General features: G+C 70.5%; 56 protein-coding genes (2 of these 56 cut by a window edge). 13 read left to right on the plus strand and 43 right to left on the minus strand.

The annotated features are described in order from the left end of the window. The 4 genes in view from HQM25_RS09820 to HQM25_RS09835 are tightly spaced (each overlapping or abutting the next) and all read right to left on the minus strand, a layout consistent with a single transcriptional unit that may run on beyond the window. Positions 1-65: the 5' end (the start) of a DUF6716 putative glycosyltransferase gene (locus HQM25_RS09820; protein WP_172990067.1), read on the minus strand. Its footprint begins 1,267 nt before the window's first position; the window shows 65 of its 1,332 coding nt (coding positions 1-65); it begins with the start codon at positions 63-65; its stop codon lies off the left edge, out of view. Then, positions 62-934, minus strand: coding sequence for an N-acetylneuraminate synthase family protein (locus HQM25_RS09825; RefSeq protein ID WP_172990068.1), 873 nt, complete (start codon positions 932-934; stop codon positions 62-64). Before HQM25_RS09825 ends, HQM25_RS09820 begins: the two co-directional genes overlap by 4 nt. Continuing rightward, positions 931-2,136, minus strand: coding sequence for an acylneuraminate cytidylyltransferase (locus HQM25_RS09830; RefSeq protein WP_172990069.1), 1,206 nt, complete (start codon positions 2,134-2,136; stop codon positions 931-933). The genes HQM25_RS09825 and HQM25_RS09830 overlap by 4 nt, the downstream gene beginning before the upstream one ends. Then, a complete protein-coding gene (locus HQM25_RS09835) occupies positions 2,133-3,089 on the minus strand; it encodes a hypothetical protein (RefSeq protein WP_172990070.1) in 957 nt (318 codons plus the stop codon). Before HQM25_RS09835 ends, HQM25_RS09830 begins: the two co-directional genes overlap by 4 nt. Positions 3,090-3,262: 173 nt before the next feature. Between HQM25_RS09835 and HQM25_RS09840 the strand changes: the two genes are divergently transcribed. Continuing rightward, complete coding sequence (locus tag HQM25_RS09840; protein WP_172990071.1) at positions 3,263-4,192, plus strand: 5'-3' exonuclease; 930 nt, start codon at positions 3,263-3,265, stop codon at positions 4,190-4,192. 72 nt (positions 4,193-4,264) lie between these two features. After that, positions 4,265-5,443, plus strand: a complete 1,179-nt coding sequence (locus tag HQM25_RS09845) for a sensor histidine kinase (protein WP_172990072.1) — start codon at positions 4,265-4,267, stop codon at positions 5,441-5,443. 13 nt (positions 5,444-5,456) lie between these two features. On the opposite strand, the gene HQM25_RS09850 is transcribed toward HQM25_RS09845, so the two are convergent. The 4 genes from HQM25_RS09850 to trpD form a co-directional block, all read right to left on the minus strand. Then, entirely contained in the window at positions 5,457-6,755 is a 1,299-nt protein-coding gene (locus tag HQM25_RS09850; RefSeq protein ID WP_172990073.1) for an MFS transporter, read from the minus strand. 55 nt (positions 6,756-6,810) lie between these two features. Beyond that, a complete protein-coding gene (locus HQM25_RS09855) occupies positions 6,811-7,806 on the minus strand; it encodes a PHP domain-containing protein (protein WP_172990074.1) in 996 nt (331 codons plus the stop codon). Between the two features lie 43 nt (positions 7,807-7,849). Then, positions 7,850-8,362, minus strand: a complete 513-nt coding sequence (locus HQM25_RS09860; protein ID WP_172990075.1) for an aromatic ring-opening dioxygenase LigA — start codon at positions 8,360-8,362, stop codon at positions 7,850-7,852. 101 nt (positions 8,363-8,463) lie between these two features. Beyond that, positions 8,464-9,522 (minus strand): anthranilate phosphoribosyltransferase, encoded by a 1,059-nt coding sequence (trpD, locus tag HQM25_RS09865; RefSeq protein WP_172990076.1) that lies wholly within the window; start codon positions 9,520-9,522, stop codon positions 8,464-8,466. A 146-nt stretch (positions 9,523-9,668) separates the two neighbouring features. Between trpD and ctaE the strand changes: the two genes are divergently transcribed. The 5 genes from ctaE to HQM25_RS09890 all read left to right on the plus strand — a co-directional run bounded on the left by ctaE (position 9,669) and on the right by HQM25_RS09890 (position 14,590). Next, entirely contained in the window at positions 9,669-10,310 is a 642-nt protein-coding gene (gene ctaE, locus HQM25_RS09870; RefSeq protein WP_172990077.1) for an aa3-type cytochrome oxidase subunit III, read from the plus strand. Positions 10,311-10,330: 20 nt separating this feature from the next. Next, positions 10,331-11,134 carry a cytochrome bc1 complex diheme cytochrome c subunit gene (qcrC, locus tag HQM25_RS09875; RefSeq protein ID WP_172990078.1) on the plus strand — a complete coding sequence of 268 codons (804 nt, stop codon included), beginning with the start codon at positions 10,331-10,333 and terminating at the stop codon, positions 11,132-11,134. A 37-nt stretch (positions 11,135-11,171) separates the two neighbouring features. After that, positions 11,172-12,251 (plus strand): cytochrome bc1 complex Rieske iron-sulfur subunit, encoded by a 1,080-nt coding sequence (qcrA, locus tag HQM25_RS09880; protein ID WP_172990079.1) that lies wholly within the window; start codon positions 11,172-11,174, stop codon positions 12,249-12,251. After that, complete coding sequence (gene qcrB / locus HQM25_RS09885) at positions 12,248-14,092, plus strand: cytochrome bc1 complex cytochrome b subunit (protein WP_172990080.1); 1,845 nt, start codon at positions 12,248-12,250, stop codon at positions 14,090-14,092. The genes qcrA and qcrB overlap by 4 nt, the downstream gene beginning before the upstream one ends. Positions 14,093-14,167: 75 nt before the next feature. Next, the gene (locus HQM25_RS09890; protein ID WP_172990081.1) at positions 14,168-14,590 is read left to right on the plus strand and encodes a rhodanese-like domain-containing protein; all 423 of its coding nucleotides are present in this window, start codon (positions 14,168-14,170) and stop codon (positions 14,588-14,590) included. A 22-nt stretch (positions 14,591-14,612) separates the two neighbouring features. Here the strand turns inward: HQM25_RS09890 and HQM25_RS09895 are convergent, their stop codons facing one another. From HQM25_RS09895 to HQM25_RS09920, 6 genes are all read right to left on the minus strand, one after another. Further along, complete coding sequence (locus HQM25_RS09895) at positions 14,613-15,440, minus strand: PP2C family protein-serine/threonine phosphatase (protein WP_172990082.1); 828 nt, start codon at positions 15,438-15,440, stop codon at positions 14,613-14,615. 34 nt (positions 15,441-15,474) lie between these two features. Further along, positions 15,475-15,945, minus strand: a complete 471-nt coding sequence (locus tag HQM25_RS09900; protein ID WP_172990083.1) for a cytochrome c oxidase subunit 4 — start codon at positions 15,943-15,945, stop codon at positions 15,475-15,477. Further along, the gene (gene ctaD / locus HQM25_RS09905) at positions 15,946-17,709 is read right to left on the minus strand and encodes an aa3-type cytochrome oxidase subunit I (protein WP_172990084.1); all 1,764 of its coding nucleotides are present in this window, start codon (positions 17,707-17,709) and stop codon (positions 15,946-15,948) included. A 2-nt stretch (positions 17,710-17,711) separates the two neighbouring features. After that, entirely contained in the window at positions 17,712-18,596 is an 885-nt protein-coding gene (gene ctaC, locus HQM25_RS09910; RefSeq protein WP_172990085.1) for an aa3-type cytochrome oxidase subunit II, read from the minus strand. 163 nt (positions 18,597-18,759) lie between these two features. Further along, positions 18,760-19,125 carry an iron-sulfur cluster insertion protein ErpA gene (gene erpA / locus HQM25_RS09915; protein WP_172990086.1) on the minus strand — a complete coding sequence of 122 codons (366 nt, stop codon included), beginning with the start codon at positions 19,123-19,125 and terminating at the stop codon, positions 18,760-18,762. A gap of 78 nt (positions 19,126-19,203) precedes the next feature. Next, on the minus strand, positions 19,204-20,607 hold the full coding sequence (locus HQM25_RS09920) for a dipeptidase (RefSeq protein WP_172990087.1): 1,404 nt from the start codon (positions 20,605-20,607) through the stop codon (positions 19,204-19,206). Positions 20,608-20,653: 46 nt separating this feature from the next. On the opposite strand from HQM25_RS09920, the gene HQM25_RS09925 reads away from it, so the two are divergent. Beyond that, positions 20,654-21,232, plus strand: a complete 579-nt coding sequence (locus HQM25_RS09925) for a DUF3043 domain-containing protein (RefSeq protein WP_172990088.1) — start codon at positions 20,654-20,656, stop codon at positions 21,230-21,232. Between the two features lie 71 nt (positions 21,233-21,303). Here HQM25_RS09925 and HQM25_RS09930 read toward each other — a convergent pair whose 3' ends face one another. The 6 genes from HQM25_RS09930 to HQM25_RS09955 all read right to left on the minus strand — a co-directional run bounded on the left by HQM25_RS09930 (position 21,304) and on the right by HQM25_RS09955 (position 29,564). Next, the gene (locus HQM25_RS09930; protein ID WP_172990089.1) at positions 21,304-22,329 is read right to left on the minus strand and encodes a quinone-dependent dihydroorotate dehydrogenase; all 1,026 of its coding nucleotides are present in this window, start codon (positions 22,327-22,329) and stop codon (positions 21,304-21,306) included. A gap of 10 nt (positions 22,330-22,339) precedes the next feature. Next, positions 22,340-22,822: a transcriptional regulator NrdR gene (gene nrdR / locus HQM25_RS09935; protein WP_172990090.1), complete on the minus strand. Its 483-nt coding sequence runs from the start codon at positions 22,820-22,822 to the stop codon at positions 22,340-22,342. A gap of 12 nt (positions 22,823-22,834) precedes the next feature. Then, positions 22,835-24,136, minus strand: a complete 1,302-nt coding sequence (hisD, locus tag HQM25_RS09940) for a histidinol dehydrogenase (protein ID WP_172990091.1) — start codon at positions 24,134-24,136, stop codon at positions 22,835-22,837. Positions 24,137-24,166: 30 nt separating this feature from the next. Beyond that, on the minus strand, positions 24,167-25,381 hold the full coding sequence (locus tag HQM25_RS09945) for a hypothetical protein (protein WP_172990092.1): 1,215 nt from the start codon (positions 25,379-25,381) through the stop codon (positions 24,167-24,169). Between the two features lie 83 nt (positions 25,382-25,464). Beyond that, complete coding sequence (gene dnaE / locus HQM25_RS09950) at positions 25,465-28,935, minus strand: DNA polymerase III subunit alpha (RefSeq protein WP_254359663.1); 3,471 nt, start codon at positions 28,933-28,935, stop codon at positions 25,465-25,467. A 176-nt stretch (positions 28,936-29,111) separates the two neighbouring features. Further along, the gene (locus HQM25_RS09955; protein WP_172990094.1) at positions 29,112-29,564 is read right to left on the minus strand and encodes a hypothetical protein; all 453 of its coding nucleotides are present in this window, start codon (positions 29,562-29,564) and stop codon (positions 29,112-29,114) included. A gap of 49 nt (positions 29,565-29,613) precedes the next feature. Between HQM25_RS09955 and HQM25_RS09960 the strand changes: the two genes are divergently transcribed. Next, positions 29,614-30,087 (plus strand): NUDIX hydrolase, encoded by a 474-nt coding sequence (locus HQM25_RS09960; RefSeq protein ID WP_172990095.1) that lies wholly within the window; start codon positions 29,614-29,616, stop codon positions 30,085-30,087. A 127-nt stretch (positions 30,088-30,214) separates the two neighbouring features. On the opposite strand, the gene HQM25_RS09965 is transcribed toward HQM25_RS09960, so the two are convergent. The 19 genes from HQM25_RS09965 to HQM25_RS10055 form a co-directional block, all read right to left on the minus strand. After that, positions 30,215-31,132 carry an RluA family pseudouridine synthase gene (locus HQM25_RS09965; protein ID WP_172990096.1) on the minus strand — a complete coding sequence of 306 codons (918 nt, stop codon included), beginning with the start codon at positions 31,130-31,132 and terminating at the stop codon, positions 30,215-30,217. 9 nt (positions 31,133-31,141) lie between these two features. Beyond that, positions 31,142-31,729 carry a signal peptidase II gene (gene lspA, locus HQM25_RS09970; protein WP_172990097.1) on the minus strand — a complete coding sequence of 196 codons (588 nt, stop codon included), beginning with the start codon at positions 31,727-31,729 and terminating at the stop codon, positions 31,142-31,144. A gap of 8 nt (positions 31,730-31,737) precedes the next feature. After that, positions 31,738-32,469 carry a DivIVA domain-containing protein gene (locus HQM25_RS09975; RefSeq protein WP_172990098.1) on the minus strand — a complete coding sequence of 244 codons (732 nt, stop codon included), beginning with the start codon at positions 32,467-32,469 and terminating at the stop codon, positions 31,738-31,740. A 1-nt stretch (position 32,470) separates the two neighbouring features. Next, the gene (locus HQM25_RS09980; RefSeq protein ID WP_172990099.1) at positions 32,471-32,770 is read right to left on the minus strand and encodes a YggT family protein; all 300 of its coding nucleotides are present in this window, start codon (positions 32,768-32,770) and stop codon (positions 32,471-32,473) included. 3 nt (positions 32,771-32,773) lie between these two features. After that, positions 32,774-33,241 carry a cell division protein SepF gene (locus tag HQM25_RS09985; RefSeq protein ID WP_172991604.1) on the minus strand — a complete coding sequence of 156 codons (468 nt, stop codon included), beginning with the start codon at positions 33,239-33,241 and terminating at the stop codon, positions 32,774-32,776. A gap of 32 nt (positions 33,242-33,273) precedes the next feature. Next, positions 33,274-33,963: a YggS family pyridoxal phosphate-dependent enzyme gene (locus HQM25_RS09990; protein ID WP_172990100.1), complete on the minus strand. Its 690-nt coding sequence runs from the start codon at positions 33,961-33,963 to the stop codon at positions 33,274-33,276. A gap of 19 nt (positions 33,964-33,982) precedes the next feature. Beyond that, complete coding sequence (gene ftsZ / locus HQM25_RS09995) at positions 33,983-35,143, minus strand: cell division protein FtsZ (RefSeq protein WP_172990101.1); 1,161 nt, start codon at positions 35,141-35,143, stop codon at positions 33,983-33,985. A 170-nt stretch (positions 35,144-35,313) separates the two neighbouring features. Continuing rightward, positions 35,314-36,300, minus strand: a complete 987-nt coding sequence (locus tag HQM25_RS10000) for an FtsQ-type POTRA domain-containing protein (RefSeq protein WP_254359254.1) — start codon at positions 36,298-36,300, stop codon at positions 35,314-35,316. Then, positions 36,297-37,721 (minus strand): UDP-N-acetylmuramate--L-alanine ligase, encoded by a 1,425-nt coding sequence (gene murC, locus HQM25_RS10005; protein WP_172990102.1) that lies wholly within the window; start codon positions 37,719-37,721, stop codon positions 36,297-36,299. The genes HQM25_RS10000 and murC overlap by 4 nt, the downstream gene beginning before the upstream one ends. A gap of 67 nt (positions 37,722-37,788) precedes the next feature. Beyond that, on the minus strand, positions 37,789-38,874 hold the full coding sequence (locus HQM25_RS10010) for a UDP-N-acetylglucosamine--N-acetylmuramyl-(pentapeptide) pyrophosphoryl-undecaprenol N-acetylglucosamine transferase (protein ID WP_172990103.1): 1,086 nt from the start codon (positions 38,872-38,874) through the stop codon (positions 37,789-37,791). Positions 38,875-38,883: 9 nt separating this feature from the next. Further along, positions 38,884-40,227: a putative lipid II flippase FtsW gene (gene ftsW / locus HQM25_RS10015; protein WP_438803596.1), complete on the minus strand. Its 1,344-nt coding sequence runs from the start codon at positions 40,225-40,227 to the stop codon at positions 38,884-38,886. Beyond that, positions 40,178-41,734, minus strand: coding sequence for a UDP-N-acetylmuramoyl-L-alanine--D-glutamate ligase (gene murD / locus HQM25_RS10020; RefSeq protein ID WP_172990104.1), 1,557 nt, complete (start codon positions 41,732-41,734; stop codon positions 40,178-40,180). Before murD ends, ftsW begins: the two co-directional genes overlap by 50 nt. Continuing rightward, positions 41,731-42,843: a phospho-N-acetylmuramoyl-pentapeptide-transferase gene (gene mraY, locus HQM25_RS10025; protein WP_172990105.1), complete on the minus strand. Its 1,113-nt coding sequence runs from the start codon at positions 42,841-42,843 to the stop codon at positions 41,731-41,733. The genes murD and mraY overlap by 4 nt, the downstream gene beginning before the upstream one ends. Next, positions 42,840-44,252, minus strand: coding sequence for a UDP-N-acetylmuramoyl-tripeptide--D-alanyl-D-alanine ligase (locus HQM25_RS10030; RefSeq protein WP_172990106.1), 1,413 nt, complete (start codon positions 44,250-44,252; stop codon positions 42,840-42,842). Before HQM25_RS10030 ends, mraY begins: the two co-directional genes overlap by 4 nt. A gap of 25 nt (positions 44,253-44,277) precedes the next feature. Beyond that, entirely contained in the window at positions 44,278-46,086 is a 1,809-nt protein-coding gene (locus HQM25_RS10035; protein WP_172990107.1) for a peptidoglycan D,D-transpeptidase FtsI family protein, read from the minus strand. 4 nt (positions 46,087-46,090) lie between these two features. Further along, positions 46,091-46,675 (minus strand): hypothetical protein, encoded by a 585-nt coding sequence (locus tag HQM25_RS10040; protein ID WP_172990108.1) that lies wholly within the window; start codon positions 46,673-46,675, stop codon positions 46,091-46,093. Next, the gene (gene rsmH, locus HQM25_RS10045) at positions 46,672-47,625 is read right to left on the minus strand and encodes a 16S rRNA (cytosine(1402)-N(4))-methyltransferase RsmH (protein ID WP_172990109.1); all 954 of its coding nucleotides are present in this window, start codon (positions 47,623-47,625) and stop codon (positions 46,672-46,674) included. The genes HQM25_RS10040 and rsmH overlap by 4 nt, the downstream gene beginning before the upstream one ends. 121 nt (positions 47,626-47,746) lie before the next feature. Further along, positions 47,747-48,178, minus strand: a complete 432-nt coding sequence (gene mraZ, locus HQM25_RS10050; protein WP_172991607.1) for a division/cell wall cluster transcriptional repressor MraZ — start codon at positions 48,176-48,178, stop codon at positions 47,747-47,749. Between the two features lie 207 nt (positions 48,179-48,385). Beyond that, positions 48,386-48,760, minus strand: coding sequence for a DUF3040 domain-containing protein (locus HQM25_RS10055; RefSeq protein WP_172990110.1), 375 nt, complete (start codon positions 48,758-48,760; stop codon positions 48,386-48,388). A gap of 65 nt (positions 48,761-48,825) precedes the next feature. On the opposite strand from HQM25_RS10055, the gene HQM25_RS10060 reads away from it, so the two are divergent. Further along, complete coding sequence (locus HQM25_RS10060) at positions 48,826-49,920, plus strand: polyprenyl synthetase family protein (protein WP_172990111.1); 1,095 nt, start codon at positions 48,826-48,828, stop codon at positions 49,918-49,920. A 42-nt stretch (positions 49,921-49,962) separates the two neighbouring features. Here HQM25_RS10060 and HQM25_RS10065 read toward each other — a convergent pair whose 3' ends face one another. Continuing rightward, positions 49,963-50,313, minus strand: coding sequence for an Rv2175c family DNA-binding protein (locus HQM25_RS10065; RefSeq protein WP_254359256.1), 351 nt, complete (start codon positions 50,311-50,313; stop codon positions 49,963-49,965). Positions 50,314-50,507: 194 nt separating this feature from the next. Here HQM25_RS10065 and HQM25_RS10070 point away from each other — a divergent pair, with 194 nt between their 5' ends. Both HQM25_RS10070 and pknB read left to right on the plus strand, forming a co-directional pair. Then, positions 50,508-51,707, plus strand: coding sequence for a LysM peptidoglycan-binding domain-containing protein (locus tag HQM25_RS10070; protein WP_172991609.1), 1,200 nt, complete (start codon positions 50,508-50,510; stop codon positions 51,705-51,707). 90 nt (positions 51,708-51,797) lie between these two features. Then, on the plus strand, positions 51,798-53,738 hold the full coding sequence (gene pknB, locus HQM25_RS10075) for a Stk1 family PASTA domain-containing Ser/Thr kinase (protein WP_172990112.1): 1,941 nt from the start codon (positions 51,798-51,800) through the stop codon (positions 53,736-53,738). Between the two features lie 10 nt (positions 53,739-53,748). On the opposite strand, the gene HQM25_RS10080 is transcribed toward pknB, so the two are convergent. The 3 genes from HQM25_RS10080 to HQM25_RS10090 form a co-directional block, all read right to left on the minus strand. Beyond that, positions 53,749-55,092, minus strand: coding sequence for a class II 3-deoxy-7-phosphoheptulonate synthase (locus tag HQM25_RS10080; protein ID WP_172990113.1), 1,344 nt, complete (start codon positions 55,090-55,092; stop codon positions 53,749-53,751). A gap of 70 nt (positions 55,093-55,162) precedes the next feature. Beyond that, positions 55,163-55,849 (minus strand): lysophospholipid acyltransferase family protein, encoded by a 687-nt coding sequence (locus HQM25_RS10085; RefSeq protein ID WP_172990114.1) that lies wholly within the window; start codon positions 55,847-55,849, stop codon positions 55,163-55,165. Positions 55,850-55,865: 16 nt separating this feature from the next. Further along, positions 55,866-56,801, minus strand: coding sequence for an ROK family glucokinase (locus HQM25_RS10090; RefSeq protein ID WP_172990115.1), 936 nt, complete (start codon positions 56,799-56,801; stop codon positions 55,866-55,868). Positions 56,802-56,953: 152 nt separating this feature from the next. Here HQM25_RS10090 and HQM25_RS10095 point away from each other — a divergent pair, with 152 nt between their 5' ends. Next, positions 56,954-57,073 carry the 5' end (the start) of an AMP-dependent synthetase/ligase gene (locus tag HQM25_RS10095; protein WP_172990116.1) on the plus strand. 1,707 nt of this gene lie beyond the right edge of the window, so 120 of the gene's 1,827 nt are visible here — the first part of the coding sequence; it begins with the start codon at positions 56,954-56,956; the stop codon falls past the right edge of the window.

Here is a 57,073-nt window from a genome sequence, read left to right on the forward strand (position 1 = left end):
TGGGCCGCCCACTTGACGTAGGAGTCCGTGTCGGCGAGGCCGACGATGCGCAGGGGGCCCGTCACGCCGGTACGCGCCGCAGCTTCGCCATCGGGGCGAGCTCCCCCGGGTACACGCGCTTCACGCCGTCGCCGAGGGCCGACTCGATCACGCGGATGTCGCGCACGAGGTGCTGGAGCCCTGTCGGCTCGAGCGAGGCGGCGTGGTCCGAACCCCACATCGTGCGATCCAGGGTGATGTGCCGCTCGACGGCGACCGCCCCGAGCGCCACCGCGGCCAGCGAGATCTGCAGCCCCCGCTCGTGGCCCGAGTAGCCCACGGCCACGCCCGGGTAGCGGTCGCGCAGCACCGGGATCATGCGGAGGTTCGCCTCCTCGGGCTCCATCGGATAGGTCGAGGTCGCGTGCATGAGCAGCAGGTGCTCGGTGCCGAGCACCTCGATGGCGGCGTCGATCTCCTCGATCGTCGACATCCCCGTCGAGAGGATGACGGTCTTCCCGGTGTCGCGCAGCGCCCTGAGCAGCTCGTGGTCGGTGAGGCTGGCCGATGCGACCTTGTGCGCCACGGCGCCGAGTTCCTCGAGGAACTGCACGGAGGGCACGTCCCAGGGCGACGCGAACCATTCGAGGCCGCGGAGCATCGCGTAATCGGAGATCTCGATGTACTCGTCGCGTCCGAACTCCACGCGCTGCCGGTACTCGAAGTAGGTCATCGTGCCCCAGGGCGTCTCCCGCGGCACGTCGCGCATGTGCGGCGGCGTGGCGATCTCGGGCGTGCGCTTCTGGAACTTCACGGCGTCGGCTCCGGCATCGGCGGCGACGTCGATCAGCCGCTTGGCGATGTCGACGTCGCCGTTGTGGTTGAGCCCGATCTCCGCGATCACATACGCGGGACGGCCGCCGCCGACCACCCGTGCGCCGATCCTGACGGTCATTTCTTCTCCTCGAGTCCTGCGGGTTCGAATGACGAGGCCGCGGCGCGCGCCCGCAGCACGCGCTCGGCCAGCTCCCGCACGGCGCCGTGCCCGCCGGCGTGGTCGAGCACGACACGGGCCGCGCCGAGCACCTGCGGGTGCGACCCCGGCACGGCGACCGGCCAGCCCACGGCCTCCAGACAGGCGAGGTCGTTGACGTCGTTGCCGAGGTACGCGACGCGACGGAGGGGGATGCCGCGCTCGGCCGCCCACACCCGCAGCGCCTCGACCTTGTCCGAGGCGCCCGGCAGGCCCTGCCGCGCCTCGACGCCGAGCTTTCGCGCACGGGCGGCGACCACGGGGTTGGTCTCGGTCGAGAGGATCATCACCGGGATCCCGGCCTCCACCAGGCGCGCGACGCCCCACCCGTCGGCACGGCTGACGACCACCGACTCGGTGCCGTCCTGGGAGATGTGCGCGGTGTCGTCGGTGTGCACGCCGTCGAAATCGGTGACGACCGCGTCGGCATCCACTTCGGCGGGCACATCGATGAGCGGCGCGATGGCGCGCGCGAGCTCCAGCTCGGCGGCGGTGTCGATCTCGATGGCCGTGCGCTCGGGCACCTCGACGATGCCGATGCTCCCGAAGAAGCGGTGGCTCGCCGCGCGGAACCCGGCCGCGCGCATCACGTAGAACGCGCCGGTCTCCAGGTAATGCGGCTCCCGGTCCTGGCGTCGCGAGCGGTGGCCGGCGTCGTGCCCGACGGCCTCGGCCGCATCGCCGACGGCGCGCGCCCACAGGAATCCGTAGGTGGGCACGGCCGAGAAGACGCTGTCGCGTCGCCGCGATCGCACGAGGCGGATCGCCTCGTCGAGCGCCGTGCTCGCGATGAACGGCGAGGTGGCCTGCAGGAAGGCGACGACGCCGACATCGATCCCCCGCGCCTCCAACTGCTGCAGCGCGTGCAGCACGGCGCTCTCCGACGACGCGGTGTCGCCGGAGATGACCTCCGGCCGTCGCACGACCTCCGCGCCCCACTCGGCGGCGACCGCGGCGATGTCATCGTCGTCGGTGGAGACGACCACCCGATCGACCCACTGCGCGCGATCGGCGGCGGCCACCGCACGGGCGATGAGCGGGATCCCGCCGACGCGCCGGAGGTTCTTCCGGGGCACGCCCTTGGACCCGCCGCGTGCAGGGATGATCGCGACGACCTCGCTCATGCGGTCACCGTCCCCTCGCTCCGGCCGCGCGACCGCTCGTGCGCGATCGCGACCGGAGCGTCGCCGGGCTCCGTGCGGATGACCGATCCGGTGCCGGCGAGCACGAGGCACAGGGTCGTGAACGTGCTCGAGGGCTGGGTGAACAGCTCCAGCTCCCGCTGCGCCCCCGCCAGCACGAGCTCGACCGGGAGCCCGGCATCCACCAGGTCGACGCCCTCGATCGCGGCGACGGCGCGCACGTGCTCGCGCGCTTCGCGCCGGTGGGGCAGGTAGGCGACCGGACCGCCGGCGACGATGCGCCGCACCCACGCGAGATAGTCGGTCATCGGCATCCGCCCGTCGGTCGGGCGGGCCGATCCGAGCACCACGCGCGAACCGGGCACGGCCGGCGCCGGGCCGTGGGCGGATCGACGGGTCCATTCGAAGCGATGCCCGCCGATCCGGTACCCCCGGTCGCGCATGGCCTCGACCCGGTCGTCGCCGAGCGGGAACACCGTGAAGACGTCGGCGCGCCCGGCGCGGGCACGGCGCGCGATCCGGTCCAGCGCGAAGGGCGCCACGAGCCCGGTCGCGCGGCCTTCGCGCACACCGGGCCGCGCATACGCACGACGGCCGAGCAGCGTGTCGGCGAAGGCGATCGTGTTCGCGCCGTCGTCGAGGAACGTGATGCGGCGGGGCCGCAGGACCGCGGCCGCGAGGCGGAACTGCCCCGAGAAGCCGTCGCCGACCAGCCAGTGGTCGTGCTGGGAGAGCAGGCGCCAGGGAATGCCGAGGTAGGGCTCGCAGACGCCGAACCGTGCGCCGCGGGCGATCAGCTCGTCGGCGGTCGCACCCATCTGTGGGGTGAGGCGCCCGGCGATCGGCACCGAGCGCGCATGGGCCGCCGCCCACTCGGCCGCACCGATCAGCTGCAGCGGTGATTCCACCCACGCCAGGGGCGCCTCGCGGTCCATGCGGTCTCCGTATCGTCGTACGCCGCTCGCCGCACCCCGGGGGTGCGGTGCGCAGCCGTCGTCCCACGGTCGCCGCCGCCGGTGAACGCGGCGGGAATCTCCGGGGATACGGCAGACGACGCGCAGGTGAACGGTCGGGGCGCGCCGGAGCGGGGCGTGCCAGGATGAACCGCGTGACCGATCGCCTCATGCTCCTCGACTCCGCGTCGCTGTACTTCCGCGCGTTCTACGGCGTGCCCGACACGGTGCGCGCCCCCGACGGCACGCCGGTCAACGCGGTCCGCGGGTTCCTCGACATCATCACCAAGCTCGTCACGACGTACGAGCCGACGGGTCTGATCGCGTGCTGGGACGACGACTGGCGCCCGCAGTGGCGGGTCGATCTGATCCCCTCGTACAAGGCGCACCGCGTGGTCGAGGTGGTCAGCGGCGCGCCCGACGTGGAAGAGGTGCCCGACCCGCTCGAGGTGCAGGTCCCGGTGATCCGGGAGGTGCTGGGCGCCCTCGGCATCCCGATCGTGGGGGTCGCCGCGCACGAGGCCGACGACGTCATCGGCACCCTCGCGACCCGCGCCACCGGGCCGGTCGACATCGTCACCGGCGATCGCGACCTGTTCCAGCTGGTGGATGACGCCAGCGACGTGCGGGTCGTCTACACCGCCCGCGGCATGAGCAACCTCGAGGTGCTCACCGACGCCTCCGTCGTCGCCAAGTACGGCGTGCTGCCCTCCCAGTACGCCGACTTCGCCACGCTGCGCGGCGATGCCTCCGACGGCCTTCCGGGCGTCGCCGGCGTCGGCGAGAAGACCGCGGCGGCGCTGCTGAAGGCCCACGGCGACCTCGCCGGCATCATCGCGGCCGCCGAAGCCGGCGAGGGCATGAGCGCCGGGGTGCGCGCGAAGGTGCTCGCCGCCCTGCCCTATCTGGCCGTCGCACCGACGGTCGTCGGCGTGGTGCGCGATCTCGACCTCGACCCGCAGGCCGTGGATGCCGCCCTCCGGCCGCTCGGAGCGGAGGCGCTCGACGCGGCCGACTCGCTCGCCGAGCGCTGGGCGCTGGGCGCGGCGATGTCGCGGATCACCGCGGCCATCGGCGCGGCCTGACCGGTGGGATGCCGCTCACCGCGGCATCCCGGTCAGACGACTCCCAGCCACCCCGGGCGTACGATTCTGTGCATGCCGGGCACCGTGTGGGACGAGTCCGGGCAGCGCCACCTCCCGCCGCCCGCCATCACTCTGGCGGTCCTCGCCGCGATCGCCCTGCTGGTGCAGGTCCCCGCCGCACTGCCGGCGCTGTGGAGCCCGGCGGTGGGCACGTTCGAGGCTGTTGTCGGCGTCGCGCTGGCCACCGCATCCGCCCTCTGCCTCCTCGCCCTGCACCGCGCGCCCGGTCCGGCGGTGGCGGCCGTCGCCGCGCTGACGACGCTCGACCTGTTCGTGCCCCCGGTGGGCGGCCCGCCGTTCGTGGCCGTCGCGTTCGCCGTCGTGGTGGCCATCGTGCTCGGTGCGCGCACCTGGGCGCTGGCCTCGGTCGGCGCCGGGTGGCTGGCCGTCATGCTGCTGGGGAGCCTGCTCGGAATGCCCTGGCACCCCGTGCGGGTGGGCCTGGCGACCCTCGGCGTCGCGGTGAGCTTCGTCATCGGCGAAGCGCTGCGCGCACGCATGGAGCGCGCGGCGGTCGCACGCCGTCAGGTAGCCGAGCGACGGCGTGCCGCCGAGCAGGAGGAGCGCACCCGCATCGCCGGCGAACTCCACGATGTGCTCGCCCGCACGCTCACGCGCATCTCGGTGGAATCGGGCATCGGCCTGCACCTGGCCGAGCGCGACCCGGTACGCGCCCGCCAGGCGCTCACCCACATCCGCTCGCTGAGCGCCACCGGTCTCGACGAGGTGCGCGGTGTGCTGTCGTTCCTGCGCGGCGACGAGCCGGCATCCCTCGACACCGCCCCACTCGCGGCGCCGCCGCAGCTCGCGCAGCTGCCCGCGCTGGCCGCGCAGCGCAGCGGCCTCGGGCTGACCGTGCACGTCGATGACCGCCTGCGCGGAGCGCTTCCGCCGCGGGCGACGCAGGCCGCGGCCTACCGCATCGTGCAGGAGTCGCTGGCGAACGTGCTGCGCCACTCGGCGGCGGCGCGCGCGACCATCGTGCTCGATCGCGGCGCGGACGACGCGGGAGACCTCGTCGTCGAGGTGATCGACGACGGCAGCGGCATCCCCCTCGGCGCGGCCGAGCGGGGCGGCCTGCGCAGCATGCGCGAACGCGCGGTGCTCGTGGGGGGCAAGCTCGACATCATCGCGGGAGACGCGGGCGGCACGGTCGTGCGCGCACGGCTGCCGTGGGCGCCGCCGGCCTGAGCGGCAGGCTCGGTCAGCGCTCCGCGCGGGCGGCCAGCGCCGAGGCGGCCAGCAGCGCCGCGCAGTACGCGATCGCGAGGATCAGCAGCACGACCAGTCCGGTGGCCCATCCGCCGGTGAGCTCGTAGAGCCCTCCCAGCAGCGGACCGCCCAGCGCGCCGAGCGTATAGCCGCCGCCCTGCACGAGGGCCGACATCGTGGCGGCCTCCCTGTCGTCGCGTGCGACCGCGACCATGGCCGAGAAGATGACGACGAACCCGCCGGCGTGTCCGATCGCGCCGATCGACAGCCACAGCCACAGCAGCTCGGGAGCCGCGAGCAGGCCGACTGTCAGCACGAGCCACGTCACGCAGATCGTGATCGGCGCCACCGGGCGCGGTGCGAACCGGGCGAGGAGGGGCACCACGAACGCCCCGACGATGCCCACGCCCTGATAGAGGGAGGCGACGGCGCCCGCCGAGGCCGGCGTGAGCGCCAGTTCATCGGCGGCGAAGGTGGGGAGCCAGGTCGAGAGGGCGTAGTAGATCGTCGTCTGCCCGCCGAAAGCGGCCACGAGCAGCCACGTGACCGGTCGCCGCAGCAGAGCGGGGCGGCGGCCGAGATCGATGGTCGGCAGGGGGCCCGTGATCGTCGCGGGATCGATGGACGACGTCGATGCGTGCATCACCGCCTCTGCGCCGTCGCCGGGATGCCCGCCCCGACCCGCATCGCCGGAGAAGCGATCGCCGAGGCCGCCGACGCGGCGAAGGTGCACGCCCCACACCGCGACGCCCGCGAGCGTGATCGCCGACCACACCAGCAGCGCCCACGACCAGCCGATCGCGGCGGCGAGGGGCGCGGTCAGCAACGATGTCAGCAGCGACCCCACGTTGAGCGTCGCCGCATACGACGCGGTCACCAGCGCGACCCGCTCCGGCGGGACCTCCCGGCGGATGATCACGGGGATCACCACGTTCCCCACCGTGACGGCGGCCCCGATCACCACCATTCCCGCCAGCATCCACCCGAATCCGGGCAGCGCGCGCACGACGGTGCCCACGAGCACGCCGCACAGGGAGATCATCAGCGCGAGATCCGCACCCGCGCGCCGTATCAGCAGCGCGGCGAGAGGGGTGAGCACGGCGAACATCAGCACCGGCGCCGTCGTCATGAGACCGGCAGCCGCCGACCCGATGCCGAGATCGCGCTCGATCTCGCGGAGCACCGGGGTCACGGCGACGATCGGTCCGCGCAGGCTCAGCGCCGCCACGAGCACGCCGATGACCACCAGCCACGGGATGCCGCCGCGGACGGGCCGCACGGGGCCGCTCACGCGTCGCGCGATCGGTCGGGATGGCGGCGCGGGGTCACCTCTCGACGCTAGCGCGTCAGCGCGGGCGCGCGGTCCACGCGCGCAGGCGCTCGAGCGGCCACGTGGTCACGATCCGCTCGGCGGGCACGCCGGCACGCTCGGCCCGCGCGGCGCCATGGTCGAGCAGCGACAGCTGTCCGGGCGCGTGCGCGTCGGAATCGATCGAGAAGAGGCAGCCGATCTCGAGTGCCAGGGCGAGCAGATCGTCGGGCGGATCCTGGCGCTCGGGGCGGGAGTTGATCTCCACGGCGACGCCGTGCTCGGCGCACGCTTCGAACACCGCGCGCGGATCGAAGGTGGAAGGTGGACGCGTGCCACGGGAGCCTTCGACGAGGCGCCCGGTCACGTGGCCGAGCACATCGACCCGCGGATTCGATGCCGCCGCGACCAGCCGGCGCGTCATCGGCCCGCGCTCCATGCGCAGCTTCGAGTGCGCCGACGCGACGACCACGTCGAGCTCGCCGAGCAGGTCGTCGTCCTGATCGAGCGCTCCGTCGTCGAGGATGTCGACTTCGATGCCCGAGAGCAGCGTGAACCCGTCGCCGCTCATCCCGGCCACGATCGGCAGCTGCGCGCGCAGACGCTCGGGCGACAGGCCGTTGGCCACGCGCAGCCGCGGCGAGTGGTCGGTGAGGGCCAGATACTCGTGCCCGAGGGCGCGGGCGGCCGCCACCATGAGGTCGATCGAAGTGAGCCCGTCGGACCAGTCGCTGTGACTGTGCAGGTCGCCCCGCAGCCGCGCGCGCAGCGACGAAGCCACCTCCACACCCGCGCGCGTGCGCAGATCGGCGAGGTAGGCGGGCACCTCACCCGCAAGCGCCTCCTGGATCACCGCGAACGAGGAGTCGCCGATGCCCTTGCGCCGGCGCAGCGCCGCGGCATCCCGCAACTGGTCGTCGGTGAGATCGGCGATCGCGTCCGCCGCGGCCCGGAACGCCTTCGACTTGTACCGCGACGACCGCTCGCGCTCCAGGAGCGTCGCGATCTCGCTGAGCGCCTCGTGGGGATTCACGGGACATCACGCGCCCGGCGAGGGTCGCCGGGCGCGGCCGGCCTCACGCGACGCGGGAGGGTCTGATGACCACGGGTGCGGCTGCCAGACGATGCAGGGCCCATCCGAACATGATCGACAGGACGCCCATGCCCATCGCGAAGGCCGCGACGCCGAACGACACGACCGACGTGAACAGGGATGCCCGCAGGAACGACGCGTTCATCAGCGTCCCGCGGACCGGATCCTCCTGGTCGAGCTCGGCGTAGGTCTTGCCATCGGAGATGGCGAGGGAGTGGGTCTGGATGATGTCCGCCTGCACGTACGCGGTGAACGGTCCGGCGACCGTGGCGCCCTGGAACGCGATCGCGTCGTCGGGCACGACGATCTTCTCGGCCTGCAGCTGCATGGACACCACGATCCACACCACGATGCCCGCGACGATCAGGACGATGCCCGCCACGATCCCGAGGATTCCGACGACCTTGACCCCGCCGAGGCTGCGCGTCGGATTCTCCACCGATGCGGTCTGCTCCGTGGTCTCTGCCCCGGTGCTGTCGGGGGTGCTCTCTGCCATGACATCCTCCTCGCGACGTGTGCGTGAGGCACACGATAGCGGGGCGGGCCGATGCTGCGGAAGAGGGTGCGCGGCGCGTCGGGCGCCGCCGAATCGGCCGGTCAGGCCAGGCTTCGCGTGGCCTCCGCCCAGCGCGCGAGCGTCTGGGCTGCGGCACCCTCGTCGATCGCGGCGGCCGCCACGTCTTTCGCCTCGCGCAGGCGCTCGACGATGGGGCGCTGCACCTGGGTCGCATCCTGGTAGAGGCGGTAGGAGACGATGCCGGCGGCGGCGTTCAGGAGGACGATGTCGCGCACCGGGCCGGTCTCGCCCGACATCACCCGATGCACGATCGCCGCGTTGTGCTCCGGTGACCCGCCCAGGAGGTCGTCGATGTCGGCCAGCGGGATGCCCAGGTCGCGCGGGTCGAGGTCGTGCTCGTGGATGTCGCCGCGACTGACCTCCCACACCCTGCTGTGGCCGGTGGTCGTGAGCTCGTCGAGACCGTCATCGCCGCGGAAGACGAGAGCTGTCGCACCCCGTGTGCGGAAGACGCCCGTGATCAGGGGGACGCGGTCGAGGTTCGCCACCCCGACCGCGTTCGCCTCGGCGCGCGCGGGATTGCACAGCGGGCCGAGGAAGTTGAAGACGGTCGGCACACCCAGCTCGGCACGGGTGGCCGCGGCATGGCGGAACCCCGGGTGGAAGGCCGCCGCGAACGCGAACGTGATGCCGGTCCGCTGCAGCACCTCGGCGACCGCCTCGGGGGCGAGCGTGAGGTCGATCCCGAGCGCCGAGAGGACATCGGAGGATCCGGAGGTCGAGCTCGCCGCGCGGTTGCCGTGCTTGACGACGGGGATGCCGGAGGCGGCGGCGACCACGGCCGACATGGTCGACACGTTCACGGTGCCGAAGCGATCACCCCCCGTGCCGACGATGTCGAGCACCGCCGAGTCGACCGGCAGGTCGAGGGCGGCCTCGAGGATCGCGTCGCGGAAGCCGACCACCTCGTCGACCGTCTCGCCCTTGGCGCGCAGGGCGACGAGGAATCCGGCCAGCTGCGAGGGCGTGGCGCTGCCCGACATGATCTGGCGCATCGCCCAGGTCGACTCCGCCACACTGAGGTCACGACGTGACAACAATGAAGTGAGGATTTCCGGCCACGAGTAGAGCTCCGCCATGGCTCAAGAGCCTAGCCGTCCGCGCGCACAGCCGCCGTTCGGCGCTCTCCGAGCAGACTTTCGGGCTTCTCTTAGGCGGCCCTAAGTTGGATTGAGGCCCAATCGAGCGCGTCCGGTGCGAAAATCGGCGCCCGAGTTCGGCCATAATGGTGTGCGTGACGACCTCCACAGCGACCTACTCCCAGGCCATGCGGTCCGTCAAGCGGCCGGATCCGGTCGCCGTCGGAACCATCGTGTGGCTCGGCAGCGAGGTGATGTTCTTCGCGGGCCTCTTCGCGATCTACTTCACCCTCCGCAGCACCTCCCCCGAACTCTGGGCCGAGCGTACCGAGCTGCTGAACATCCCCTACGCGACGATCAACACGATCATCCTCGTGCTCTCGTCCGTGACGTGCCAGATGGGCGTGTTCGCGGCCGAGCGCTTCCAGCCCTACTCCACGAAGAAGCGCGGCTGGCTCGGCTGGGGCATGGTCGAGTGGTTCTGGCTGACGTTCGCGCTCGGCGCGATCTTCGTCTCGGGCCAGGTGTGGGAGTACGCCCAGCTGATCGCCGAGGGCATGCCGATCACGGCGGATTCGTACGCGTCGGCCTTCTACCTCACGACCGGCTTCCACGCACTCCACGTCACCGGCGGCCTCATCGCCTTCCTCCTGGTGATCGGGCGCGCCTACGCCGTCAAGAACTTCGGGCGCAAGGAGATGACCTCCTCGATCGTCGTGTCGTACTACTGGCACTTCGTCGACGTCGTCTGGATCGCCCTCTTCCTCGTCATCTACTTCCTGAAATAAGAGCGGAGCAGACACCCGACATGGCACGAGCAACAACGCGCCGCTCTCACGGCCGGCGCAGCCCCTGGGCAGCAGCCGCACTCATCGGCATCGGACTTCTCATCACCGGAGGCGCCTATGCGGGCGCCTCAGCCGCGATGGCCGCCACCACCGAGAGCACGGTCGCCTCGACCACCCTCACGGCCGACGACGGCAAGAAGCTGTTCCAGGCGAACTGCGCCACCTGCCACGGTCTCGACCTGCAGGGCACCGCTGACGGCCCGTCGCTGTACGGCGTCGGGGAGCTCGCGGTGCACTTCCAGATGAGCACCGGCCGCATGCCGCTGCAGATGCAGGGGCCCCAGGCTCCGCAGAAGCCGGTGCAGTTCACCGACGAGCAGATCGCCGCGATCGGCACCTTCATCCAGGACGCGGCCCCCGGGCCGTCGTTCCCCGACGAGCAGGTGCTCGACGGCGAGGGCGACGCCGCCCACGGCGGCGAGCTGTTCCGCATCAACTGCGCGATGTGCCACAACGTGGCCGGCGCCGGCGGCGCCCTCACCGAGGGCAAGTACGCCCCCGCGCTGCACACCACCACGCCGCTGAACATGTACGCCGCGATGGTGACCGGCCCGCAGAACATGCCCGTCTTCAACGACATGACCCTGACGGTCGAGGAGAAGCGCGACGTCATCACCTATCTCCTGTACCTGCAGGAGAACGAGTCCGCGGGCGGCTTCAGCCTCGGCTCTCTCGGCCCTGTCTCGGAGGGCCTCTTCATCTGGATCTTCGGCATCGGCTCGCTGATCGCTCTCACCGTGTGGATCACGGCGAAATCCAACTGACCCCCACACGAATCACACAGTACGAACGAGGAGCACCATGGCACACGAGGACGACCCGCTCGAGCACGAGAGGGCTTCTTGGAAGCCTTCGCCCGGGCTCGCCGTCGCCGTCACCGACCCGGTGCACAACCCCGACCTTCCGCCGCACCGTGAGCGGATGACCGACAAGGACCCCGTCGCCATGACGCGCGCGGTCCGCACGGTCTACACGCTCTTCTACCTCTCGATCGCCGCGAGCATCTGGGCCATCGCCGCCTACGTGCTCTTCCCCATCGAGAGCGGCCTGATCGTCGACATCCGCGCCAACAACCTGTTCATCGGCCTCGGCATCGCGCTGGCGCTGCTGGCGATCGGCATCGGCGCGATCCACTGGTCGAAGGCGATCATGTCCGACAAGGAGTTCATCGAGCCCCGGCACGCGACGCGTGGTCGCGACAGCGTGCGCGAGGCCTCCGTGAAGGCCTTCGCCGACGCGAACGAGGAGTCCGGCTTCGGGCGCCGCGTGATGATCCGCAACTCGCTGATCGGTGCCCTCGTGGCATCCATCGCCCCCGGCATCGTGCTGTTCCGCGGGCTCGCCCCGCACAGCTCGCCGGAGCACCCGCTCGCGGGCGACCCGGTCGCGCTCCTGAGCCACACCATGTGGACGGAGGGCGAGCGCCTCGCGCACGACCCCACCGGCAAGCCGATCCGCGCCGCCGATCTGACGCTCGGCTCGGCCGTGCACGTCATCCCCGAGTCGCTGGCCGAGCTCTCGCACGAAGAGGGCTACCTCGAGGAGAAGGCCAAGGCGATCGTGCTGCTCATGCGCCTGCTCCCCGAGCAGCTCATCGAGCCCGACGACCGCAAGGACTGGTCGTACAACGGCATCGTCGCGTACTCGAAGGTCTGCACCCACGTCGGCTGCCCCGTCGCCCTGTACGAGCAGCAGACCCACCACCTGCTCTGCCCCTGCCACCAGTCGCAGTTCGACGTGACGGAAGGCGCGAAGGTCATCTTCGGGCCGGCCGCCCGTCCCCTGCCGCAGCTGCCGATCACGGTCGATGACGAGGGCTACCTCGTCGCGCAGAGCGACTTCACCGAACCCGTCGGCCCGAGCTTCTGGGAGCGTCATTGAGTACCGCCACCGTCACCGAAGAGCCGACGGCGAACCCCTCGGCTGATTCGCGCGAGAAGCCGCTCGGCGGCCGGTTCGTCGCGGCGACCGCCAACTACATCGACGAGCGCACGAGCCTCTCGGGCTTCGTCAAGGAGCTCGGTCGCAAGATCTTCCCCGACCACTGGTCGTTCATGCTGGGCGAGATCGCGATGTGGGCGTTCGTCGTCGTGCTGATCTCGGGAACGTTCCTCACGTTCTTCTTCCAGGCCTCGATGGTCGAGACCCACTACACCGGCGCCTACCTCCCGATGCGCGGCATCGAGATGTCGGCGGCGATGGCCTCGACGCTCGAGATCTCGTTCGACCTGCGCGGCGGGCTGCTCGTGCGCCAGATCCACCACTGGGCCGCCCTGGTGTTCGTCGCCGGCATCGGCGTGCACATGCTTCGCGTGTTCTTCACGGGTGCGTTCCGCAAGCCGCGCGAGCTCAACTGGGTCATCGGCTTCGTGATGTTCATCCTCGCGATGGGCGAAGGCTTCACCGGCTACTCGCTCCCCGACGACGTGCTCTCGGGCAACGGCCTGCGCATCATCGACGGCATGATCAAGGGCATCCCGCTGATCGGCACGTGGACCTCGTACCTGCTGTTCGGCGGCGAGTTCCCGGGCACCGCGATCGTCGGGCGCCTGTACTCGCTGCACATCCTGCTGCTGCCGGCGATCCTGCTCGCACTGCTGGTCGTGCACCTCATGCTCATGATCATCAACAAGCACACGCAGTTCGCCGGCCCCGCCCGGACGAACAGCAACGTCGTGGGCTACCCGATGATGCCGGTCTACATGTCGAAGATGGGCGGCTTCTTCTTCATCACGTTCGGCGTGATCGTGCTGATCGCCTCCCTGTTCACGATCAACCCGATCTGGAACTACGGCCCGTACGACCCGTCGCCCGTCTCGGCCGGTACGCAGCCCGACTGGTACATCGGCTTCGCCGACGGCGCCCTGCGCCTCGTGCCTCCGCACCTGGAGTTCGTGTTCCTGGACCGCACCTGGTCGTGGAACATCATCATCCCGCTCGCGGTGCTCGGCCTGTTCATCGTCCTCGTGCTGCTCTACCCGTTCATCGAGGCGTGGATCACCGGCGACAAGCGCGAGCACCACATCGCACAGCGCCCGCGCAACGCCGCGACGCGCACGGCGATCGGCGCAGCCGGTGTCACGTTCTACGCGGTCCTGTGGGCGGCGGCGGCATCCGACATCATCGCCACGCACTTCTGGCTCACGATGGAAGGCGTCATCCACTCGCTGCAGGCGCTGCTGATCCTGGGGCCGATCGTCGCCTACTTCGTGACCAAGCGCATCTGCATCGCGCTGCAGAAGAAGGATCGCGAGATCGTGCTGCACGGCTACGAGTCGGGCCGGATCGTCCGCCTCCCGGGCGGCGAGTACATCGAGGTCCACCAGCCGGTCGATGAATACGACGTGTTCAAGCTCGTCAACAACGATCAGTACGAGCCCCTCGTGGTGCGTCCGAACGCCAGGGGTCGCATTCCGTGGCACGAGAACGTGCGTGCGTCGATCTCGCGCTGGTTCTTCGAGGACCGCCTCTCCCCGATCTCGCAGACAGAGCTCGACGAGGCGCGCGCACACCAGGCGCACACTCTCGACCACATCGCGACGGAGGAGGACGCAGAGCTGCAGGCGGCGCACGAGCGCGCCGGCGTGCCCGACGCTCCCCACGTCCCGCTCGACGACGGTCACAACTCCGAGACGGCCAACCGCCCCTCGAACGTGATCATCCCCGAGCCGGAGTCCGGCGCGAAGTCCCCGCGCAACCGCGAGAAGGACTCCAACCAGTAACGTTCGGCAGGATTCCTACGGCGCCTGGCGTTCCTCTCCCGAGGATCGCCAGGCGCCGTCCTTTATGTTGAGATCATGATCGACGCTCAGTCCTACTTCGCTGCCAAGCTCGCCCTCGAGACCGACGCCTCCGACGTGTACGCCGCGCAGAAGTCCGGTGTGGAGGACTTCGTGCTCGTCGACGTGCGCGGCGACGAGGCGTGGGCACAGGGCCGTATCGCCGGCGCGATCCACATGCCCTACCGTGAGATCGCGACGCGCGCGCCCCAGGAGATCCCCGCAGGCACCGACGTGGTCGTGTACTGCTGGAGCCCTGGCTGCAACGCGGGCGCCAAGGGAGCGCTCGCCTTCGCGACGCTCGGATACCGGGTGCGGGAGATGATCGGCGGCTACGAGTACTGGATGCGGGAGGGCCAGCCCGTGGAGAACGACGAAGGTCCTCTCCCCCGCGTGTTCGACGCGCAGGTGATGGTCGTTCGCGCCCCGGTCGCCGGCTGACGCCACGCACCGCGCGACGATCTCACGCGCTGTCGAGCTCCTCCTGGAAGCGCGTCGAGGCAGCGCCGTAGAACACCGGCCGCCCGGTGAGACGGCCCGCACCGGCACCCTGGTCGGCCCCGGGTGCGGATGACACGACGTCTGCCACGACGACCGTGACGTTGTCGCGGGTGCCGGCCTCGAGAGCGACCGACACCGCTGCGGCGGCCGTGGCATGCGGGTCGAGGCCGGCCGTCGCCAGGGCGGCGATCGCGTCGGCGGGCACGTAGTCGCTGAGGCCGTCGCTGCACAGCAGCCATCGGTCGCCGGGAGCGGCCTCGCTCTCGATCACGACGGCGGAATCGTCTTCTGCACCGCTCAGCGACGCGGTGATGACGTTGCGGCGGGGATGCTGCGCGGCATCCTCCTGGGCGACGAGGCCGAGCTCCACCAGGGCTTGCACGTACGAGTCGTCACGCGTCTGCTGGGCGAACCGATCGCCGCGCAGCAGGTAGGCGCGCGAGTCCCCGGTGTGCGCCAGCAGCAGCGATCCGCGCCCGGAGAGGAAGACACCGGTGAAAGTCGTCGCCATCCCGTGCAGTGCAGGATCCCGATCGACGTGCGCGCGCAGATCCCAGTTCGCTGTGCGGATGCCGGTCGCGAGCGTCTCCCCGTCGGGTACCGGCGCACCGGACGCCGCGAGACGGTGCACGAAGGCCGCCGAAGCGAGATCGCCGGCCGGTCCGCCTCCCACGCCGTCGGCGACGGCCGCAGCCCACGGGGCGGTGAAGGCGGAGTCCTGGTTGCTCTTCCGATGCGGACCGATGTCGGAGACCGCGGCCGCCGACAGCAGAAGGTGGGGCCCCGTCATCGACGGGACCCCACCTTCGTGCGAGTCGAAGCGCTCAGCGTGCGAAATGTCCGCGGTAGTACTCGTACACCCAGCCGACGATCGCGACGACGAACACCGCGATGCCCACGGGCATCAGCCAGGCGCCGATGGCGAGGCCGATGATCGCGAGCGAAGCCGAGAACGCGAGCACGATCGGCCACCACGACCACGGGCTGAACTCGCCCAGCTCGGGGTCGCCGTCGTCGATGTCCGCCGTCAGCACGTCTTCGGGAAGCTCGCCGCCCTGCGCCTTGTGCACCTTGCCGACGTAGAAGGCGATGAGACCGCCCATGAAGGCCGTGAAGAGAAGTGCGACGGAGCCGACCCACTCGACCGATCCGGTGAAGTAGACCCACCAGGTGCCGTCAGGGTTGTTCGCCACCGCGGCGTCCCAGTGGACGATCAGGTTCCAGACGGTGTAGATGACCGCCATGACGAAGAAGAACGCGGTGAGAAGCCACCAGAGTCCGACATTGGTGCGCACTTACTTCACCTTTCCAGCTGCGTCGTCGACGACCGGGGCGTCGGGGGCATCCTTGGCCGGGCCCACGCCGAACGGCACGCCGGCCTCGGGGTGGTTCAGGTCGAACGCGGGACGCTCGCTGCGGATGCGCGGGATCGACGTGAAGTTGTGTCGCGGCGGCGGGCAGGAGGTCGCCCACTCGAGCGACGCCCCGTAGCCCCACGGGTCGTTCACGGTCACCTTCGGAGCCTTGCGCGACGTGATCCACACGTTGAACAGGAAGGGGATCATCGAGGCGCCGAGGATGATGGCACCCACGGTCGAGACCTGGTTCTGCCACGTCCAGCCGTCGGCCTCGGAGTAGTCCGCGTAGCGGCGGACCATTCCGTCGACACCGAGCCAGTGCTGGATGAGGAACGTCATGTGGAAGCCGATGAACAGCATCCAGAAGTGCACGATGCCGATGCGCTCGTTGAGCATGCGGCCCGTCCACTTCGGCCACCAGAAGTAGAAGCCGGCGAACATCGCGAACACCACGGTGCCGAACACGACGTAGTGGAAGTGCGCGACGACGAAGTACGAGTCGGACAGGTGGAAGTCCAGCGGCGGCGAGGCGAGGATGACGCCGGTGAGACCGCCGAAGACGAACGAGACCAGGAAGCCGAGAGCGAACACCATCGGCGTCTCGAAGGTGACCGAACCGCGCCACATCGTGCCGATCCAGTTGAAGATCTTCACGCCGGTGGGCACCGCGATGAGCATGGTCATCAGTGCGAAGAACGGCAGGAGCACCGCGCCCGTGACGTACATGTGGTGGGCCCACACGGCGACAGACAGGGCCGCGATCGCGATGGTCGCGTAGACGAGGGTCTTGTAGCCGAAGATCGGCTTGCGGCTGAAGACCGGGAAGATCTCGGAGACGATGCCGAAGAACGGCAGCGCGATGATGTACACCTCCGGGTGGCCGAAGAACCAGAACAGGTGCTGCCACAGCAGCACGCCACCGTTGGCCGGGTCGTAGATGTGCGAGCCGAGAACGCGGTCCGCAGCCGCCGCCAGGATCGCCGCGGCGAGCACCGGGAAGGCCATCAGGACGAGGATGCTGGTGACCAGCGTGTTCCACGAGAAGATCGGCATGCGCCACATGGTCATGCCCGGCGCGCGCATCGTGATGATCGTGGTGATGAAGTTGACCGCGCCCATGATCGTGCCGAAGCCGCTCATGCCCAGGCCCAGCATCCACAGGTTGCCACCGGCACCTGGCGAGAAGCTCGCGTTGGCCAGCGGCTGATAGGCGAACCATCCGAAGGCGGCCGCGCCCTGCGGCGTGAGGAAGCCGGCGACGGCGATCGTCGAGCCGAAAAGGAACAGCCAGAAGGCGAACGCGTTCAGACGCGGGAACGCGACGTCGGGCGCGCCGATCTGAAGAGGCAGGATCGCGTTGGCGAAGCCGGCGAACAGCGGTGTCGCGAACATCAGCAGCATGATCGTGCCGTGCATCGTGAACAGCTGGTTGTACTGCTCCTTGGTCGGGATGATCTGCATCCCGGGCTCGAACAGCTCGGCGCGGATGATCAGCGCCATCACGCCGCCGAGCATGAAGAACACGACCGACGCGATGAGGTAGAGGTAGCCGATCGTCTTGTGGTCAGTGGAGGTGATCCACTTGACGATGATGTTGCCCTTCTGCTCGACGCGCGTCGCGCTCAGAAGAGCGGCCTGGCGCGGCGGAAGGGTGGTGGGGCGGCCCTGGCCCGTTTCCTGAAGCGGAAGCGTCGTCGCCATGATCACTCTTCTCCCTCGGAGCTGGCGCCCGTTCCGGGCAGGTTCTGCAGACGGTCGTAGGCGTCGTCGATGTCGCCGGTCTGACCGGCCGCGCGCAGCGATGCGAGATAGGACTCGTACTCGGACTGGCTGACGACCTCGACGTTGAACAGCATCATCGAGTGGTATTCGCCGCACAGCTCGGCGCACTTGCCGGCGTACGAGCCTTCGCGGGTCGGCGTGAAGGACCAGAAGTTGTCCTTGCCGATATACATGTCCTTCTTGTAAAGGAAGTCGATGATCCAGAAGGAGTGGATCACGTCGCGCGACTGGAGCTTGATGGTCACCGACTGGTCGACCGGGAGCACCAGGGTCGGCAGCTCCGAGATGACGTTGCCGCGCTCGTCGGTCTGCGCCTGGACGCCCATCGAGTAGACCGTGTCGGCGTCGGTGTCACCGGTGTACTGGAAGTCCCAGGACCACTGCTTGCCGATCGCGGTGATCGACACGTCGGGGTCCTCGTGCTGCGTCTCGAGGATCGCCTGGTCGCGCGCGGTGAAGGCGAAGAAGCCGATCACGAGGATCAGCGGCACGATCGTGTAGAAGATCTCGATCGGCATGTTGTATCGCAGCTGCACCGGGAGGCCGGTCTGGCCTTTGCGGCGGCGGTAGGCGATCGCCGCCCACCCCATCAGACCCCAGGTGATGACACCCACGACGAGGAGCACGATCCACGAGTTGACCCACAGACCCGACACCATCTCGGTGCGGTCGGTGGCCGGCGTGCCGTCTTCGACGAAGCCGGGCAGGAATCCGTTCAACTCCGTCGGCGTGCATCCGGCAAGGACCACGGCCGCTGCGATCCCTGCAGGGATCAGGGCCCAGCGGAGGCGGCGTTTCGAGGGCACAGGCGCACCTTTCCAGTTTCGAAATGTGACTCCCGCCAGTCTAGGGCAAGCATCCAGGCGATTCAGGCCAACTGCCCAGGTTGCCCGCCCTGCGCCGGGGGTGCGACAACGGCCCGACCTGCTCTTTTCGAGCAGATCGGGCCGTATCGGAATCGTGTGCGGATCAGTGGAAGCTGTCGCCGCACGCGCAGCTGCCGGCCGCGTTCGGGTTGTCGATCGTGAAGCCCTGCTCCGAGATCGTGTCCTTGAAGTCGATCGTCGCCCCGTCGAGGTACGGGACGCTCATGTCGTCGACGATGACCTCGACGCCGTCGAAGTCGACGGTCTTGTCGCCATCGAGGTAGCGCTCGTCGAAGTACAGCTGGTAGATCAGGCCGCTGCATCCGCCCGGCTGCACGGCGACGCGCAGCCGCAGATCGTCGCGGCCCTCCTGCGAGAGCAGGTTCTTCACCTTGAGGGCGGCCGCATCGGTCAGCAGCACACCGTGGTCGCGAACGGACGGGTCGGTCGTCAGTGCGGTGTCGGTCATGGCACTCCTCTGAAAGGGCCGCGGGCGCGGCTCGTCCCACGATTGTACGCCCGCAGCCCTGGGAGGGCTCCGGATCGACTAGGCGTCGGCGACCGTGCGCGCGTCGAGCTTCTCGAGCAGGAGCGCCTCGGCGAGCAGGGCGTTGCGGAAGGTCTCCAGGTGCAGCGACTCGTTGGGGCTGTGCGCACGGGCATGCGGGTCCTCGACCCCCGTGACGAGGATCTGCGCGCCCGGGAACTCGCGCACGAGATCGGCGATGAACGGGATCGAGCCGCCGACGCCCATGTCCACGGGTGCCGGGCCGTAGGCCTCCTCGAGCGCCTCGCGCGCGTCGGCGACGGCCCAGCCGCTCGTGTCGACGAGGAACGGGTTCCCGAAGTCCTGGTCGAAGAACTCGAGCTCGGCGCCGAAGGGCGCGTGGGCGCGCAGGTGCGCCTCGATCGCGGCGTACGCCTCGCGCGCGGCCTGGCCGGGGGCCACGCGTGCGCTGATGACGACCGTGACCTCGGGGCTGAGAGTGTTCGAGGCGTTCGCCACGCTCGGGGCGTCGATGCCGGTGATCGTGATCGAGGGCTTGTTCCAGATCCGGCTGAGGATCGTTCCCCGACCGATCGGCGACACACCGGCGGGCAGCCCGGCCTCGTCGCGAAGCGTCTCCTCGCTGTAGGCGGGGGTAACGGCATCCCGCTCGTGCAGTCCCTCGACGGCGACGGCGCCGTCGGCATCCCACAGCGTCGCCAGCAGCGTGACCGTCGCCATCATCGCGTCGGGCACCGCTCCCCCGAACATGCCCGAGTGCGACGCGTGCTCGAGGGTGCGCACGCGGAGCGTGAAGCGCGTGTTGCCGCGCAGCGACACGGTCAGAGCCGGCGTCCGCGAATCCCAGTTGCCCGAGTCGGCGACCACGATGGCGTCGGCGCGGAGGGCATCGGCGTTCTCGCCGAGGAACTGGGCGAACGACCGTGAGCCGGCCTCCTCCTCCCCCTCGATGAACAGCGCCACACCGAGGTCGAAGTCGTCGCCGAGCGCGTCCTTCAGCGCGCGCAGCGCGCCGATGTGGGCCATGATGCCCGCCTTGTCGTCGGCGGCGCCGCGGCCGTAGAGCCGGCCGTCGCGCACGGTCGGCTCGAAGGGGGGCGAGTCCCACAGCGACTCGTCGCCGACGGGCTGCACGTCATGGTGGGCGTAGAGCAGGATCGTCGGGCGCCCGTTGCGGGCCGCCCGCCGCGCGATGACCGCGGGCTTGCCGATCTCGTCGGTGCCCGGGATCCCGGCCCGGCGCACCTCGACGTGCTCGAACAGCTCCGTCGCGCGCACGAGAGCCGCGACGGCCTCGGCGCTGCGCTCCACGGGGTCGGCGTCGAAGCCGGGGAACGCCACCGAGGGGATGCGCACGAGCGCCCCCAGATCGGCGAGGGCGGCGGGGATGGCGTCGGCGGCCGCGCGGCGCACAGCATCCTGACGGGTCAGCTCTGAAGTCATGCGGGTAATCTTAAGCGCACCCCCTTCCGCCCATCCGAGGATCATCGTGGCCAAGACACCCGCAGCCCCCGCCCCGAAGGACGCGTCCGCCGACGCTCCGACCGACGCCGCACTGGCCGGCAAGGGCCGCGCGACCCCTTCCCGCGCCGAGCAGGAGGCCGCCCGCAAGCGACCGCTCGTGCCCGACACCAAGGAGGCAAAGGCCCGCGCCCGCGCGGACCTCGCCGCCAAGCGGGAGAAGGCCCGCGTGGGCATGGCCAACGGCGACCCCCGCTATCTGCCCGCCCGCGATCAGGGGCCGCAGCGCAAGTTCGCCCGTGACTTCGTGGACTCCGGCTGGCACCTGGGCGAGGCGGTCATGCCGGCCATGGTCGTCGTGATCCTGGCGACCTTCATCCCGGTCGTGGCCGTGCAGTACTGGTCCTTCGTCGCCCTCTGGATCTTCATCTTCTTCGTCATCGGCGACATGGTGCTCACCTCGATCCGCGTCAAGCAGGCCACCAAGGCCCGCTTCGGCGCCGACAAGATCGAGAAGGGCCTCGGCTGGTACGCCGCGATGCGCACGATCCAGATGCGGTTCCTCCGCCTCCCCAAGCCTCAGGTCAAGCGCGGACAGCACCCCTGATCGGGTCCCGCCCATGACAGAACCCCGCCGGAGATCCGGCGGGGTTCTTCGCGCGAGGGGAACAATCCCCGTCAGCGATGCCGCACGAGTCCGCGATTGATCTGCCGCGCCCAGAGCGGTCCGCGGTAGAGGAACGCGGTGTATCCCTGCACGAGGTCTGCTCCGGCGGCGCGGCGGGCGAGCACGTCTTCGGCGGTCTCCACTCCCCCGGCTGAGATGATGCAGAACTCATCGGGAACCACCGCGCGCACGCGGCGCAGCACCGCGAGGGACCGCTCCTTGAGCGGCGCACCCGACAGTCCTCCGTCGCCCGCGGCGGCCACGACGGCCTCGTCGGTCGCCAAGCCCTCCCGCGAGATGGTCGTGTTGGTGGCGATCAGCCCGGCGAGCCCCAGGTCGACCGCCAGCGTGGCGACCGCGTCGATCTCCTCATCGGGCAGGTCGGGCGCGATCTTCACGAGCAGGGGCGTCGCCCCCGCGGCATCCCGCACCGCCTCCAGGAGCGGGCGCAGGGTCTCCACCGCCTGCAGGCCGCGCAGGCCGGGCGTGTTCGGCGACGAGACGTTCACCACGAGATAGTCCGCGAGGGGCGCCAGCAGGGTGGCGCTGCGCACGTAGTCGGCGGTCGCGTCGGCCACGTCCACGACGCGGCTCTTGCCGATGTTCACCCCGACGACCGGCCGCCGACGTCGCCGTCGGAGCCTGCTCAGTCGCCGCGCGGCCGCCTCGGCGCCCTTGTTGTTGAAGCCCATGCGATTGATCACCGCGCGGTCGGGCACGAGGCGGAACAGGCGCGGACGCGGGTTGCCGTCCTGCGGGATCGCCGTGATCGTGCCCACCTCGATGTGCCCGAAGCCGAGTGCGCCCAGGCCCGGAACACCGACGACGTTCTTGTCGAAGCCGGCCGCCACGCCGAAGGGGCTCGCGAACTCGAGCCCGAGCGCGCGGGTGCGCAGCGACGGATCGGGGGCGGTGAGTGCGCGGGCCGCCCAGGAGAAGGGCGCGAGGCCGGTCACCCGGATCACGAACATGCCGAGGTGGTGGGCGGTCTCGGGATCCATGCGCGTGAGCACGGTCCGGAAAAGGAGGGGATACATCCCCTCCAGGTTAGTGCGCGCCGGGACCCGTCTCGGCTGCGCGGTCCGCGTGGTCGGCGCGCAGCTGCGCGATCGACGCCTCGAAGTCCTCGAGCGACTCGAAGGCCTGGTACACGCTCGCGAAGCGGAGGTACGCCACCTCGTCGAGCTCGCGCAGCGGTCCGAGGATCGCCAGGCCGATCTCGTTCGTGTCGATCTGCGACGCCCCCGTCTGGCGCACGGCCTCCTCGACGGTCTGGGCGAGCACGGCCAGATCCGCCTCGGTCACCGGGCGGCCCTGGCACGCCTTGCGGACGCCGGACATGACCTTGTCCCGGCTGAACGGCTCGATGACTCCGGACCGCTTGATGACGTTCAGGCTGGCCGTCTCGATCGTCGAGAAGCGCCCTCCGCACTCGGGGCACTGGCGCCGGCGGCGGATGCTGAGGCCGTCGTCGCTGGTGCGCGAATCGATCACGCGGGAATCGGAGTGGCGGCAGAACGGGCAGTGCATGACACCGACAGACTACGCCGTGAAGCGGGCGGTGACCGCTTCACCGTGGGCGGGCAGCGCCTCGGCCTCGGCGAGGGTCACGATCGCGTCGCGCACCTGCTCCAGGGCGGCGTGGTCGTACTCGATCACCTGCTGCGGCCTCAGGAAGGTCGCCGCGGACAGCCCCGCCGCGTAGCGGGCCTGGCCGCCGGTGGGCAGCACGTGGTTGCTGCCGGCCAGGTAGTCCCCCAGACTCACCGGCGCATCGGGCCCGACGAAGATCGCTCCGGCGTGCACGAAGTCGGCCGGACGCGGGTCTGCCAGATGGAGTTCGAGGTGCTCGGGCGCGTAGGCGTTGCTGAACGCGGTCGCCTGGGCGACGTCGTCCACGAGCACGATCGCCGACTGCTCCCCGCTGAGCGCCACGGTCACGCGGGCGCTGTGACGAGTGGATGCCGCACGCGGGCCGATCTCCTCGAGGACGCGCGCGGCCAGGTGCTCCGAATCGGTCACCAGGACCGCGGAGGCCTGTTCGTCATGCTCGGCCTGGCTGATGAGGTCGACGGCGACCAGGCGCGCATCGGCGTGGGCGTCGGCGACGATGAGGATCTCGGTGGCGCCGGCCTCCGAGTCGGTCCCGACGCGCCCCGCCACGGCGCGCTTGGCCGCGGCGACGAAGTTGTTCCCGGGGCCGGTCACGACATCGACGGGGTCGAGTCCGAGTGAGGCGACGCCGTGGGCGAAGGCGCCGATCGCGCCGGCGCCGCCCATCGCGTACACCTCGTCGACGCCCAGCAGCTTCGCCGCCGCCAGGATCACCGGATGCACCCGACCCCCGTGCTCGCGCTGCGGCGGCGAGGCGAGCGCGACCTGTGCGACGCCGGCCACCTGCGCCGGCACGACGTTCATGACCACGCTCGAGGGGTACACCGCCTTGCCGCCGGGCACGTACAGCCCGACGCGGCGCACGGGCTGCCAGCGCTGGTGCACGACCGCGCCCGGCCCGAGGGTCGTCGTGGCGGGTGCCGGCACCTGGGCGGCCGAGGCGTCGCGCACGCGCGCGATCGCCTCGTCGAGCGCGGTCCGGATGCCGGGCTCGAGTGCGTCGAGCGCCTCGTCCAGATGCGCGGCGGGCACGCGCAGTGCGTGGCCGCTGACCCCGTCGAAGCGCTCGGCCTGCTCGCGCAGCGAGTCCTCGCCGCGCGCCGCGACGTCGGCGACGATCTCGGCGGCGGTCGAGAGCGCCTCAGCGCGCGCCGCGTCCGCACGAGGGACGGCCGCCAGCAGCTCGGCGGGGGTGAGTACGCGCCCGCGCAGATCGATGGTGCGAAGCATCCGTCTACCGTAGCGCGGGCGCGCAAACCGTCAGCCCCGAGTGACGCCCTCGATGTCGTGCAGGTAGCCCACCCGTCCGTCTTCGTGACGCACGACGAAGGTGTCGCCGCGATCCTCGATCACCAGCGCCCATGCGGTGGGGCCGATGCGGAACAGCGGCACGCCGACCTCGTCGACGACGTCGCGCTCTTCGGGAGCGAGAGCCCAGAACGCCTGGTGGCGCGCGTGCTCCTCGGGCGTCTCGACGGGCTCGAAGGTGTCGCGCGCGTGCTCGGGCGCCCAGGCCTGGTCGACCTCGCCCGCCGCCTGGGTGGCGTCTTCGTGAGGCGGCACCGCGGCGGCTTCGCCCTCCGTCGACGCGCCCCCGCCGAACGCGGTGGCGGCGTACGGGTCGGCGGCGGCGTCGGGCTCCGGGGCGGGCTCGGTGCGGAGGGCCGGGGCGGTCTCGGACACGAAGGCCGGGCGGGCGGTCACAGCGCGCACCGGGCGGGCGTTGCGGTGAGCCGGAACCTCGCGGCGACCGGCGAAGTCCTCGTCGAACGGCGCGATCCACGGGGCGAACACGGTGAGGAAGACACCGCCGAGCATCAGGAAGAACTCGACCCACACGACCCAGGTCGCCAGGAAGACGCGGTTCTGCGCGAGGGTGATGAACGAGTTCCAGATGATGCCGAGCCACACCACGGTCGAGACGGCGAAGGCCACCGATGCGAACTGGTCGATGCCGAGCGACCCGACGCGGCGGATCCCGTCGGGCGACAGACGACGCAGACCGATGAGGAACACGGCGACCGTCGGCACGCCGATCGTCAGCACCCAGTCGATGCCGCTCGTCCACACCGAGGTGCCGTTGCCGATGGCGCCGAAGATCGGGAAGAACGAGACCACGAAGGCCACGAGCCAGAGTCCGCCGAGGGCCACCTCCCGGAGGGAGAACGGCCCGACGCCGTACTGGGGCGCATCGTCGGCGGCACCCGGGGAGTCGTCGGAGGCGGCGGGCGGCACGGGGGCGGCGATCTCTTCGGCCACGGTCACCGGCTCTTCGGCGGCGACCGGCTCGGGGATCTCGTGCCCGGGATCGGCCGCTTCGGCGGGCTCCTCGGCCGCCTCGATGGGCGTGTCAGCAGGGGGATCGCCCGCCGCTTCGGACTCCGCAGCGGTGTCGGCGGCGGTCTCCGTCGGGTCGACGACCTCGTCGTCGGTCGCGGAGCTCGCGTCAGCGTGCTGGTCCAGCTTTTCGGTCACGATCTTCCTTCCCGGCCGCGGGCCGCGGCTCGCGTCCTGATATTACCTACGGCGCATGAGACGCCGATGAGATCTGCGGCGAGTCACCCGAGGCACTGCGGACCCAGCAGACCCTTGAGCTCCCCGTAGAGATCCGCGCTCACGGAGACCGGCATCGGCACCTCGAACACCTTCGCGGTCGATCCCTTGTAGAGGCGGAGCGTGACCTCGGTGTCGCCGCGATGGCGTTCGAGCACCCCCGCCAGCTCCCCCACGATCGCCTCGGTCGCGCGGTGCTCCGGCACCAGCAGCACGAGCGGGCCCGCGGCATCCATCGCTCCCAGGTCGGGCGAGAACGCGGACTGCGCGTGCAGGTTGAGCCCGTCTTCGCGACGGGACACGCGCCCGCGCACGACGAGGATCGAGTCGGCCTGGAGCATCGACTGGAACTCGAGGTAGGTCTTGCCCATGAACATGATCGTGACCTCGCCGTCGAAGTCCTCGACGGTGATCATGCCGTACGGATTGCCGCTCTGCTTGGCGACGCGGTGCTGCACGCTGGTCACGAGCCCGGCCACGGTGACCTGGTCGCCGTCCTGCAGGTCCTCGTTCACGAGCAGATCATGGATGCTGGTGGAGGCGTGCTTCGCCAGCGGCACCTCGAGCCCCGCCAGCGGGTGATCGGACACGTAGAGCCCGAGCATCTCGCGCTCGAAGGCGAGCTTGTCCTTCTTGGTCCATTCGGGCCGCTCGGGCACCTTCGCCGCCTGGTGCGGCTCGTCGTCGCCCCAGAGCGAGTCGAAGTCGAACCCGACTTCGCCGTTGGCCTCTCGGCGCTTGTCGAGCACGGCCTGCTCGGTGGCATCCTCGTGGATCTCCATCAGCGCGCGCCGTGTCGATCCGAGCGAATCGAACGCGCCGGCCTTGATGAGCGACTCGATCGTGCGCTTGTTGGCGACCTGCGCGGGGACCTTCGACAGGAAGTCGTGGAACCCCGTGTACGGCCCCTGGTCGCGGGCGGCCACGATGCCGTCGACCACGTTCGTGCCGACGTTGCGCACAGCGCCCAGGCCGAACCGGATGTCCTCGCCGACGGCCGCGAAGTAGCGGATGGACTGACCGACATCGGGTGGGAGCACCTTGATGCCCATGCGACGGCACTCGTTGAGGTACACCGCCATCTTGTCCTTCGAGTCGCCGACGCTGGTCAGCAGCGCCGCCATGTACTCGGCGGGATAGTGAGCCTTGAGGTAGGCGGTCCAGTACGACACCAGACCGTACGCGGCCGAGTGCGCTTTGTTGAACGCGTAATCGGAGAACGGCAGCAGGATGTCCCACAGAGCCTGGATCGCCGCTTCCCCGAAGCCGCGCTCCTTCATGCCGCCGGCGAAGCCCTCGTACTGCTTGTCGAGCTCGGACTTCTTCTTCTTGCCCATCGCGCGGCGCAGGATGTCGGCCTGTCCGAGCGAGAATCCCGCGACCTTCTGGGCGATGGCCATGACCTGCTCCTGATAGATGATCAGGCCGTAGCTGATGTCGAGGATCTCGCGCAGCGGCTCCTCGAGCTCGGGATGGATCGGGGTGACGTCCTGCTGCCCGTTCTTGCGCAGCGCGTAGTTGATGTGCGAGTTCGCACCCATCGGGCCGGGGCGGTACAGCGCGATCACGGCCGAGACGTCTTCGAAGTTGTCGGGCTTCATCAGCCGCAGCAGCGACCGCATCGGCCCGCCGTCGAGCTGGAACACGCCGAGCGTGTCGCCGCGGGTGAGCAGGTCGTAGGCCGCGCGGTCGTCGAGCGCGAGATGCTCCAGGTCGAGCTCCTCGCCCCGGTTCATGCGGATGTTCTCGAGGGCGTCGGAGATGATCGTGAGGTTGCGCAGCCCCAGGAAGTCCATCTTGATGAGGCCGAGGGTCTCGCACGAGGGGTAGTCGAACTGCGTGACGATCTGGCCGTCCTGCTCGCGGCGCATGATCGGGATGATGTCCAGCAGCGGCTCGCTCGACATGATCACGCCGGCCGCGTGCACGCCCCACTGGCGCTTGAGCCCTTCGAGCCCGAGCGCCCGGTCGAACACCGTCTTGGCCTCCGGGTCGGTGTCGATGAGGGCCCGGAACTCGCTGGCCTCCTTGAAGCGCGGATGCTGCGCGTCGAACATGCCGCTCAGCGGCATGTCCTTGCCCATGACCGCCGGCGGCATCGCCTTGGTCAGGCGCTCCCCCATGCTGAAGGGGAAGCCGAGCACGCGCCCGGCGTCCTTCAGCGCCTGCTTCGACTTGATCGTGCCGTAGGTCACGATCTGCGCGACGCGCTCGGAGCCGTACTTCTCGGTGACGTAGTCGATCACCTCGCCACGGCGGCGGTCGTCGAAATCGACGTCGAAGTCGGGCATCGACACGCGGTCGGGGTTGAGGAAGCGCTCGAAGATGAGGCCGTGCTCGAGCGGGTCGAGGTCGGTGATGCGCATGGCGTAGGCGACCATCGACCCCGCTCCCGAACCGCGGCCGGGGCCCACGCGGATGCCGTTGTCCTTGGCCCAGTTGATGAAGTCGGCGACGACGAGGAAGTAGCCGGGGAAGCCCATCTGCAGGATGATCCCGGTCTCGTACTCGGCCTGCTTGCGGACCCGGTCGGGGATGCCACCCGGGTACCGGTAGTGGAGGCCCGCCTCGACCTCCTTGACGAGCCAGCTGTCCTCGGTCTCGCCGTCGGGCACCGGGAAGCGCGGCATGTAGTTGGCGGCGGTGTTGAACTCGACCTCGCACCGCTCCGCGATCAGGAGAGTGTTGTCGCACGCCTCGGGATGGTCGCGGAAGATCTGGCGCATCTCCTGCGCGGTCTTCACGTAATAGCCGTCGCCGTCGAACTTGAACCGGTTGGGATCGTCGAGCGTCGAGCCGGACTGCACGCACAGCAGGGCTGCGTGCGCGTCGGCCTCGTGCTGGTGCGTGTAGTGGGAGTCGTTGGTCGCGACCAGCGGGATGTCGAGGTCTTTGGACAGCCGCAGCAGATCGGTCATCACCCGGCGCTCGATCGACAGGCCGTGGTCCATGATCTCGGCGAAGTAGTTCTCCTTGCCGAAGATGTCCTGGAACTCCGCGGCCGCCGCGCGGGCCGCGTCGTACTGGCCGAGCCGCAGCCGCGTCTGCACCTCGCCCGACGGGCAGCCGGTCGTCGCGATGAGCCCCTTGCCGTAGGTCTGGAGCAGCTCGCGGTCCATGCGGGGCTTGAAGTAGTACCCCTCCATGCTCGACAGCGAGCTCAGCCGGAAGAGGTTGTGCATGCCCTCGGTGGTCTGGCTCCACATCGTCATGTGGGTGTAGGCGCCCGACCCAGACACGTCGTCGCTCTTCTGCTCGGGCGATCCCCACGCCACGCGCGACTTGTCGCTGCGGTGGGTGCCCGGCGTGACGTACGCCTCGAGGCCGATGATCGGCTTCACGCCGGACGCCTTGGCGGCGTTGTAGAACTCGAACGCGGCGAACGTGTTGCCGTGGTCGGTCACCGCGATCGCCGGCATGCCGTACTCGGCGGCGGCCTGGGTCATCGCGCCGATCTTGGCGGCGCCGTCGAGCATCGAGTACTCGCTGTGCACGTGCAGGTGAACGAAGGAGTCGGATGCCACCCGTCGAGTCTACGGAGGGCCGCCGACTCCGCGGCGGGGTGGGCACGGGGTGTCCGCGCCTGGGCGCCGAGGTCGCCTCACCTTCGACTCGAGGGTGAAGGATGCCGCGCGCCGTCGATGCGCGCCGGTCAGAAGTGCTCGTCGAGGGCGTACTGCCGCCGCCACGAGTGCGGGCGCCGGATGCCGAGCCCGTAGAGGTAGCGGATGAGCTGGCCGTGGTGCTGCGTCTCGTGCTCGAGGAGCGCGAGCGCGTAGGTCAGCGACTCCTCGTCGTCGGCGGCGATCTCCGGGAGCCAGGCGCCGACGTCTGCCGCGGTGGCCTCGAAGGCGGAGCGCAGGGCCGCGGCATCCACCGTCTGCTCGGCGGTGACCGGACTCGTGAATCCCTGCCACTGCCCCGCCCGCGCTGCGCGGGGGTAGCTCTCCCGCGCGCCCAGCACGCACCACAGCTGGTGGCCGATCGTGTCGGACGGGAGATCTGCCAGGTGGGACCCGAGCTGGTCGCGGCCGAGCGCCGCGATCAGGTCGAGGTAGAGCGTGTTCGCGCGGGCGAACCGTCGCTGCAGCACGGAGGAGTTCACGGCATCACAATAGAGCTCGCGCGGATCGCGTGGTCATAGGGTGATCGTCATGCCGATCCCCGACTTCATCGTCGATCTCCGCCGCAAGATCGGCACCGATCCGCTCTCGCTGGCCGGCGTGACGGCCGTGGTCGTGCGCGACGGGCAGGTGCTGCTCGGCCGCCGCAGCGACAACGGGTGGCTCACGCCCATCACCGGCATCGTCGATCCCGGCGAGGAGCCTGCCGACGCCGCGGTGCGTGAGACCGCCGAAGAAGCCGGCGTGGTGTGCCGCGTCGAACACCTCGCGTGGGTGCATCAGATCCCCCGGATCGTGTACGCGAACGGCGATCAGGCCGACTACCTCGACCTCACGTTCCGATGCGCGTGGGTCTCGGGCGATCCGTACCCCGTCGACGGCGAGATGACGGAGGTCGGCTGGTACGACCCGACCGCGCTTCCCGAGATGAACGCCGACATGCGGCGCCGGGTGGATGCCGCGCTGTCCGCCTCCGGACCCGCGCGGTTCGAGGGCGGGGCCTGATCGCCTCGGCTCTCGCTCGGCTTTCGCTCCGCAGTCACTCTCGGCGCGGCATCCGCCCTCACGCCCGCAGAAACTGACCGCGGAACTTCGGCAGCCCGCCGCACCGAGCTGGCGCCGCCGGCCGCGCTCAGCCGCGGAGCACCTCGAGCGCATGGGCGAGGTCGGCCGGGTAGTCCGACGTGAACGTCACCCACTCCCCCGTGCCGGGGTGCGAGAACGACAGCTCGTGGGCGTGCAGCCACTGCCGCGTGAGCCCCAGCCGGGCCGACAGCGTCGGGTCGGCGCCGTACAGGGGATCGCCGACGCAGGGATGCCGGTGGGCGGCCATGTGCACGCGGATCTGGTGCGTGCGCCCGGTCTCGAGGTGGATCTCCAGCAGCGACGCGCCGGGGAACGCCTCGAGCGTCTCGTAGTGGGTGATCGAATCCTTGCCGTCGGGGGTGACCGCGAACTTCCAGGAGTGGTGGGGGTGCCGCCCGATGGGGGCGTCGATCGTGCCGGCGAGCGGGTCGGGGTGCCCCTGCACGACCGCGTGGTAGATCTTGTCGACCTCGCGCTCCTTGAACGCCCTCTTGAGGGCGGTGTACGCCCGCTCAGTCTTGGCCACGACCATCAGCCCGCTCGTGCCGACGTCGAGGCGGTGCACCACGCCCTGGCGCTCGGCGGCGCCGGTCGTCGCGATGCGGTAGCCGCCGGCCGCCAGTGCGCCGAGCACGGTCGGGCCCTCCCAGCCCAGCGACGGATGCGCCGCGACGCCGGAGGGCTTGTCGACGACGACGATGTCGTCGTCGTCGTAGGCGATGCCGAGGTCCGGCACCGCGACGGGGATGACGCGCGGCTCCTCCTTGGGCGCCCACGAGACTTCGAGCCACGAACCGCCGCGCAGCTTGTCTGCCTTCGCGAGCGTGCGTCCGTCCATGACGACGCCGCCGGCCTCGGCGACCTCGGCCGCGAAGGTACGTGAGAAGCCGAGCATCTTGGCCAGCGCCGCATCGACGCGCGTGCCGTCGAGACCGTCGGGGACGGGGAGGGTCCGAGATTCCATGATCCCGCCTCAGTCGCGCGACGCGGCGTCGCCGGTCTCTCCGCCGTCGGCCGAGGCGCCCGCGTCGCTCGCGGACGACTCCCGCACTTCGCGGGTGCCGTCGAGGTGGAGTCCGACCAGCACGAGCAGCGCCACCCCGATCATCATCGAGACGATGAAGATGTCGGCGACGTTGTAGATGGCCGGCATCATCCACGGCGTATTGATGAAGTCGACGACGTGCCCCACGGGGAACCCCGGCTCACGGAGGAGGCGGTCGGTCAGATTGCCGAGCACTCCGCCGAGGAGCAGTCCGAGCGCCACCGCCCACAGGCGCGAGCGCACGCGGGTGGCCGCGAGCCAGATGATCACGACCGCGACGGCGGCCAGGGCGATCGTGAACAGCCAGGTCACGGATTCGCCGAGGGAGAATGCGGCGCCGGGGTTGCGCACGAGGAGGAAGACGAGGAAGTCGCCGAGGATCGGAACGGGCTCCTCGGGCGGGAGGTTCTCGATCGCGAGGTACTTCGTGAACTGGTCGGCGGCCAGCACCAGCACCGCGAGAACTGCGATGATGGCGCCGGCCGCCGCCCGATGCAGGGGGGCTCGGCCTGTCAAAGGCCGGCCTAGAGGCCGATGGCCGAGACGGGCGTGGCGCCCGACGTCGTGGCCGTCGTCTCGAGGTCGCGCAGCTTGCCCTCGATGTAGCTGCGCAGCTGCGCGCGGTAGTCGCGCTCGAACTGGCGGAGCTCGGAGATGCGGGACTCCAGCCCGGTGCGCTCGCGCTCGAGCTTGGCGAGCTCCTCACGGCCGCGGGTCTCGGCGTCGGTGACGATCGTGGCGGCCTGCGCCTTGGCGTCGGCGATCAGCTGGTCGCGCTGGGCGCGCCCCTCGGCGACGTGCTCGTCGTGCAGGCGCTGCGCGAGCTCGATGATCCCGGCGCTGGCGGCGCTGGGCGCGCTGCCGTCGGGGGCGCCCATGAGCGCCGGCGCGGGGGTGGGGGCGGGAGCCGGGGCCTCGGCGACCGGAGCGGCGGCGGGCTGTGCGGCGCCCGACTCGTAGGCCGCGAGCTTCGCCTTCAGCTCCTCGTTCTCGGCAAGGGCCTTGCGCCACTCGACGACGATCTCGTCCAGGAAGTCGTCGACCTCGTCGGGGTCGAAGCCCTCCTTGAAGCGGACGTGCTGGAACTGCTTGGTGACGACGTCATCGGGGACAATGCCATGGTGAATTCCTCTTTCGGGCGGTCGATGGCCGATGCCGGGGGCCGTTCCGCCGTCGCCGGCGGTCGTACCAGCAAAGCATAGTCGGGCGTTCCGAGAGTGTCGAAGCCCGAGACGCGCTGGGCGCGTCGACGTCATGTCAGCGCGCCAGCGCACCCGTGATGCTCAGGAGGATGAAGCACAGGAGCATCGTGAGCGCGAAGCCGAAGTCGATGGCGACAGGCCCGACGCGCAGGGGCGGGATGAACCGCCGGAAGAGCCGGATGGGCGGGTCGGTGACCGTGTAGACCACCTCCGCGGCGACGAGTCCGGCGCCGCGCGGCCGCCATTCCCGGTTGAAGATGGGCACCCATTCGAGGATGAGCCGTGCGAGCAGCACGAAGACGTAGACGAGAAGCGCGAAGTTGAGTATCGCCGCGATGACCTGAATCACTCCCACAGACTACGGCTGCGAGAAGGGAACCGCGTCCGGATCGGCATGCGCGACCGCTCCCTCACCCGACACGGCGACGTTCTCCGGCGACAGCAGGAAGACCTTGCTCGTGACACGTTCGATGCGGCCGTAAAGGCCGAGCGAGAGCCCGCTGGCGAAGTCGATGAGGCGGCGCGCATCGGCGTCGCTCATCTGCGACAGGTTGATGATCACGGGGATGCCGTCACGGAAGTTCTCGGCGATGACCTGGGCGTCCTTGTACTGCTTGGGGTGGACGGTCAGGATCTCGCTGATGGCCGCGGGCGCAGGCTGGCGCACGACCGCCGGGCGATGGAGGGGCGTGACGGGGGCCGCCTTCTCGATGGTCTTCTCCTTCGTGCGTGCGGCGGGCTGGGCCGCGGCCACGGGCTCTTCGTAGATCTCTTCCTCGTCGGCGAGTCCGAGGTACACCATGGTCTTCTTGAGCGGGTTCGACATCGCTTCCTCCGTTGTGCTCATCTGTTCCGAGGTTAACCGCGCTCGGGGCGGGGGCCGGTGATTGCCGAACCGATGCGAAGGTGTGTCGCGCCGGCGGCGATGGCGGCGGCGAAGTCCGCGGTCATCCCCGCGGAGATCCAATCCGCATCCGGCACGACCGTGCGCACCCGGGCCGCGTAGTCCCGCAGCCGCGCGAACGCGGCGGCGGGCTCCTCGTCGAGAGGCGCGACGGCCATCACGCCCCGCACGCGCAGCGACGCGCACCCGGCGGTCTTCTCGGCGAGGGCCTCGATCCCCGCCGGCGCGACGCCACCGCGCCCGGGATCGTCGGTGAGGTTGATCTGCAGCAGCACGTCCAGCCGGGGCTCCCCGGGCTGCGCCGCCGCGTCGAGGGCGTCGGCGAGGCGCGGGCGGTCGACGGAGTGCACCGCCGAGGCTGCCGCGCGCACCGCCCGGGCCTTGTTGGTCTGCGCCTGGCCGATGAAATGCCATCGGAGGCCGTCGAGGCCGCGAGCGGCCTCCGACTTCGCGGTGAGCTCCTGCTGCCGGTTCTCCCCCACATCACGCACGCCGAGCGCGTGAAGCTGCTCGACGAGCGTGACGGGGTGGAACTTGGTCACCACGATCCGGGTGATCCCCGCAGGATCACGTCCGGCAGCGCGGGCGGCGCTCGCGATGGAGTCGTCGACCTCGTGGAGACGGGTGGCGAGATCGGGATCCACGCGAGCGCGCGCCTTTCGCTTACTTGAGGAAGTCGGGGATGTCGAGGTCGTCGTCGCCGAACGCCGAGTCGTAGCTCGAATCGGGCAGCGCCGCGCCGACGCTCACCGGCTCGGGCGCCGGCGTCACCGACGGAGCATCCTTCGCCGCGTCCTCAGCCGACGTCGCCGGCAGCACCGGGATCGCGGCCGGACGCGTGGCCGTCGCCGTGATCGGCTCGATGCGCGTCTGCGGCTCACCGCCATCGAAGCCGGCGGCGATCACGGTCACGCGCACCTCGTCGCCGAGGGTGTCGTCGATCACCGTGCCGAAGATGATGTTCGCCTCGGGGTGCGCGGCTTCCTTGACGAGCTGGGCCGCGTCGTTGATCTCGAAGATTCCGAGGTTCGACCCGCCCTGGATCGACAGCAGCACGCCGTGCGCGCCTTCGATGGATGCCTCGAGCAGCGGCGATTCGACGGCGAGCTCGGCCGCCTTGATCGCCCGATCGGCTCCGCGGGCGGAGCCGATGCCCATGAGGGCGGATCCCGCTCCCTGCATCACCGATTTCACGTCGGCGAAGTCGAGGTTGATCAGACCCGGCGTGGTGATGAGATCGGTGATGCCCTGCACACCGGCCAGGAGCACCTGGTCTGCGGTGGCGAACGCCTCGATCATCGAGATGCCGCGGTCGCTGATCTCGAGGAGGCGGTCGTTCGGCACCACGATGAGGGTGTCGACCTCCTCCTTCAGCTTCGCGACGCCGGTCTCGGCCTGGCTCTGACGGCGGCGGCCTTCGAACGAGAAGGGCTTGGTGACGACACCGATGGTCAGGGCGCCGATCGACTTGGCGATCTTCGCGACCACGGGCGCGCCACCGGTGCCGGTGCCGCCGCCTTCGCCCGCGGTGACGAAGACCATGTCGGCCCCGCGCAGGGCTTCCTCGATCTCCTCCGCGTGGTCTTCGGCCGCGCGACGCCCCACTTCGGGGTCGGCACCCGCGCCGAGTCCGCGGGTGAGCTCGCGTCCGACGTCGAGCTTGACGTCGGCGTCGCTCATCAGCAGCGCCTGCGCATCGGTGTTGATCGCGATGAACTCGACGCCCCGCAGACCCAGCTCGATCATGCGGTTGACGGCGTTGACACCACCGCCGCCGACGCCGACCACCTTGATGACGGCGAGGTAGTTCTGGTTCTGGCTCATGCCGGCCTCCGTCTTCCCGAACCCGTAACCTTCAACCTCTAGTAGAGGTATAAAGAATTGCCCGGTATGCAATTCCCTTCACTGAAGGTAAGCGGCGCGCGCCGCGCGCCCGGCAGCGCTGCGGCGTGTCGCGCCATCGCGCACCCGAATCCGTCGGACTGCCAACCCGCTCAGCCGACGACGACCGCGCTCGGCGTGGACACGTCGTAGAGACGCACGCCGCCCGGCGGCCGGGTCGCCATGGTGGTCTCCAGCACGACGGCCTTGAGCGCCGAGTCGTCGGCGCTCCCCCAGACCACCTCGGTCTCGGTCGCGCCGAGGGTGAGGGTCACATCGTCGGCGGTGGATGCCGTCACCTCGGTCACCTGGGCGCGGATGCCCTCGGGCAGCGATCGCATCACCTGACCGGCCGCTTCGAAGGCCGCAGAGTCGGTCCCGCCCGCGATCGTGAGGATCGGGGCGCCCGGCGCGGGCTCCTGAGTGGTCGACAGCGCAACGCCCGCGGCATCCACCACGGTGTACCCGGAGCGGCTCTGGATCAGCCCGATCGGCGTGCGCTCGACGATGCGCACGACGAGGTCGTGCGGGGGACGCGCCTCGAGCGAATAGGACTCCACCAGCGGGAAGGTGACGAGCGCGGCCTTGATCGCGCTCTCGTCGATCCGGGCCAGCGGCGTTCCGAGCTGGTCCGACAGGGCGGACTCCACCGCCGCGGCATCCAGGCGCTCCGCGCCCACCACGTCGATGCGCTCGACGGCGAACAGCGGGCTGTACGCGGCTCCGAGCGTGCCGAGCACGACGAGGAGGAGTGCGCCGGCCGCCCCGATCCACATCATGCGCCGACGGCGCTGGCGCACGGTGAAGCGGCGCATCTCCGCGCGCAGCGCCTTGCGCCGCGCGCGGGAGGCGCGCCACACGTCCCTCACACTCAGCCGGCCCGCCTCCGGCTCCCGCACGGGGTCGCCCGTGTCGGCGGCTGCGTCAGGCCGCTCCGGCGATGCCGGCGCCTCGGGCGCGGCATCCACGCGGTCGTCGACCTCGACAGCGGTGCGGGATGCCGCCGTCTCCGACTCCGCTCCGACGGCGTCGTCCGCGCTCGCGCGCCCGGGGCCCCGCGGGGGCACCGGCGGCTGAGGGAGCGGACTGGGCCGTCTCACGCAGAGGGCTCCGCGGTGTCGTCGGCCGACGTGCGCCCGAGTGCCTCCAGCACCTGCGGAATGATCAGGTAGACGTTCCCGCAGCCGAGGGTGATGACGTAGTCGCCGGGTCGGGCGACAGTGGCCGTGTAGTCGGCCGCGGCCTGCCAGTCGGCGACGTAGTGCACGTTGGCGGGGTCGGCGAACGCGTCGCTGACCAGCGCGCCGGTCACCCCGGGCACGGGGTCCTCGCGCGCACCGTACACGTCGAGCATCACGGTGTGGTCGGCGTGCTGCTCGAGCACCTGCGCGAACTCGCGGTACATCTCCTGCGTGCGGGAATAGGTGTGCGGCTGCTGGATCGCGATGATGCGGCCGTCGCCGACGACGGTGCGCGCGGCGCTCAGCGCGGCGGCCACCTCGGTCGGATGATGGGCGTAGTCGTCGTAGACGCTGACCCCCCGCTCGACGCCGTGGAGCTCGAACCGGCGCACGGTGCCCGCGAAGCCCTCGACGGCGCGCACCGCCTCCTCCAGCCCGTAGCCGAGCGTCAGCAGCACCGCGACGGCGCCGGCCGCGTTGATCGCGTTGTGGGCGCCCGGGACGGGCAGCTGCGCCGCCACCGTCTGACCGTCGTGGGTGAGCGAGAACGCCACCGCGCCATCCGTGCGGATCTCCGTCACCCGCACGTCGGCCTCGGCCGCTTCGCCGAACGTGACGACGTTCGCGTGAGTGAGCCGAGACGACACGCGCCGGGCCCCCGCGTCGTCGGACGAGATCACGACGGCTTCGCGCGCCCCGTCGGCGAAGCGGGCGAAGGCGTCGTAGAACGCGTCGCGCGAACCCCAGTGGTCGAGATGGTCGGGATCGACGTTGGTGATGAGGGCGATCGAGGTGTCGTAGAGCAGGAAGGTGCCGTCGGACTCGTCGGCCTCGATGACGAACACGTCGTCGGAGCCGGTGCCGCTGGACACGCCCAGCTGCGAGATCACCCCTCCGTTGACGAAGGTGGGATCGGCGTCGAGATCGCGCAGCGCCGTCACGATCATGCCGGTCGACGTCGTCTTGCCGTGGGCGCCGGCCACCGAGACCAGGCGTCGTCCGCCGATGAGCCAGTGCAGCGCCTGCGAGCGGTGGATCACGTGGAGCCCGCGCTGCCTGGCGAGCAGGAACTCGGGGTTCTCCGGCCAGATGGCGCCGGTGTGCACGACCGTGTCGACGTCGTCGGGCAGGTTCGCCGCGTCGTGGCCGACGTGCACGATCGCGCCGCGCGCGGCGAGATCGCGCAGGGCGGCGCTGTCGGCGCGGTCCGAGCCGGAGACACGGATGCCGCGGTCGAGGAACATGCGGGCGAGGCCCGACATCCCGGAGCCGCCGATCCCGATGAAGTGGGCGGCCTCGATGTGCTCGGGGATGGGGAGGGAGAGGTCGGGTCTGATCATGACCGGTCAATCCTAAGTCGCGCGGCGCACGGCGGCTCCCCGGCGCGCGGCACCGACCGGCCGCGGACTAGCGTGCGAGGGTCGCGTCGATGAGCGCGATCACGTTCTCCGTGCCGCCGCGGGTGCCCACCACGTCGGCGGCCTGGGCCATCGCGGCGCGGCGCGCCTCGTCGCCCAGCAGCGGCACGACCTCGGTGCGCACGCGCTCCGCGGTGAACTCGCCGTCGGCGATGAGCACGGCTGCACCCGCCCGCACGGCCGACGAGGCGTTGAGCGCCTGCTCGCCGTTGCCGACCGCGTACGGCACGTAGACCGCCGGGATGCCGAGTGCGCTGATCTCGCTGACCGTGGCCGCTCCCGCCCGCGACACGATGAGATCGGCCAGCGCGAACGCCAGATCCATCCGGTCGACGTAGCGGGCGACGACATAGTCGGCGGCGCCGGGGTCGGCGAGCGTGGAGCGCTCCCCTGTCACGTGCAGCACCTGCCAGCCGGCGGCGACGACGTCCCGCCACGCGGCGCCGTGCCCCTCGCCGAAGGCCTCGTTCAGGCGCAGCGCTCCGAGCGAGCCGCCGAACACGAGGAGCACCGGTCGCGCGGCATCCAGGCCGAAATGGGCGGCGGCCCCGGCGCGAGCGGCAGCGCGGTCGAGGTCGACGATCTCGCGCCGCAGCGGCATGCCGACGACGTGGGAGCGCTTGAGCGGCGTGCCGTCGAAGGCCACGCCGACGCGGGCTGCGCGCCGGGCGCCGAGCACGTTGGCCAGCCCCGGCTTGGCGTTCGCCTCGTGCACGACGAAGGGCACACCGGCACGGTCCGCGGCGACGTACGCGGGCGCGGCGGCATACCCGCCGAAGCCCACGACCACGTCGACGCCGCGCTCGGCGAGGTGCCCACGCACCTGCTTCAGCGCACGGCGGAACCGCTGGGGGAACGCGGCGGCATCGCGATCAGGGCGACGCGGAAAGGGCACCTTGTCGACGAAGAGCAGCTCATAGCCGCGCTCGGGCACCAGGCGCGCCTCGAGCCCCTCGCGCGTGCCGAGGACGAGCACCTGCGCGTCGGGCTCACGCTCCCGCAGCCCGTCGGCCACGGCGAGCAGAGGATTCACATGGCCCGCGGTGCCGCCGCCGGCGAGGAGATAGGTCGTCACCCCGCGACTTTACCCGTCCGCGCGGGCCCGCCCGGTCCGTCCCGCGGATCCACTGGTGCGGCTCGCGGATCCGCTGGTGCGGCTCGCGGGCCGGCTGGTGCGGCTCGCGGATCCGCTGGTGCGGCCCGCCGGAGGAAGGGTGCGCGCGAAGGCCAGGAGCACGCCTGAGGCCAGGAGCACCGACAGCAGTGACGTGCCGCCCTGCGACATGAACGGCAGCGGCACCCCCAGCACGGGGAAGACGCGCAGCACGACGCCGATGTTGATGAGGGCCTGGCCGACGATCCACACCGTGATCGCTCCCGAGACGATGCGCACGAACGGGTCGTCCGTCTTGCGGATCACCTTGAAGGCGCCGACGGCGAACAGACCGAACAGCGCGAGAACCACGGTGCACCCGATGAGGCCGAGCTCCTCGCCGACGATCGCGAAGATGTAGTCGTTGGCCGCCGCGGGCAGCCAGTCGTACTTCTCCTTGGAGTTGCCCAGGCCGAGTCCGAAGATTCCGCCGTTGGCGAGACCCCAGATGCCGTGGAGCGGCTGATAGCAGTCGCCGTAGTAGTCGGCGAGGCAGTCGGAGTTGAGGAAGCTCATGATGCGGCGCATGCGGTCGGGACTCGCGATCGCGAATCCCGCCACGGCGATGGCAGCGGCGATCGCCGGCAGGATGAACAGCCGCAGCTTCACACCCGAGAAGAACAGTGCACCGAGGGTGATGAGCACGAGGATCATCGAGGTGCCGAGGTCGCGTCCGCCGAGCACGGTCGCGATGACGAGGATCGCCACCGGGATGACCGGCACGACCACGTGCTTCCACGATCCGAGGAGCGTCTGCTTGCGGAAGAGCACATAGCCCAGCCACAGCGCGAGGGCCAGCTTGAGGAACTCCGCGGGCTGGGCCTGGAGCCCGCCGATCATGATCCAGTTGCGGTTGCCGTACGCCTCGACCCCGAGCCCCGGCACGTACACGAGCATCTGGAAGGCGACCGCGATCATGAGCGCGGGCCACGCGATCCGCTTGAAGAAGACCAGCGGCAGCCGGCTCGTGATGAACATGAGCGGTACACCCAACAGGGCGAAGACCCCCTGCTTGGCCACCGCGTCCCAGGGCGGCGCCCCGTCGGCGATCGCCGTGGCGGAGGTCGCCGACAGCACCATTACCAGACCGAAGATGGTCAGCAGCAGCGCGGTCGAAGCGATGAGGAAGAACTCGCTCGGCACCGGCGCGAACACCCGTCCCAGCGACACGCGCGCGGCCAGTCCCCGCCGTCGGGGCGTGTCGGAGGCGGCTCCGTCGTCGGGGTCAGGCTCCGGGTGTCGAGGGCGCGTCCCCGGCGGTGTCGTGATCGCCACCGGTCCCCCTTCCGATCCGCTCGCGCACCGCGTCGGCGAAGCGCCGGCCGCGGTCGGCGTAGGACGAGAACTGATCGAAGGACGCCGCGGCGGGAGCCAGCAGAACCACACCCCCGTCACGGGCGACCCCGGTCGCGATCTCGACGACCCGCGCCATGACGTCTTCAGTCTGGGCGTGGTCGACCTCGAAGACCGGAACCGCCGGCGCGTGTCGCGCGAACGCGGTGACGACCTCGTCGCGCTCGGTGCCGATGACGATCGCCGCCGATGCGGCCGCGCCGCGGTCGGCGACCAGGCCCGAGATGTCGACGCCCTTGAGCAGGCCCCCGACGATCCACACCGCGCCCGGGTAGGCGGCCAGCGACGAGGCGGCCGCGTGCGGGTTGGTCGCCTTCGAGTCGTCGACCCACGTGATTCCCTCGTGGCGCGCGACGACCTCGATGCGGTGGGGGTCGAGGCGGAAGCCGCGCAGCGCGTCGCGGATCGCGGCGGGCGGAACCTCGAGCGAGCGCGCGAGCGCCGACGCGGCGAGGATGTTGGCCGCGATGTGCGGCGCGGCGAGCCCGCGCTCGGCGAGCTCGTCGACCGTGGTGAGCTCGAGAGCCGAGGTGCGGCGATCCTCCAGGAAGGCGCGGTCGACGAGGATGCCGTCCACGACGCCCAGGTCGCTCGGCCCCGGCACGCCGAGGTCGAAGCCGATCGCACGGGCGCCCTCGACGACGTCGGCGTCTTCGACCATCTCCCGCGTGGCGAGGTCGGACTTGTTGTACACGCACGCCACGCGCGTGTTGTCGTAGACGTGGGCCTTGGCGGCGCGGTACTCGGCGAACGAGCCGTGCCACTCGAGGTGGTCGTCGGCGAGATTCAGGCACACGCTCGCGTGCGGCGAGAGCGGGTCGGGACCCGTCTGCAGCCCGAGGTACCAGAGCTGGTGGCTCGACAGCTCGACGACGAGCGCGTCGAAGCCGGAGGGGTCGCGCACGGCATCCAGGACCGGCGTGCCGATGTTGCCCACGGGCGCGGCCCGCAGGCCGCCCTCCACGAGCATCGTCGCCGTCAGCCGCGTCGTCGTGGTCTTGCCGTTGGTGCCGGTGATGAGGATCCAGTCGGCAGGCGTGCCGTCGGCGCGCACGACCTTGTCGCGCACGCGCCAGGCCAGCTCGATGTCGCCCCAGAGGGCGATGCCCTGCTCGCGGGTCCATTCGACGACGGGATGCCGGGGCGCGAAGCCCGGCGAGGCGATGACCACCTCGGGGGCGAACGCCACGACCTCCTCGGGGACGCTCGCGAGGGGCCCCGTCCACAGTCGGGCGCCGATGACCGGAACCAGCCGCGCGTACTCCTCGTCGGCCTTCTCGGTGAGCACGAGCACCTCGGCGCCGAGCTCGGCGAGCGTGTCCGCCACCGAGAAGCCGGTGACGGAGAGGCCCAGCACGGCGACCCGCAGGCCCTTCCAGTCGGCGTGCCAGCTCGTCAGGGCGTCGAGGCGGGAAGCGACGCCGGTCATGTCGCGATCAGCCACTCTACGTAGAAGAACCCGACGCCCGACACCGCGAGCAGGCCCGCGATGATCCACATGCGCACCACGATCGTGATCTCGGGCCAGCCGCGCATCTCCAGATGGTGGTGGAACGGGCTCATGAGGAACAGGCGCTTGCCGCGCGTGGCCTTGAAGTAGAGGCGCTGAAGGATGACGGACCCCGGCGCGATGATGTAGACGCCCGCGACGAGCACGGCCAGCAGTTCGGTGCGGGTGAGGATCGCCATCGCCGCGATCACGCCGCCGATGGCCATCGACCCCACGTCGCCCATGAAGATCTGCGCCTTGGGCGCATTCCACCAGAGGAATCCGACGAGCGCCCCCACGAACGCTGCCGACACGATCGCCAGATCGAACGGGTCGCGCACGGAGTAGCACGCGGTCTGCACGCTCGGTGCGAGCGCTTCGCCGCCCGAGCACACCTGGTTGAACTGCCAGAACGCGATGAGGCTGTACGCGCCCGTCACGAAGATGCCGGCGCCGGCGGCCAGGCCGTCGAGACCGTCGGTGACGTTGGTGCTGTTGGAGAAGGCGACGCCGATGAACGAGACCCAGGCCATGTACAGCGCCCACCCGATGATCGGGCCGAGCGCCATGAACGAGAGCATCGGCACATCGCGGAAGATCGAGACGTACGGGGATGCCGGGGTCAGCCCCCACGCGTTGGGGAAGTTCAGCGCGACGACCGCGAAGACCACGGCGACGAGCACCTGACCGGCCACCTTGCGCCAGCCGGAGAGGCCGAGGCTGCGCTGGCTGCGCACCTTCATGTAGTCGTCGATGAACCCGACGACGCCGAAGCCGACCATCATCCACAGCACGAGCAGCCCGGAGATCGTGGGCGGGTTGTTGCCGGTGAACGATCCGACGAGATAGCCGACGATCGTGCCGGTGATGAAGATCGTGCCGCCCATCGACATGGTGCCGCGCTTGGCGCCGTGGCTGGGGTTGTGGACGTTCTCCGGCGTGCGGATGACCTGCCCCCATCCCCAGGCCCGGAACAGGCGCAGGAAGACCGGGGTGAGGAACAGGGTGAAGGCCAGCGAGATCGCCGCGGCCGTCAGGAGTGATCTCACGAGAAGGATTCTCCCAGACGATCGCCGAGGAACCTCAGGCCCGCGGAGTTGGAGGACTTGACGAGCACGCGATCGCCGTCGCGCAGTTCGCCCTGGAGGTAGTCGAAGGCCTCGTCGGCGGTCTCGAAGAACACCGCTTCGCCGTCCCACGAGCCCTGTGCGATGGCCTCGAGGTACATCCGGCGTGCGGGCGCTCCGATGATCACGATCCGCTGGATGCGCAGGCGCACGGCCAGGAGTCCGACGCGGTCGTGCTCCTCCTCGGAGTACTCCCCGAGCTCGCTCATGGCGCCGAGCACGGCCACGGTGCGCTGGTCGGGGCGGGTGATCTGCGCGAGGGTGCGCAGGGCCGCCGCCATCGAGTCGGGGCTCGCGTTGTAGGCGTCGTTGATGATCCGGACCCGGTCCGAGCCCAGCGGCTGCATGCGCCAGCGCTCGGCGAGCTCGACCTGCTCCAGCCGCGCGATGCAGTCGGCCAGCGACACGCCGAGCGCGGTGGCGGTCGCGATCGCCGCGAGGGCGTTCATGACGTGATGCTCGCCGAGCACGCGCAGCCGCAGCGGAAGGCTCTCGCCGTCGGCGGTCACCGTGCAGGTCGTGCCCTCGGCGGTCACCTCGACGTCGTCCGCGCGCACGTCGGCGGCCGCTCCGCGCGCGAACCAGCGCACCGTCGCACCGCGCTCGGCGGCGATGGGCGCCATGGCCGCCACGCGGGCGTCGTCGGCGTTGAGCACGGCGAGCCCTCCGGGGCGCACCGCGCGCACGAGCTCGGACTTCGCCGCGAACGTGGCCTCGATGCCGCCGAAGCCGCCGGCGTGGGCCATGCCCACCATCAGCACGACGCCGACATCGGGGGCGACCAGCCCGGCGAGTCGTGCGATCTCCCCGGGCCCGCTGGCCCCGAACTCGCTCACGAGGAAGCGGGTATCGGCACCGACGCGAAGCATCGTGAGCGGGGCGCCGACCTCGTTGTTGAACGAGGCCTTCGGCGACACGGTCTCACCCTCGGCCTCGAGGATTCGGGCGAGCATGTTCTTGGTGGTGGTCTTGCCGTTGGATCCGGTGATGCCGACCACGCGCAGGTCGCCGTCGCGACGCACGCGCGCGACGACCTCGCGGGCGAGGTCGGCGAGGGCGCCGACCGCGTCGGCCACGATGACCTGCGTGAGGTCGGCATCGACGATGTGCTCGACGACGGCCAGCGCCGCGCCGGCATCGGCGGCCTTGCCGACGAACAGGTGGCCGTCGGTGGTCTCGCCGGGCTTGGCGACGAAGATGTCGCCGGGTCCGATGAGGCGCGAGTCGGTGTCCACGGCGCCGGAGACGAGCGTCTCGGGCGTGTCGTCGCCGACGTAGACGGCTTCTCCGCCGACGGCGCGGGCGAGTTCTGCGATGGTGAGGGCGATCATGTCTTCTCCGGCCGGATCGGATGCCTCACCCGAACTCGGGGAGCATCTCCGGCGTCGTCGTCGAGGGCATCACGCGGTAGGTCTTGAGCACCTGCGTCATGGCCTTCTGGAACGCGGTGGCGTTGGCCGCAGACGACTTTACCTTCGACGGCTCATCGAGCGTGACCACGACGAGGTACTCGGGGTCGTCGGCGGGGGCGAACCCGATCATCGTGGTGAAGTACGCGCCGGCCTTGTATCGGCCGTTGCCGTCGGATTTCTCACCTGTGCCGGTCTTCCCCGCCACCCGGTACCCGGGGATCTCCACCGAGGTCGCGTAGTTGGCCTGCAGGAAGACGTTCTCGAGCATCGTGCGCATCTTCGCCGAGGTCGACGCGCTCACCACCTGCACCGGCTCGGGCAGGTCGGGCTCGGTCACCGTGCCGTCGGCCGACGTGCACGACTCGACGAGGCTGAGCGGCATGCGCAGGCCGTCGTTGGCGAGGGCGGCGTAGGCTCCCGCCAGCTCGGGCATCGTCGTGGTCAGGCCCTGCCCGTACGCGGTGTTGTAGACGGTCTGGTTGTCCCACTGCTCGACGGGGCGCAGCAGGCCGCTCTGCTCGTTGTGGAAGCCGACCGCGCTCCCCTGCCCGATTCCGAAGCGCTCGAGGTAGTCGAACCGGGTCTGTGTGGACACCTTCTCGCTGAACTTCGAGATGCCGGTGTTCGAGGAGTCGATGAGCACGCCCGCGAGCGTGTAGGTGAACGGGGCGTGCTGGTAGAAGTCGTTGACGCGCGCGCCGTTGGCGAAGCTCTCGCGGCTGGACGCGACGACGGTGGATGCCGGGCTCTGCCCGCCCGCGTCGATCACGGTCGCCGCGGTGAGCGCCTTGAACGTCGATCCCGGCTCGAACCATCCGCCGAAGATGCGGCTGCCGCGATCCGTGCTGTCGGAGGCGGTGACGTCGTTGGGATCGACGGAGGGATACTCCGCCGCCGCCCGGATCTTGCCGGTCGAGGTCTCGACGACCATGATCGCGCCGTTCTGGGCGCCCATCGCCTGGGTCTGCTCGCTGATGAGCTGCTGCATGTACCACTGCAGGTCGCGGTTGACCGTGAGCTGCAGCGTGCCGCCATTGACGGCGGGCTGCTCGGACTCGGTGCCCGGGATGATCACGCCGTCCTTGCCGCGCTGGAAGCTGACCCGGCCGTCGGTCGCATCGAGGCAGGTCTGCTGGGTGAGCTCCAGGCCCGCCTGCGGACCCTCCGACCCCATGTAGCCCACGAGGTTGCCGCCGACCGCACCGTCGGGGTACATGCGGGCGGGATGCTGATCGAAGGTGAGGTACGGGGCGCCGATCGCCGCGAGCGCACGATACTGCTCGGTGGTCAGCCCGCGATCGAGGTAGGCGAACTGCGACGCCGCGTTCTCGGCGAGGGCGTCGGCGACCGCCTGGCGGATCTGCGCGGCATCCTGACCGGTGATCTCGGCCATCTCGGCGGCCGCCTGCTCCCAGGGCACCCGCTCGGTCTCGCCCTCGGCACCGCCCTCGACCGACCGTACGAAGCCGCCGTTCTCCTCGTAACCGGTGATGTTGAGGGGATCGAGCACGCCGTCGTACATGAGCACGCTCCCGGCGAGGGTCTGTCCGGTCTCGTCGACGATCGAGCCGCGCGTGCCGTACAGCGTGCGGCTGGCGGCGAGTGCGCGCTCCATCGAGTCGTCGATGTGCTCCCCCGCGTTGACCACCTGGATGTCGACGAGGCGGACGATGAACCCCGAGAGGATCGCGAGCACGACCGCGAGGGCGACCACCGTGCGAGGACGCGGACTGCGTGTGATGCGCGTGGTCATGGGCTCAGTGTGTGCTCGGGGTCGGCAGTCCGTCGGTCAAGGGCGGCGGCGTGTCGGCGACCGCTCCCCCGTCGCCGGTGACCACCGGCACGCCTTCGATGGTCGCGGCGGGGTCGGTGACCAGCGGTGTCTCGGTGATGAGGGCGTTCGGCACGGAGCCGCGGCCGAGGGCATCCACCGACGAGCCGGCGCCCGCGGCGCCACCCGAGCCGAGCAGCGCTCCGTCGCTGAGCCTCAGGTAGCTGGGCGACTCGTCGATCACCATGCCCAGCGCAGCGGCGTTGGCTGCGAGGTACTGCGGCGAGCCGAGGCCTGCGACCTCGTCGTAGAGGATCTGCTTCTGCCAGGTCAGCTCGCGCTGCTGCTGGGTCAGCGTCGACAGCTCGTAGGAGCCCTGGGTCGTGAGGATCGAGAGCACCATCTGGGCCGCGCCGATCGACAGCGCGCACATCAGCGCGATGATCCCGTAGGTGAGCCTCGGGCGCCGAAGGCGTGCCGGGGCGTCGACGACGCGCAGACGCCGCGCGGGCGCATCGTGCCGGATCGGGGCGAGTGTGGTCGCCGCAGCGGTCGCGGTCATGCCGCTCATCGCGCCTCCCTCAATCTCTCAGCGGCGCGCAGGCGCACCGGAGTGGCTCGCGGATTGACCGCGCGCTCCTCTTCTGTGGCCAGCTCGGCACCTTTGACGAGCAGTCGGAATCGGGGGGCGTGCTCGGGCAGCTCCACGGGGAGTCCGCGCGGCGCGGTCGATGCCGACGCCGCCGCGAACTCGCGCTTGACGAGCCGGTCTTCGAGGGACTGATACGACAGCACGACGATGCGCCCGCCGACGGCGAGCGTGTCGAGGGCCGCGGGCACCGCCCGCTCGAGCACCGACAGCTCCCGGTTGACCTCGATGCGCAGCGCCTGGAACACCCGCTTGGCGGGGTGCCCGGAACGCTGCACCGCGTGCGGTGTCGCCGCCACGAGGATCTCGACGAGCCGACCGGAGCGCTCGATCGGCGCCTCGGCGCGTGCGGCGATGATGGCCCGCGCGTAGCGGGCGGCGAGCTTCTCCTCGCCGTACCGCTCGAAGATGCGCCGCAGATCGCCCTCGCCGTAGGTCGCCACGATGTCGGCGGCGGTGGTGCCCGCCGTCTGGTCCATGCGCATGTCCAGCGGTGCGTCCTGCGCGTAGGCGAAGCCGCGATCGGCGACGTCGAGCTGGAGCGAGGAGACGCCGAGGTCGAACAGGATCCCGTCGACCGCGGACACGCCCGCCCCGCGCACCGCCTCGGCGATGCCGTCGTACACCGTGTGCACGAGCGTCACGCGGTCGCCGAAGGGCGCGAGCCGCTCGCCCGCGATGCGCAGGGCGTCGGTGTCGCGATCCAGGCCGATCAGGTGGATGCCGGGGAACCGGTCGAGGAACGCCTCGGAGTGGCCGCCCATGCCGAGTGTGGCATCGACCAGCACGGCGCCGGGGCGCTCGAGGGCGGGGGCGAGCAGCTCGACGCAGCGGTCGAGCATGACGGGGGTGTGGATGTCGCGGAGATTCATGGTGGAGCGGGGTGGAGTTCTTCTTTCCGGTCCCCCGGTCCTGATCCCCATCCGCTCTGACCTGGCGCCGGGGAAGTGCGACAGGGCGGGAGCGGCTGGGAGTCAGGACCGGGGGCACGGATCAGAACAGGCCCGGAATCACCTCCTGCTCGAGCTCGGCGTACGACTCTTCGTTCGCCTCGGCGTAGGCGTTCCACGCGTCGGCGTTCCAGATCTCGGCGTGGGCTCCCACGCCGGTGACGACGAGCTCGCGCTCGAGGCCGGCGTAGGCGCGCAGCGATTGCGGGATGGTGATGCGGTTCTGGCTGTCGGGGGTCTCGGCGCTGGCTCCGGAGAGGAACATGCGCAGGAAGTCGCGGGCCTGCTTGTTCGCGAGGGGGGCTTCGCGAATGCGCTCGTGCACGCGCTCGAACTCCTGCGTGGAGAACACGTAGAGGCAGCGATCTTGACCGCGGGTGACGACGACGCCGCCACCCAGGTCTTCACGGAACTTCGAGGGGAGGATCACCCGGCCTTTGTCATCGAGCTTGGGTGTGTGCGTGCCGAGAAGCATCTGCACCTCACCCCCTTCACCCGACCCCCCGATCGGATGTGCGCCACATTACTCCACTTTCCTCCACTTCACCACCACTCGGATGGCGTTCTCCTCCCCCGGCGCTCCCCGGAGCCCGCCGAACGCAAAAAAGCACCGACCCGAAGGTCGGTGCTTTCGTGCAGGCGCCGCGCGCTCAGCGCAGCGGGATCGAGACGGGGGCCGCTGTCAGCGCTCCCCCTGCCGGCGGTCCCAGCGATCGTTCATGCGATCCATGAACGACGAGCCGCCGCGCGGCTTGGGCGCGCTCGGCGGCGCGGAGGCGTCGCGCGGTCGCGGGATCGCGGACCGGGTCGGCGTGACCGCGAGCACGACGCCCGCGAGCATCACGGCGAACCCGATGACGCCGACGGCGACGAGCGGCAGCGCGACTCCGACGAGGAGTCCGCCCAGTCCCAGCAGCACGAGGACCGTGCCGTAGACGATGTTGCGGTAGCTCAGCGAGCGACCGTCACGGGGCGCGCTGACGACATCTGCGTCGTTGCGCATGAGATGGCGCTCCATCTCGTCGAGCAGGCGCTGCTCCTGTTCGGAGAGTGGCATGCATCCCCCTCTGTTGGCTTTCGTGCGTTGATTCTACGCGTGCGGTTGATCACTAGGCTAGGCCCGTGCCACCCTCGGAAGCGCCCGTTGAGCAGATTTCTCAGCGACTCGACACTTTTCTCCGGTTCGCGCGAGAGGAGACGGCGCCGTTCGGCGCGGAGGCGCGTCTGCTCGTGGATGCCGCGGCTGCCGCGCTGCGCGGAGGCAAGCGCTTGCGCGGACGCTTCTGCGTCGCCGGCTGGCGTGCCGTCGCGAGCCCCGAGACGGCCGCGGGCCCTCTTCCCGATCCGGTCGCCAGCGCCGCCGCCGCCCTCGAGGTCTTCCATGCCGCAGCCCTCGTGCACGACGACCTCATCGACAACTCCGACACCCGTCGCGGCCGCCCCTCCGCGCACCGCGCCCTCCAGGCCGCGCATGCCGCTGCCGGATGGAGCGGCGGCGCGGAGGCCTTCGGGCGCTCGGCCGCGATCCTCCTCGGCGACCTGCTCGTCGCGTGGAGCGACGACCTGTTCGAAGAGGGGCTGCGCGCAGCATCCACTCCCCTGGCCGCCGCTGCGCGCGCGCAGTTCGCCGCGATGCGACGCGAGGTGACGCTGGGCCAGTTCCTCGACATCGCAGAGGAGTCCGCCTTCGCCACCGAGCCCGACGATCGTCACGCAGAGCGCGCCCTGAGGGTCGCGTCGATGAAGTCCGCGCGGTACAGCGTGCAGCAGCCCCTCTCCATCGGGGGCGCCCTCGCGGGCGCCGACGACATGCAGGCCGCCGCGCTGGCCGCGTTCGGCCACCCGGTCGGCATGGCGTTCCAGTTGCGCGATGACGTGCTCGGCGTCTTCGGCGACGAGGCCGTCACCGGCAAGCCCTCGGGCGACGATCTGCGCGAGGGCAAGCGCACAGTGCTCATCGCCTACGCACGGGAGGCGCTCGAGGCGGATGCCCGCGCCGAAGTCGATCGGCTCCTCGGCGATCCGGGCCTCGGCCCGGACGAGGTCGCGGCGCTGCAGCGCACCATCATCGACACCGGCGCGCTCGCGCGCGTGGAGGAGCTCATCGACCGCTACGCGGCCGAAGCCGAGGCGGCGCTGCCGGGTTCGAGCCTGGATGAGGCCGCGCTCGAAGATCTGCGCGACCTCGCACGCGCGGCCACGGTGCGATCGACCTGAGTCCGGGGTGAGCGCGCTCGCCCCGAGGAGTGCCGCGCGGACTCAGGCCAGCGTGCGCGCGACGCGACGCACTTCGCTCTTGCGACCGGCCTGGAGGGCCTCGATCGGCGCGATGCCGATCGATTCCTCGGCGCTCAGCAGCCAGTCGATGGCCTCGTCATCGGTGAAGCCCGCGTCGTGGAGCACGATCACGGTGCCGCGCAGCGAGCTCAGGGGGCGCCCGTCCTGAAGGAAGACGGCGGGCACCTTGAGCACGCCGTCGCGGCGCGATCCCACCAGGTGCGACTCGTCCAGGAGCCGACGCACACGCCCGAGCGGTTCGTCGAGGATCTCGACGAGGTCGGGAAGGGTCAGCCAGTCGGTCTCGATGCGTGAGGGGCTGTCATCGGTCACCTAGCAACTATGGCACGCACCCGCATCGACCATCGCCGTCACATCTTTCACATCCGTCGCTCGAGCACCTTCCTATACCAGCAGTTGACAGCCGTATACATCCGTGACACGGTTTTCGAAGTCGACAGAGGGGGGAACTCTTGCGACCCGATCGCCGGAACCGACTGCGCCCTGCGCGCACCATCGCCGCGGGACTGCCCGCCGCCATCGTGGGATCGATCGCGATCTCCCTCACCGCGGCGCCCGCCGCCGGAGCCCTGGAGGTCCGCGAGGGTCGCGACGCGCCTCGCGTGAAACCGCTCGCCGCGGCGGTGCCCGCGGCTCCCGCTTCGGCGTCTGCTGCGGCTGTGGCCGCGCCCGCCCCCGCCGTCACCGCGCTGCGGGCTCCGGCGGCGACGGCGCCGACGACGTACACCGTGCGCCGCGGCGACACCGTCTCGGCGATCGCCGTGCGGTTCGGGCTGCGCACCGCCGACGTGCTCGCGCTCAACGGGCTCACGTGGCGCTCGGTGATCTACCCGGGCCAGGTGCTCAAGCTCACCGGCGCCGCCGCGGCGGCTCCCGCCGCCCCCGCCACGGCCACCCCGGCTCCGGTGTCGGCCTCCTACACCGTGCGCGCCGGTGACACCGTCAGCGCGATCGCCTCCCGCCACGGCGTGACGACGGCCGCAGTGCTGTCTGCCAACAAGCTCAGCTGGTCGTCGATCATCTACCCCGGCCAGAAGCTCGTGATCCCGGGCAAGACGACGTCGGTCTCGACGCCGGCTGCCGCACCGGCGGCCCCGAGCACGCCCGCACCGGCGGCCCCGAGCACGCCCGCACCGGCGACCTCGGGCACGTACGTGGTCAAGGCGGGAGACACCGTCAGTGCGATCGCCTCCCGCCATGGCGTCACCACCACGGCCGTGCTCACGGCCAACAGGCTCAGCTGGTCGTCGATCATCTACCCCGGCCAGAAGCTCACGATCCCCGCGAAGTCGGTGGCGGGACTCAATGCCGAACAAGCGGAGAACGCCCGCCTGATCATCCGCATCGGCCGTGAGCTCGGCGTCCCCGATCGCGGCATCGCGATCGCCCTGGGAACGGCGATGCAGGAGTCGTGGATCCGCAACCTCGATTGGGGCGACCGCGACTCGCTCGGCCTGTTCCAGCAGCGGCCGAGCAGCGGCTGGGGCACTCCGGCGCAGCTGCGCGACCGCTCGCACGCGATCCGCGCGTTCTACGGCGGCCCGTCGGACCCGAACGGATCGCGCACCCGGGGTCTGCTCGACATCCCCGGCTGGCAGAGCATGTCGTTCGCGGCGGCCGCGCAGGCCGTGCAGATCTCCGCCTACCCCGACCGTTACGCGAAGTGGGAGAAGCCGGCGTACCAGTGGCTGGCCGCTCTGGGCTGATGTGCACGCTCACCCCCGGCATCCACTGCGATGGATGCCGGGGGTGAGCCGTTCCGCGGGCTCACGGCTTCGAATCCGTACACTCGGAGGGTGAGCACGAGTCAGCAGACCGACCCGCTGATCGGCCGTCTCGTCGACGGTCGATACCGGGTGCGTGCTCGCATCGCGCGCGGGGGCATGGCCACGGTGTATGTCGCCACCGATCTGCGCCTGGAGCGGCGCGTCGCCCTCAAGGTGATGCACAGTCACCTCAGCGACGACACGGTGTTCCAGAGCCGGTTCATCCAGGAGGCCCGCGCCGCGGCCCGGCTGGCCGACCCGCACGTCGTGAACGTCTTCGACCAGGGCCAGGACGGCGAGATGGCCTACCTGGTGATGGAGTACCTCCCCGGGATCACCCTGCGCGATCTGCTCCGCGAGCAGCGACGGCTGACCGTGCCGCAGGCGGTGTCGATCATGGATGCCGTGCTCTCGGGCCTGGCCGCCGCCCACCGTGCGGGGATCGTGCACCGCGACGTGAAGCCCGAGAACGTGCTCCTCGCCGAAGACGGCCGTGTCAAGATCGGCGACTTCGGGCTCGCACGCGCCACGACCGCGAACACGGCGACCGGGGCGCAGCTGCTCGGCACGATCGCCTACCTCGCCCCCGAACTGGTCACGCGCGGCACGGCCGACGCGCGCAGCGACATCTACGCGCTCGGCATCATGCTCTACGAGATGCTCGTCGGCGAGCAGCCGTACAAGGGCGAGCAGCCGATGCAGATCGCCTTCCAGCACGCCACCGACTCGGTGCCTCGCCCGAGCGCCAAGAACCCCGGTGTGCCCGAGCCGCTCGACGAGTTCGTGCTGTGGGCGACCGAGAAGAATCCCGACGAGCGCCCGGTCGATGCCCGGGAGATGCTCGAGAAGCTCCGGCAGATCGAGCGCGAGCTCGGCATCACGCCCCAGATCACACGCACGGCGCCGATCAAGACCATCGTCGAGCACACGCCGACGGGCGAGATGACCGCCGTGATGCCGATGGCGGCGACGGGGCCGACCGCCGCGGTCGACGAGGACGACAACGCCGCCCGGCTGCGCCGCTCCACTCGTCGCCGCTCCACCCGCGGCGCGTGGCTGCTCGCGATCGTGCTCGTGCTCGCCGTGATCGCCGGCGGCGCCGGCTGGTGGTTCGGCTCCGGCCCGGGCTCGCTCGTGGCGGTGCCCTCGCTGGAGAACCTCACCTTCGATCAGGCCAGGAGCCGTCTCGCGGAGGACTCGCTCCAGGCGGTGGAGGCGGGGCGCAGCAGCCTCGACGTGGAGCCCGGTCTCGCGATCGGCAGCGATCCCGACGCGGGCGAGCGCCTCGACAAGAACGCGGAGGTCGTCGTGTTCATCTCCACCGGACCGCAGCCGGTGCAGCTGGACGGCCTCATGGGCCGCACCGAGGACGAGGCGCGCACCGTACTCGGGGACAACGTCATCGGCGTCGAGGACGAGAACACCGAGTTCTTCACCGATGCCTCCGCCGGCACCGTCGTGGGCGTGCTCATCCACCCCCGCGCCGGCGGCGACGACATCGCCTGCGGCGAGGGCTGCGCGATCCACCAGGGCGACACCGCCACGCTGTGGGTGTCGGTGGGGCCCGTGCCCGCGGTGGCGGGCATGTCGGAGCAGGACGCCCGCAACGCCCTCCAGGAGGCAGGCCTCGAGGTCTCCGACGACGTGACCCGCACCTCCAGCGACTCCGTCGCCGAGGGGGTCGTCATCGGCCTGGAGCCGCGTCCCGTCGCGGGCAGCTGGCGCCCCGGCGAGACGGCTCAGCTGATCGTGTCGACCGGTCCCCCGCGCTTCCCGATCCCCGGTGTGGTCGGCCTGACCCGCGACGAGGCGAAGGCGGCGCTGGAGGCCGAGGGCTTCGTCGCGAACTGGGCCCTCTTCTGGAATGCCGTGCCCAACGGCCTCACCGAGGTGACGAGCCAGGACCTGCCCGAGGGAGACCTCCGCGTGCGGGGCACGGAGGTCTACCTCCAGATCACCGTCACCGGCTGACCAGCTCGGGTCAGCGCGGCAGCTTCTCCAGCTCCTCGGCCACGAGGAACGCGAGCTCGAGCGACTGCATGTGGTTCAGGCGCGGGTCGCACAGCGACTCGTAGCGGGTCGCGAGGGTGGCCTCGTCGATCATCTCGGAACCGCCCAGGCACTCGGTGACGTCGTCGCCGGTGAGCTCGACGTGGATGCCGCCGGGGAAGGTCCCCGTGACGCGGTGCGCCTCGAAGAATCCGCGCACCTCGTCGACGACGTCGTCGAAGCGACGGGTCTTGTAGCCGGTGGGCGTCGTGATGCCGTTTCCGTGCATGGGGTCGGTGACCCACAGCGGCGTGGCGCCCGAGTCCTTGACGGCTTCCAGCAGCGGCGGGAGAGCGTCGCGGATCTTGCCCGCGCCCATGCGGGTGATGAAGGTGAGGCGCCCCGGCTCGCGCTGCGGGTCGAGCTTGTCGATGAGCGCCAGCGCGGTCTCGGGCGTGGTCGTCGGGCCCAGCTTGACGCCGATGGGGTTGCGGATCTTCGAGAAGTAGTCGACGTGCGCACCATCGAGGTCGCGCGTGCGCTCCCCGATCCACAGGAAGTGCGCCGACGTGTTGTACGGCGTGCCCGTGCGGGAATCGATGCGGGTGAGCGGGCGCTCGTAGTCCATGAGCAGGCCCTCATGGCCGGTGTAGAACTCGACGCGCTTGAGCTCGTCGAAATCGGCGCCGGCGGCCTCCATGAACCTGATCGCCCGGTCGATCTCGGTCGCGAGGCCCTCGTAGCGGGCGTTCGCGGGGTTCTGCGCGAAGCCCTTGTTCCACGAGTGCACCTCACGCAGGTCGGCGAAGCCGCCCTGCGTGAACGCGCGGATGAGATTGATGGTCGACGCGGCCGTGTGGTAGCCCTTCAGCAGGCGCTGCGGGTCGGCCTGTCGGGAGCCCGAGGTGAAGTCGTAGCCGTTGACGATGTCGCCGCGGTACGCCGGCAGCGTGACCTCGCCACGGGTCTCGGTGTTGCTCGAGCGGGGCTTGGCGAACTGCCCGGCCATGCGGCCCATCTTGACGATGGGCATCGAGGCGCCGTAGGTGAGCACGACCGCCATCTGCAGCACCGTCTTGATGCGGTTGCGGATCTGCTCGGCCGTCGCGCCCGCGAAGGTCTCGGCGCAGTCGCCGCCCTGCAGCAGGAACGCCTTGCCCGACGCGGCGCGCGCGAGCCGATCGCGGAGGTTGTCGACCTCGCCGGCGAACACGAGCGGGGGCAGGGTGGCGAGCTCTGCCGAGGCGGCGGCAACCGCGTCGGCGTCGGGCCACTCGGGCTGCTGCTTGATGGGCAGTGTCCGCCAGTGGTCGAGCGCGTCGGGCGTCTGGAGCATCCGGCAATTCTATCGGGGTGGATGCCGCGCCCGGCGCCGTATGACGGTGCGGGCGCGCGCGGAGCGCGGGTCAGCGCGCGGTCTTGAGGCGGTCCTTCACGGTCGAGGCGTAGACGTCCTCGTACTCCTGCTCGCCCAGCCGCTGCAGCGCGACCATGATCTCGTCGGTGATGGAGCGCAGGATGTACCGGTCGCTCTCCATGCCGGCGAACCGCGAGAAATCGAGGGGCTCGCCGATCACCACGCCCACCCGCACCACACGCGGGATGCGCTGGCCGATCGGCATCATCGTGTCGGTGTCGACCATGATCACCGGCACGACGGGCACGCCCGCCTCGAGCGCCATTCGGGCGATGCCGGTGCGGCCGCGGTAGAGCTTGCCGTCGGGGCTGCGGGTGCCCTCCGGATAGATGCCGAGCAGGTTCCCGCCGCCGAGCACCTGGAGGCCCGTGTTCAACGATGCCTCCGAAGCCTTGCCGCCCGACCTGTCGATCGGCAGCTGTCCCGTGCCCTTGAAGAACACGCGCGTGGCCCAGCCCTTGAGGCCCTTGCCGGTGAAGTAGTCGCTCTTGGCGAGGAACGACACCGGCCTGTCGATCATGAGCGGCAGGATGATCGAATCCACGAAGGAGAGGTGGTTGCTGGCGAGGATCGCTCCGCCGGCCGAGGGAACGTTGCGCCGGCCGACGATCCAGGGACGGAAGATCCCCTTGACGAGCGGTCCGATGACCACGTACTTCATCAGCCAGTAGAACAACGCTGCTCCCGTGCTGTCAGCCGTCGATCTCGGCGAGATCGGCGGCGCCGATGAGCCCCGCGTCGTTTCCGAGCTGGGCGATGGCGAACTGCGCGATCGGCCGGTCGCCGTAGCCGGGCAGCGAGGTCTCGTAGGCGAGCCGCACCGGTGCCAGCAGGTCTTCGCCCAGCTGTGCGACCCCGCCGCCGATCACGAAGAGCTCGGGGTCGAGGGCGGCCTGGAAGCCGCCGCATGCCTCGCCGAGCGCCGTCGCGACGCGTCGAAGGGCCTCGATGGCGCCTTCGTCGCCGGCGAGCACGAGGCGCGACACCGACGGGCCGCTGATGTGCCCCTTCTCCTCGCGCAGCGCCGCGAGGCCGGCGCCGATCCCGCCCGCGTCGGCGATCGCATTCGCCTCGCGCTGCAGCGCGCGACCCGATGCGTACTGCTCGAGGCATCCGTGCTGCCCGCACCCGCACGGAAGGCCGTCGCGGGTGAAGCGCACGTGGCCGAGTTCGCCGCCGATGCCGTGCCCGCCTCGGTAGAGCTTTCCGTCCAGCACGACCGCGCCGCCCACGCCCGTACCCATGGTGAGCATGATCATGTGCTCGACGTCACGGCCGGCCCCGAAGCGGAACTCGGCCCAGCCGGCAGCGTTGGCGTCGTTCTCGATCGTGACCGGCTTGCCGATGCCCGCTTCGAGCGTCGCCTTGAGCGGCTCGTTGCGCCAGGCGATGTTGGGCGCGTGGATGACGACGGCGCGGTCACGGTCGATGAATCCCGCGGCGGCGACGCCCACGGCGGCGACCTCGTGCCGCGCGGACAGGTGCAGTGTCATGTCGACGACCGCCTGTGCGAGCTCGCTCGTATCGACAGGGGTGTCGACCCGCAGCTTCTCGACGATGCGCCCCTCGGCATCCACGACTCCCCCGGCGATCTTCGTTCCGCCGATGTCGATTCCGACGCGTAGCACCGCACTCCTCTCCGGCCGGCGCACCCGCGACGGCGCCTCAAAGTCTAGTCAGGCCGCCGTGGTCCACAGGGCCCCCGACAGCCGCGTGACGCTCGACTAGACTCGGCACAGAACTTCACCCGAGCAATCAGACCGGTACCGAAGGAGTTGCCGTGGTTCAATTCGACGTCCCCCCGATCGTGCCTGCCGACCCGCAGGCCAATATCACCGACCTTCTCGTCCAGCGTGTCAAGGCCACGCCGGATCTGGCGCTGTTCGCCGTGCCCGCCGGC

Source organism: Microbacterium hominis (assembly GCF_013282805.1).
Classification (GTDB): Bacteria; Actinomycetota; Actinomycetes; order Actinomycetales; family Microbacteriaceae; genus Microbacterium; species Microbacterium hominis_B.

Excerpts from the sequence above, each read along its gene's own strand:
- HQM25_RS09825 (WP_172990068.1), bottom strand. The coding sequence starts at position 934 with ATGACCGTCAGGATCGGCGCACGGGTGGTCGGCGGCGGCCGTCCCGCG.
- HQM25_RS09830 (WP_172990069.1), bottom strand. The coding sequence starts at position 2,136 with ATGAGCGAGGTCGTCGCGATCATCCCTGCACGCGGCGGGTCCAAGGGC.
- HQM25_RS09835 (WP_172990070.1), bottom strand. The coding sequence starts at position 3,089 with ATGGACCGCGAGGCGCCCCTGGCGTGGGTGGAATCACCGCTGCAGCTG.
- HQM25_RS09845 (WP_172990072.1), top strand. The coding sequence starts at position 4,265 with ATGCCGGGCACCGTGTGGGACGAGTCCGGGCAGCGCCACCTCCCGCCG.
- HQM25_RS09860 (WP_172990075.1), bottom strand. The coding sequence starts at position 8,362 with ATGGCAGAGAGCACCCCCGACAGCACCGGGGCAGAGACCACGGAGCAG.
- trpD (WP_172990076.1), bottom strand. The coding sequence starts at position 9,522 with ATGGCGGAGCTCTACTCGTGGCCGGAAATCCTCACTTCATTGTTGTCA.
- ctaE (WP_172990077.1), top strand. The coding sequence starts at position 9,669 with ATGGTGTGCGTGACGACCTCCACAGCGACCTACTCCCAGGCCATGCGG.
- qcrC (WP_172990078.1), top strand. The coding sequence starts at position 10,331 with ATGGCACGAGCAACAACGCGCCGCTCTCACGGCCGGCGCAGCCCCTGG.
- qcrA (WP_172990079.1), top strand. The coding sequence starts at position 11,172 with ATGGCACACGAGGACGACCCGCTCGAGCACGAGAGGGCTTCTTGGAAG.
- HQM25_RS09890 (WP_172990081.1), top strand. The coding sequence starts at position 14,168 with ATGATCGACGCTCAGTCCTACTTCGCTGCCAAGCTCGCCCTCGAGACC.
- HQM25_RS09895 (WP_172990082.1), bottom strand. The coding sequence starts at position 15,440 with ATGACGGGGCCCCACCTTCTGCTGTCGGCGGCCGCGGTCTCCGACATC.
- ctaD (WP_172990084.1), bottom strand. The coding sequence starts at position 17,709 with ATGGCGACGACGCTTCCGCTTCAGGAAACGGGCCAGGGCCGCCCCACC.
- erpA (WP_172990086.1), bottom strand. The coding sequence starts at position 19,125 with ATGACCGACACCGCACTGACGACCGACCCGTCCGTTCGCGACCACGGT.
- HQM25_RS09920 (WP_172990087.1), bottom strand. The coding sequence starts at position 20,607 with ATGACTTCAGAGCTGACCCGTCAGGATGCTGTGCGCCGCGCGGCCGCC.
- HQM25_RS09930 (WP_172990089.1), bottom strand. The coding sequence starts at position 22,329 with ATGTATCCCCTCCTTTTCCGGACCGTGCTCACGCGCATGGATCCCGAG.
- nrdR (WP_172990090.1), bottom strand. The coding sequence starts at position 22,822 with ATGCACTGCCCGTTCTGCCGCCACTCCGATTCCCGCGTGATCGATTCG.
- hisD (WP_172990091.1), bottom strand. The coding sequence starts at position 24,136 with ATGCTTCGCACCATCGATCTGCGCGGGCGCGTACTCACCCCCGCCGAG.
- dnaE (WP_254359663.1), bottom strand. The coding sequence starts at position 28,935 with ATGCTCGACGGCGCCGCCAAGATCGGCGCGATGACCCAGGCCGCCGCC.
- HQM25_RS09960 (WP_172990095.1), top strand. The coding sequence starts at position 29,614 with ATGCCGATCCCCGACTTCATCGTCGATCTCCGCCGCAAGATCGGCACC.
- HQM25_RS09965 (WP_172990096.1), bottom strand. The coding sequence starts at position 31,132 with ATGGAATCTCGGACCCTCCCCGTCCCCGACGGTCTCGACGGCACGCGC.
- HQM25_RS09975 (WP_172990098.1), bottom strand. The coding sequence starts at position 32,469 with ATGACGTCGACGCGCCCAGCGCGTCTCGGGCTTCGACACTCTCGGAAC.
- HQM25_RS09985 (WP_172991604.1), bottom strand. The coding sequence starts at position 33,241 with ATGTCGAACCCGCTCAAGAAGACCATGGTGTACCTCGGACTCGCCGAC.
- ftsZ (WP_172990101.1), bottom strand. The coding sequence starts at position 35,143 with ATGAGCCAGAACCAGAACTACCTCGCCGTCATCAAGGTGGTCGGCGTC.
- murC (WP_172990102.1), bottom strand. The coding sequence starts at position 37,721 with ATGATCAGACCCGACCTCTCCCTCCCCATCCCCGAGCACATCGAGGCC.
- murD (WP_172990104.1), bottom strand. The coding sequence starts at position 41,734 with ATGACCGGCGTCGCTTCCCGCCTCGACGCCCTGACGAGCTGGCACGCC.
- HQM25_RS10030 (WP_172990106.1), bottom strand. The coding sequence starts at position 44,252 with ATGATCGCCCTCACCATCGCAGAACTCGCCCGCGCCGTCGGCGGAGAA.
- HQM25_RS10035 (WP_172990107.1), bottom strand. The coding sequence starts at position 46,086 with ATGACCACGCGCATCACACGCAGTCCGCGTCCTCGCACGGTGGTCGCC.
- HQM25_RS10040 (WP_172990108.1), bottom strand. The coding sequence starts at position 46,675 with ATGAGCGGCATGACCGCGACCGCTGCGGCGACCACACTCGCCCCGATC.
- rsmH (WP_172990109.1), bottom strand. The coding sequence starts at position 47,625 with ATGAATCTCCGCGACATCCACACCCCCGTCATGCTCGACCGCTGCGTC.
- mraZ (WP_172991607.1), bottom strand. The coding sequence starts at position 48,178 with ATGCTTCTCGGCACGCACACACCCAAGCTCGATGACAAAGGCCGGGTG.
- HQM25_RS10055 (WP_172990110.1), bottom strand. The coding sequence starts at position 48,760 with ATGCCACTCTCCGAACAGGAGCAGCGCCTGCTCGACGAGATGGAGCGC.
- HQM25_RS10080 (WP_172990113.1), bottom strand. The coding sequence starts at position 55,092 with ATGCTCCAGACGCCCGACGCGCTCGACCACTGGCGGACACTGCCCATC.